Raw genomic sequence first — 56524 nt, forward strand, 5'->3', positions numbered from 1 at the left:
TCCTGATGCATGTCCGTGGAATCCAGCACATACCCCGGATCCTTGGCCCCCAGATCCATCCAGTGAGCCCGCACACACAGAAAACCCACCAGCTCAGAACCCAGGAACACCGGCGAGAACAACGTCGCGTCATAAGCGTGCGCCGCGTTCCAGTACGGATAGTTCAGCAGCACCACATCACCCGGACGCAGGTTCTCCCGCCCCACGTACTCCACCCCCTTGCGCAGGGAGAAGTCGTTGGCGCCGAGGAAGAAGGTGAGCCCGGTGGCCTCGGCGATCAGCCGCAGGTCGGCGTCGTACATCGACATGCCGAAGTCGTGGACCTCGTAGATGACCGGGTTGAACGACGTGCGGATCAGCGTGGCCCGCATCTCCTCCGCCGCGGCGAGCAGGTAGCTGCGCACCACCTCGGCGGTCGCCCCGTCAAGGGTCTTGCCCGGTTGCTCGGTCACGATGCCACCTCCACAAGCCTGACCAGCAGGTAACCGTGCTCGTCGACCTCGACCCGCTGCCCCGAGGGGACCACGGTGGTCGAGGTGCCCTCGTCGACGAGGGCGGGTCCGTCGAACGCGTCGCCCGGCTCCAGCAGCGCGCGGTCGTAGACGGCGAACGACGCCGTGGCCCGGGTGCCGAAGTCGTAGGCGTCCCTGCGGGCGAACAGTGCCCGGCCCGCGTCGCCGTCGCCCGGCGGGCGCACCACCAACTCCGGCCGGTCGGTGCGGCCGATGCCGCGCACCCGCAGGTTGAGGATCTGCAGCCGGTTGTCCATGGCATGGCCGTAGCGCGCCACGTGGGTCTCCTCGAACGCCCGCCTGATCGCGTCCCGGTCGAGGTCGCGGCCCGCGGTGACGATGAGCGAGTGCTCCTGCCCCAGGTAGCGCAGCTCGAACTGGCGCTCAAGGACCATGCGCCCGGCCGCGACCCGCTGCGCCTCCAGGGAGTCGACGGCCTCGGCCTCGATGCCCTTGAAGATCGTCTCCAGCTCGTCGAGGTCCGCGTCGTCCAGGGTGGCCATCACCGTGCGGGAGAAGTCGTCGACGATGTCGGCGCTGAGCATGCCCCAGGCGGAGAACCCGGACGGCGCGAACGGCACGATGACCTCGCCGATGCCCATCTCCGCCGCGAGCAGCGGGGCGAGCAGCGGTCCGGCCCCGCCGAACGCGAGCAGCGAGAAGCCCCGGGGGTCGTGCCCCCGCTCGACGGTGATCTGCCGGACCGCGCCGACGGTCTTGGCCAGCAGCACGTCGAAGACGCCCGCCGCGGCGGCCTCCGTGCTCAGCCCCAGGGGCCGGGCCACCTGCTCGTCGAGCGCCGCGCGAGCGGCGTCGGCGTGCAGGTCCATGGTCCCGGCCAGGAAACGGCCCGGGTCCACGTAGCCGAGGACCACCGCCGCGTCGGTGACAGTGGGGCGGGTGCCGCCCCGGCCGTAACACACCGGGCCGGGGTCGGCACCCGCACTGTGCGGACCCACCTTGAGCAATCCCCTCTCCAACCACGCGATCGAGCCCCCTCCGGCCCCTATCGTGCGGATGTCGTAAGTGGGGATCAGCAGCGGGAAGTGCTCCAGCTGCGCCTCGTAGGCGGCCACCGGGGACCCGTGCTCGATCACGCACGCGTCCAGCGAGGTGCCGCCGATGTCGAAGGTGAGCAGGTCCCGGCGGCCGAGGGCGGCGGCGAGGTGCGCCGCGCCGACGATGCCGCCCGCCGGGCCCGACAGCACCGTGTGCGTCGGGGAGGTCTTGGCCACGGAGGACGTCATGGAACCGCCGCCGGACCTCATGATCAGGAACTGCCCGCCGAACCCGCGCTCGGCCAGCCCGTGCTCCAGCCTGTCGACGTACCTCTCGAAGATCGGCCGGATGTAGGCGTCGAGGACCGTCGTGCTGGTCCGCTCGTACTCGCGGTACTCCCTGACGATGTCGGTGGAGAGCGAGACCGTCACGTCCGGGTACGCCTCGCGGATGATCCGGGCGGCCTGGCGCTCGTGGGAGGGGTCGAGGAAGGAGTGCAGGAAGCAGACGGCGATCGACACCACGCCCTCCTCCTCGACCAGGACCCGGGCCGCCTCCCTGACGCCCTCGGCGTCGAGCTCCTCGACCACGCGGCCCCGGTGGTCGAGCCGTCCCCGCACCCCCGCGGTGTGACGGCGCCGCACGAGGCTCTCGGGGCGCTCGTACTGGAAGTCGTACATGTGGTCGGCGGGCACGTTGCCCCGGCCGATCAGGAAGATGTCGCGGAAGCCGTCGTTGGTGATGATCCCCGTCGGCTCACCGCGCCGTTCCAGGACCGCGTTGAGGCCCAGGGTGGTGCCGTGGATGAACAGCTCCACCTCCGACAGGTCGGTACCGAGCGCGGTGACCGCGTCGAGCACGCCCTCCCAGGGGCGGGCCGGGGTGGTCGAGGCCTTCCTGAAACGCACCTCATGAGTGCGGGTGTTCAGCTCCATCGCGTCGACGAAGGTGCCGCCGATGTCGACGGCCAGACGGATGTGCTTCGGGTCGGGCATTGAGGGTGTCACCTTTCGATCAGCGCGGGGATCTCGGCGGCGCGGTGGCAGGCGACCAGGCTCGCGTCGTACGGGCGGAGCTCCTGCTCCTGCTCTCCGCATTCGTCTGTCGCGAAGGGGCAGCGCGGCGCGAGGGCGCAGCCCCCGGCGGCGTCCGCCTCCTCCAGATCCTTGGTCAACTCGACCTGCGGGCCGCCGTAACCGGCGCCGAGGCTGGGGGCACTGGACAGCAGCGCCCTGGTGTAGGGGTGCCCGGGGTTGCCGAAGACCTCCTCCACCGGCCCCTCCTCGACGATCCGTCCCAGGTAGAGCACCACGACGCGGTCGCAGAACCCCCGCACGGTGGCCAGGTCGTGGGAGATGAAGACCGAGCCACGCGAGCTGTCGCCGCTCACCTCGGCGATCACCTTCAGGATCTGCGCCTGTACCGTGACGTCAAGCGCCGAGGTCGGCTCATCGAAGACGATCAGGTCGGGTTCGCCGACGAGCGCGCGGGCGATGCCGACGCGCTGCGCCTGCCCGCCGGACAGCTCATGCGGGCGCCGCTCCAGGATCGACGGGTCCAGTTCCATCCGCTCCAGGGCGCGGGCGACACGCGAGGCGCGCTCCGCGGCGGGCACCCCGGCGGCGCGCAGCGGCTCGCCGATCGCGTCCTGCACGGTCCGCCGGGGACTGAGCGACCCGATCGGGTCCTGGAAGACCAGCTGGGCGCGGGTACGCAGCCGGCGCAGCCGGGCGCCGCGCAGCTCGGACAGGGCGTGACCGGCCACCTCGACCCTGCCCCGCGAGGGCTGCACCAGGCCGAGCATCAGCCTGGCCAGGGTGCTCTTACCGCAGCCGCTCTCCCCGACGACGCCCAGCCGCTCGCCCGCGGCGACGCTGAGGCTGACCCCGCGCAGGGCGTGGTGCCCCCCGCCGCCGAAGCGGCTGCGGTAGACGACGTGCGCGTCCTCGATGCGCAGCACGCTCTCCCTCGCACCGGGCGAGGTGGCCATACCGGCGGACGGGGCCGTTCCCGCGGGCGGGGTCTCCGCGGGGACCGGCGGCTCGGCGGGGTCGTCGAGCGGGCCCGAGCGGGGGTGGAAGCAGGCGGCGCTCCAGTCCATGGCCAGGGGCCCGGCGACGGGCAGGTCCGCCGTGCACAGCTGCGTCGCGTGCGCGCAGCGCGGCGCGAACGGGCAGGATGACGGCGCCTCGGTCAGCAGCGGCATCGCGCCGGGGGTCGCGGTCACCGGGCGCCCGTCGATGTCGGGCACCGAGCGCAGCAACGCCCGCGTGTAGGGGTGGGCGGGCTCGTGGAGCACCTGCGGGCCTGGGCCGCTCTCCACCACCGTCCCCGCGTACAGCACCACGACGCGGTCGCAGACCTCCGCGATCGACGCCAGGTCGTGGGAGATCAGCAGCACACCGCGCCGCTCCGCGTTCGCGGCGAGCCGGAACCGGTTGAGGATCTCCCTGGTGAGCGTGACGTCCAGCCCGGTGGTGGGCTCGTCGGCGATCAGCAGGCCGGGCGCGCACCCGGTGGCCAGCGAGATCATGACGCGCTGCGCCATGCCGCCGGAGAGCTCGTGCGGGTAGGCGTCCAGGCGGCGCCTCGGGCTGCGGATGCCGACCGACTCGAACAGCTCGGCGGCGACCTCCCTGGCCGGAGCCGGGGCCAGCGACCGGTGGGTGACCAGCCGGTCGACGAGCTGGCGGCCGACGGTACGGGTGGGGCTGAGCGCGCCGCGCGGGTTCTGGAAGCAGATCGCGGCGCCGTGCCCGCGGAAGGCCTCCAGCTCGGCGGCGTCCATCGTCAGCACGTCGGCGCCGTCGAACATGACCCGTCCGGTCGTCCGGGAGCCGCCGGGCAGCAGGCCCACGATCGAGCGGGCCACCATGCTCTTGCCGCCGCCGCTCTCACCGACCAGGCCGACCACCTCGCCCGGCTCGACGCTCAGGTTCACCCCGCTCAGCGCGGCGACCCGGCGTCCCGGCCGCCGGATCACGACGGAGAGGTCCTCGATCGACAGGAGTGTCATCGTCTGTCACCTCCTTGTGGAGTCGGCGCGTTCCTGCAGGCCCTCACCGAGGAGGCTGAAGCCCAGGACGCAGATCAGCAGGAAGAGGCCGGGCGGGACCGAGGTCCACCACCGGCCCGCGACGACGTCACCGGAACCGAGGCTGATCATGGCGCCCCACTCCGCGGTGGGCAGCGGCACGCCGAGTCCCAGGAAGGACAGCCCGGCCAGGGTGAGCATGGCCCAGCCGCAGTTCAGCGGGGCGATGACCCGCACCGGCGTCAGGCTGTTGGGCAGTACGTGCCGCCAGAGCACCCCCCAGAAGGAGGAGCCGGAGGTGCGGGACGCCTCCACGAAGGGCAGCTCCCTGATGGAGCGCACCTCGGCGCGGACCAGCCGGGCGTAGGCGGGTGCGTTCACCAGGGCGATGACCGCGATCAGGTTCGCCGTGCCGCCACCGAGCAGCGCGGCCACCGCCAGGGCCAGGATGAAGGTGGGGAACGCCTGGAAGACGTCGAGCACCCGCATCAGCACGTCGTCGGCCCAGCCTCCCCGGTATCCGGCGACCAGGCCGACGAGGCTGCCCGCGACCACGGCCAGGGCGACCGCGGCGACGGCGATGCCGACGTCGAGCCGGGCGGCGTGCAGGACCCGGCTCCACACGTCCATGCCGTTGAGGTCGGTGCCCAGCAGGTGCGCGCCGCCCGGCGGGGCGAGGGAGGCGAGGGGGTCGATCTCCTCGGGGCCCCAGGAGCTCAGCAGCGGCGCGAACAGGACGGCCACCGCGACCACGGCCAGGATGGCGGAGCCCACCGTGATCAGGGACGACGCGAAGCGACGGTCCGCGCCCGCCTCCCGGGCTCGTGGCGCTTCGGCCATCAGATCCTCACTCTCGGGTCGAGGATCGCGTGGACGACGTCGGCGATGAGGAAGACCACCACGTAGAACAGCGCGATCACGAGCACCGACGCCTGAACCACCGGGTAGTCCCGGTAGAGCAGGCCGCGCAGCGCCCACTGCCCGAAGCCCTGCCAGGAGAAGACGTACTCCACGAGGACCGTCGAGCCGATGGAGAAGCCGAACACCAGGGCCGCCAGCGCGGGAAGCCGCACCAGCGTGGCCCGCACCAGGTAGCCGCGGAGCAGCAGCCGGTCCTTCAGGCCGTGCGCGGCGGCGGCCGTGTACGCCTCGGAGGCCAGTACCTCGAGCGCGGAGGCCCGGACGCTGCGCAGCAGTGGCGCGACGATGACGATGACGAGCGTGGCCACCGGCAGCGCGAGGTGCTCCAGCGCGGAGACGAACGCTGGGCCGTTGGCGGTCAGCGCCGCGTCGAGCAGGTCGGCACCGGTGATCAGGTTCAGCTCGGTGTCGGGATCCACCCGGCCACTGGGTGCCGGGAACCAGCCCAGCACGCTGTAGCCCACCAGGACCAGCACCAGGCCGAGCCAGAACTCCGGTACCGAGTTGCCGATGAGCGCCGCGACGCGGACCGTGTGGTCGCCGAACCGGCCCGCGTGCCTGGCCGACCAGATGCCGAGCACCACCGCCAGCACCAGCGCCACGGCCAGCGCGATCACCACGAGTTCCATGGTCGGCCCCACCCGCAGGGCCATCTCCGAGCCCACCGGGGCACCGCTCTGGATGGAGGTGCCGAAGTCACCGGTGAACAGTCCCCCGACATAGTCGAGGAACTGCTGCCACAGGGGCCGGTCCAGCCCGAACCTGGCCCGCGCCGCGGCGGCGTCCGCCTCCGTGGCGTTGGGGCCGAGGATGGTACGGATCGGGTCACCCGGCAGGACCCTGACGAGCAGGAAGGTCAGCACGACCACCCCGAGGAGCACCGGGACGAGCTGGAACAGCCGCCTGAGGACGAACCGGAGGATACGCATGGATCAGGAGGAGGTGCTCAGGTAGCGCAGCCGGGCCAGGCCGTCCATCGGCTGGACCCATCCCGCCACCTCTTCCCGGACGGGGAGGTTGAAGTTGGGCTGGCAGATGACGACCCATGGCACGTCCTCGGCCAGGATCTCCTGCACGCGCTGCCAGAGCTTGGCACGCTCGGCCGCGTCGACGACGGTGTGGGACTCCTCGAAGATCTTCTCGACCTCGGGGTTGACGTAGTTGGAGTAGTTGAGGCTGGCGCCCTTGGTGAAGCTGGTGCCGAGCATGTACTCCACGTCGTTGACCCAGAGCTGGCCCAGGGTGATCTGCAGGGGGATGTTCTTCTTCGCCCTGCGCTCGCCGAGCGTGGCGGGGTCGAGCGGGGTGAGCTTCAGCTCGATGCCGGCCTTCCTGGCCTCGCTCTGCACGAGCACGGCGATCTGCTGCTGCTCCTCGCTGTCGGTCTGGAAGACCAGCTCGGAGGTGATCGAGGTCTTGCCCGCCGCGGCCAGCGCCTCCTTGGCCTTGGCGACGTCGTAGGCGTAGGGGTAGCCGGTCTCGGAGTAGCCGGGCATGTCCAGCGGGACGACACTCTTGGCCGCCCGTGCGTCGCCACCGTAGACATTGGCGATGATCTGCTCGTACGGCACCGCGTGGGCGAGCGCCCTGCGCACCGCGGGGTCGTCGAAGGGGGCGGTGGTCACCGACATCTGGATGGCGAGCTGGTTGTTGCTCGGCGCGGAGATGACCTTGATGCCCTTCGTGGACTTGAGGTCCTTGATGTCGCGCTGGCCGATGCCGAAGGCGACGTCGATGTCGCCGTTCTGCAGCTGCAGGCGCTGGTTGGAGGCCGCGGGCACCACGCTCAGCCTGATCTCGGAGCTCTTGGCGCCGTCGGTGCCCGGGTAGCCGGCGTTGGCGGTGAGCACGATCTCCTGGCCCTGGACCGCCTTCTCCACGTTGAAGTAGCCGCCGGTCGGGGGGTTCTTGGCGAACCACTCCTTGGCCCAGGGGTCGGCGTCGGTGGCGTGCTTCTTCGCCTCCTCGGAGTCGAAGACGTACAGCGAGATGGCCTGGATCTGCCGGGTCAGCGCACTGGGGAAGGCCTGGGTGAACGTCACCGTGTAGTCGTCGACCACCTCGATCTGGTCGGCCTTGGTAAGCCCGATCAGCCGGTAGACACCGGCCACGTTGGCCTTCGCGGCGAACGCGCGGTCCTTGGACCACTTGACGTCCTTGGCGGTCATCTCGTTGCCGCTGGCGAACTTGACGCCCTTGCGCAGCTTGAGGGTCCAGACCTTGTTGTCGGCGTCGGGCTCGAAGGACTCGGCGAAGGTGGGGGCGATGGCCTCGGTGTCGAGGATCTGGCCGTCGCCGACCGAGGTGACCCCGTAGTCGACCATGTAGGGGAAGACGTTCTTGTAGAGCATCAGGGCGGTCAGGTCGAACCCGACGAAGTCCTGGTCCCAGCTGCTCAGGTAGCTGCTCACCGCGATCCGCAGTTTCGAGGCGCCCGGGGCCCCGCCGGGGGCGGTGCTCGCCGCGGGCGCGGTGGATCCGCCGCCCCCCGTGGTGCCGGCGGCGCATCCGGTCGCCAGGAGGAGGGCGACCCCGCTGCCGAGCTGCAGGACCGAGCGGCGGGACAGCGCCGGGGATCCCGGACCGTTGGGACGAGAGAAGCCGGGCACGGCAGTCCTCCAGGGGGCCACAGGGGATAGGCCGCGAGGGAGACGGTCCACCCGACCTACATGTGGCATTTGTTCTATCAGACCTGAGTTTGGTGAACAAGTGACCAATGTCTGTTCACGAACGAGGCCAATGCCCAGAGAAGCACCAGGACAGCATAAAGATCATGCCCAACAGTCATGTTCACTGAATTTCACAAGACTGTCGCCCATATGTGACCGGCACCCCGTACCGTATCGGCAGAATCGTCTCCGCCCGGCGGACCGACCCGCCCCGAAGCGGCGACAGGACCACTTTCCGCCTGACACCTCGACCAGCGGAAAAGATCTTAGTGCGGTACTACCGTGTCACCATGGCCGCGAAGGAAACCATCGGCGTGACCGTCGATCACGATCTGCTCGATCACGCCAGGCGGCGGGTCGGCACCGGCTCACCGTCCGCCTACGTCGACGAGGCCCTCACCCTGGAAGTCCGGCGAGAGCGCCGGCGCCGCGCACTCTGGAACACGAAGGCCGCTGACGCCGACCCCGATCGCGTGGCCCGCATGATGGCCCATGCCGAGAGCCAGGGCGAGCGCGACCGGTGACCGGCCCCACCTTCCGGACAGGAGCCTCCTGACGGACAGCCCTGTCGCTCTCCTGCGACACCAAAGCCCCCAGGTCCGCCCGGCGGCCTCGGCCACCCTCCCGGCACTCACCTGGTGCGCATTTTTTGGGCGGATTTAAGCGCATTTGTATGGAAATAAAGCATTTGACCGCCTATGGCTTGACAGTTAATCCCCACGGGCATGACTACCTGGGTGAAGACTGAGCCGGTCCATGGGCGGCTGGCCGATCATCTGTCGATCGGGATCCTCACCTCCGCCTTCCCCGTACCGCTCCTCGACGAGGTCGTGCTGGCCAGCGGCTGCGCCGACCAGCGGCGGCGGGCACTGCCCGCCCGCCTGACGATCTACTACGTGCTGGCCCTGTGCATGTTCCCGGACCGGAACTACGACGAGATCATGCGCCTGCTGCTGAACGGCCTGTCGTGGCGTTCGCACTGGGCCAGGAACTGGGAGCCGCCCAGCGTGTCGGCGATCAGCCGGGCCCGCGCGCGGCTCGGCGCGGAGCCGCTGCGGGTGCTGTTCCGCCGGGTGGCCGGGCCGCTGCCGGAGCCCGGGACCGCCGGGTCGCGGCTGGCCGGACTGCGGCCGGTGTCGCTGGACGGCACCGCGCTGACCGTCCCCGAGACCCGCGACAACGCGGCGTTCGGCTACCCGGACGAGAGTGCCCGCCTGCCGTGCGTACGGGTGGTGGCCGTGGTCGACGGCGGGACGCACGCGCTGATCGACGCGACCATCGGCGGTTCGGGGGCGGATCGGCAGGCGCTCGCGCCGAGGCTGCTGCGCCGTCTGGAGCCCGGCGTGCTGCTGCTCGCCGGCCCGGGGGCCAGAGGGGCCGAGCTGTGGCGGCAGGCGGCGGGGACCGGCACGCACCTGCTGTGGCGGACCGGCGGAGCGGGCGGGTTCCCCGTGGCGCGCCGCCTCGGCGACGGGTCGTTCCTGTCCAGGCCGCCCGGCTGGGCGGACACCCCGCTGCGGGTCATCCCGCTGCCCGGTACGGAACGGCTGATCACCACGCTGCTCGACCCGGGAAGGGCCCCGGCGCCGGAGCTGGTGGCGCGGTACGCGGAGCGCTGGGTCATGGACCGCGCGCTGGCCTGGCTGCGATCCGACCGGAGCGGCGCGGTGCTCGCGCTGCGCTCCCGGACCCCCGAGACGGTGGCCCAGGAGATCTGGGCCCTGCTCTGCGTCTACCAGGCGGTACGGGCCCTGACCTGCCGGGGAACCGATCGCGCGCGGGGGTGGCCCGCCTCCCGGGTGCGTACCGGAAGGCGGACCGAGGGTGTGTCGGGAGCGGGATCGCTCGGGATCGCCTAGGGGGTGGTGAGGTACAGCTTCTGGTCGAAGACACCGGAGTCGGCGACGGTCTCCCCCATGAGCTGGAAGGTGGCGGTGTAGTTGGCCGTGCCGGGGCACAGGATGCTGCCGCTGTCCTTGGTGAGGGCGTAGTTGGTGGCCTTGGCCTGGGCCTGGGCGATCGCCGTGTTCGGACGGCCGGCGTTGTCGGGGTTGTAGGTGTCCAGGGCGATGCTGTTACCGGCGCCGGAGCCCCGGTAGACGCAGCTGATGGTGCCGAACCAGCCGGTGGACACCGAGGAGACCTTGATGCCCTGCAGGGTCACGATGCCGTCGCGCCCGGGGGTCACCTTGTTGTAGACGACGCTGCCGCCGTTCCAGGGGAGCCCTACCGGGGACACGGTGGAGGAGCCCCCGGCACTGTTCGGGCACGCCGGGCCGGGACTGTTGCTGAAGTTGAAGACCGAGACGTTCAGCGCGGTGCCGTCCGACTGGACCGTCCCGTCGATGGCGCCCGTGTTGCAGGTGGCGGTGGCGAGTGTGGTCGAGACCGACACCGGCGCGATGAGCGTGGCCCGGATCTTGCCCGAATAGGCGGCGCCCAGAGCGGTGTCCCGGTGGATCGTGGTGCCGGCCGCCGAGGCGGGAAGCGGGGCGAGAACGAGTGCCGTCATGGCGACGGCGGCGGCGGCGAGGTTTCGGATACGTTTCATCGGCCACTCCCTTGTAATGTGCTGGACATCATGAGGGTAGATAGCCGCATATTCACCGTCAATATCAATCCCCTAAACACCGCAATCGGACTTCGATATCACCTCCTAAGTCAATTGAAGCATTGTTGACATAAGCGCTTCGCCATTGAATGAATCGATCGGCGAGTCGGCCGGGATTCCCGCGGAGGAAAGCAGTCCGATCGGCCGCCGGACTCCCGCACCGACGCCCACCCCCTACCTGAGCAGCGTGTGAGCCCCCGGACAGCGGAGTCGGCGGGAATTCGGGCGCCCAAGCGCTTCTCTCAACCGTTCTCCCGATCGAGCGTGCCGCGACGGCCGGAGACGAAATGCCGGGGAAAACGGCCCACCCCGCCGGCCGCGCTTGAATCGGACGCCCCGTTTCCCGTTCCCCGCCATTGTCGCCATCCGAAAACAAACGCGACGGCCCCGCGTCTGGAAATACGCAGTCGCCTACAGTTCCGTCGAGCGTTTTGTGTGTTCGGTTGACAAGTGTCGCGGGGCGTGTCTCCGCACGGCGGCACAAGGGCCCCGCCGATCGGCGGGGCCCGTCGGGTCAGAAGCCCTGGGCCAGGCGGTAGTAGGCCTGGTTCCAGCGGATCTCCTTGGCGAACTGGCGGGGGGTGGTGTCGGCGTCGATGACCAGCAGCTCGACGCCGAGCATGTCGGCGAGGTCGGTGAGCTCCTCACTGGTCAGCGCGGACGAAAGGACCGTGTGGTGCGGTCCTCCGGCGGTGAGCCACGCCTCGGCGGAGGTGCTCAGGTTCGGGCGGGGCCGCCACACCGCGCGGGCGACGGGCAGGTTGGGCAGCGGCTCGGCCGGGGTGACCACGTCGATCTCGTTGGCCACCAGCCGGAACCGCTCCCCCATGTCCGACAGACCGATCACCACCGCCGGTCCGGGTTCGGCGTCGAAGACCAGCCGGACGGGGTCCTCTCGCCCGCCGATGCCCAGCGGGTGGATCTCGCACGAGGGCACCCCGGCGGCGATCGTCGGGCAGACCTCCAGCATGTGCGCGCCCAGGATGACCTCCTGGCCCGGGGCCAGGTGGTAGGTGTAGTCCTCCATGAAGGAGGTGCCGCCGGTAAGACCGGCCGCCATCGTCTTCAGGGTGCGCAACAGCACCGAGGTCTTCCAGTCGCCCTCCCCGCCGAAGCCGTAGCCGTCGCCCATCAGCCGCTGCACCGCCAGCCCCGGCAACTGCCGCAGGCCCCCGAGGTCCTCGAAGTTGGTGGTGAACGCGCCGAAGCCCCCCTCGGTGAGAAAGTAGCGCAGGCCCAGCTCGATGCGGGCGGCATACCGCAGGGACTCGTGGCGCTCGCCCCCGGCCCGCAGCTCGGGGGCGACCTTGTAGGTGTCCTCGTACTCGGCGACCAGGGTGTCCACCTCGGAGTCCGCCGCCGCGTCGACCACGGCGACCAGGTCGTTGACGCCGTAGGTGTTGACCGAGACGCCGAAGCGCAGCTGCGCCTCCACCTTGTCGCCCTCGGTGACCGCCACGTCGCGCATGTTGTCGCCGAAGCGGGCCAGCCGCAGCGAGCCGACCTCCGCGCGCCCGGCCGCGGCCCGCGCCCACGCGCCGATGCGCGCGGCCACCGCCGGGTCGCTCACGTGCCCGGCGACGGTCTTGCGCGCCACGCCCAGCCGGGACTGGATGTAGCCGAACTCACGGTCGCCGTGGGCCGCCTGGTTGAGGTTCATGAAGTCCATGTCGATGGAGCTCCACGGCAGCGCCACGTTGGCCTGGGTGTGCAGGTGCAGCAGCGGCGTGCGCAGCGCGTCCAGCCCGGCGATCCACATCTTGGCCGGGGAGAAGGTGTGCATCCAGGCGATCACCCCGATGCAGGCGTCCGAGGCGTTCGCCTCCAGGCAGACCCTGCGGATCGACGCGGCGTCGGTGAGCACCGGCTTCCACACCAGCCGGAACGCCAGCGACTCGCCGAGTCGCTCGGCGATCCGCCGGGACTGCCCGGCCACCTGGGCCAGCGTCTCCTCTCCGTACAGGCCCTGGCTTCCGGTGAGGAACCAGATCTCACGCTCGTGGAGGATCAACGCGGACTCCTTTGCCCGTAGACGTTCTGGTAGCGGTCGTACAAACTGTCGACGGCGGGTCGCGGGATCGGCAGCGGGTCGCCCAGCTGGCGGGCCATGTGCACGGTGCGCGCGACGTCCTCGCACATCACCGCGGCCTTGACCGCGGCGCGGGCGTCCGCGCCGATGGTGAAGACGCCGTGGTTGCGCATCAGGATCGCCGGGGAGCGGTGTCCCTCCAGGGTGGCGACGATTCCCCTGCCGATGTCGTCCCCGCCGATCAGCGCGAACGGCCCCACCGGGATCTCCCCGCCGAACTCGTCCGCCATGGCCGTCAGCACGCACGGGATCGCCTCGCCCCGCGCCGCCCAGGCGGAGGCGTACGTGGAGTGGGTGTGCACCACCCCGCCGACCCGCGGCATCGCCCGGTAGACGTACGCGTGCGCGGCGGTGTCGCTGGACGGCGACAGCTCGCCCTCGACCGGTTCGCCGTCCAGGTCGCAGACCACCATCGACTCCGGGGCCAGGTCGTCGTACGAGACCCCGGACGGCTTGATGACGAACAGGTCCTCGCCCGGCACCCGCCCCGAGATGTTGCCCGCGGTCCAGGCGACGAGGTTGTAGCGGACCAGCTCGTCGTGGAGCCGGCAGACCGTCTCGCGCAGCTTCCTGACGACGGCGCTCATCCGGCTCCCCCGGTCGTATGGTCCTCTCGCTGGGTCACGCGTCCTCCTTCTCCTCTGATGTGCTCGCCTCGTTACGCAGGGCCCGCAGGCCGTGCAGCATCTCCCCGTCGGCGAAGTGGTCGTGCAGGCGGCGGTAGTCGGCGTACAGCCGGTCGTAGGCGTCGGCGCGCCCCGCGTCGGGCAGGTGGACGGCCTCGGCGCGCCTGCCCATCGCGGCCGCGGCCGCGGTGATGTCCGGGTAGGCCCCGGCGGCGACCGCGGCGTGGATGGCCGACCCCAGGGCGCATCCCTGCTCCGAGCCGATCACCGAGATCGGGCGGCGCAGCACGTCGGCGTAGACCTGCATCAGGAACCGGTTCTTGATCAGGCCGCCCGCGGCGACGAACTCGGTCACCGGCACCCCGGAGTCCTCGAAGGTCTCCACGATCACGCGGGCGCCGAACGCGGTGGCCTCGATCAGCGCCCGGTAGGTGTCCTCGGGTCTCGTCGCGAGGGTCTGGCCGACGAGTACGGCCGAGAGGTCGTGGTCGACCAGCACCGAGCGGTTGCCGTTGTGCCAGTCGAGTGCCACCAGGCCGTGCTGTCCGACGCTCTGCGCGGCGGCGAGCTCGGTGAGGTACTCGTGCGTGGTGAGCCCGCGCCGTTCGGCCTCCCGCTCGTAGGAGCCGGGCACCGAGGTCTCCACGAACCAGCCGAAGATGTCGCCGACACCCGACTGGCCCGCCTCGTATCCCCACAGTCCTGGCACGATCCCGTCGCGCACCACACCGCACATGCCGGGCACCTCCGCCAGCGCGTCGGAAGGCATGATGTGGCAGGTGGAGGTGCCCATGATGGCGACCATCTGGCCGGGCCGCACGGCGTCGGCGGCGGCGGCCGTGACGTGGGCGTCCACGTTGCCGACCGAGATCGCCACCCCCTCGGGCAGCCCGGTCCAGGCCGCGGCGCGGGCGTCCAGCCGGCCCGCGAGACCGCCGAGGGGCGACAGCTCCTGACCGAGCTTGGCGGTGAAACCGGCGAAGGCCGGGTTGAGCTCGGCCAGGAACTCCGCCGAGGGATAGCCGTCGCCGGTGTGGATGGCCTTGTACCCGGCGGTGCACACGTTGCGGGTCTCCACGCCGGTGAGCTGCCAGACGATCCAGTCGGCGGCCTCGATCCAGCGCTCGGCGCGGCCGTAGACCTCCGGGTCCTCCTCCAGGACCTGCAGGCCCTTGGCGAACGCCCACTCCGCGGAGATCTTCCCGCCGTAGCGGGGCAGCCACGACTCCTTCCTGCGGGCGGCGACGGCGTTGATCCGGTCGGCGTGCGGCTGCGCGGCGTGGTGCTTCCACAGCTTCGGCCACGCGTGCGGGCGCTCCGCGAGCCCGTCGACCTCGCAGAGCGGGGTGCCGTCCGCGGTGGCGGGCAGTACGGTGCAGGCGGTGAAGTCGGTGCCCAGGCCGATGACCCGTGACGGGGAGATCCCGGCCGCCGCCACCGCCCCGGGCACCGCCACGCGCAGCACCTGCCGCCAGTCCTCGGGCGACTGCAACGCCCAGTCGGGACCCAGCCGCACGGCACTGCCGGGCAGCCGTTCCTCGATCACCCGGTGTGCGTACTCGTGCACGGCCGTACCGACCTCGGCGCCGTCGCTCACCCGCACCACCACGGCGCGGCCGGACAGCGTGCCGAAGTCGACACCGACCACGTAGCGGTCATTGTTAGCGTTCACACAATCTCCAGGACCTCGACGGGGTAGGGCTCCCGCGCGGGAGCCGGGGTTCAGGTGCGTCGTGCCGCACCGAGGCGTTGCAGCAGGATGAAGGCGAAGAGCAGCAGGCCGATGAAAATCTTGGTCCACCAGGAGCTGAGGGTCCCCTCGAAGCTGATGATCGTCTGGATCAGCCCGAGGACGAGCACGCCGAGCACGGTGCCGAGCAGGTAGCCGTACCCCCCGGTCAGCAGCGTGCCGCCGATCACGACCGCGGCGATCGCGTCCAGCTCCATGCCAACCGCGTGCAGCCCGTAGCCCGACAGCATGTAGAAGGAGAGCAGCACGCCGCCCAGCGCGGAGCAGAATCCGCTGATCGTGTAGACCGCGATCTTCGTCCTGGCCACCGGCAGGCCCATGAGCAGCGCCGACTGCTCGCTGCCGCCGGTCGCGTAGACGTTGCGGCCCAGCCGGGTGTAGTGCAGCACGTACGCCCCGGCGAGGATCACCACGACGGCGACGAGCACGCTCGGCGAGACGAACGCGCCGCCCGGCAGGTCGATCCTGGCCTGGGCGAGGCCGGTGTACGTCGGGTCGGTGATCGAGATCGAGTCGGTGCCGATGGTGTAGCAGAGCCCCCTGGCCAGGAACATGCCGGCCAGCGTCACGATGAAGGGCTGGATGTCGAAGTAGTGGATCACGCAGCCCATGGCGAGGCCGAGCACCGCGCCGACCGCCAGCACCAGCGGGATCACCAGCGCGGGCGGCCAGCCCCCGTCCGTCACCAGGCTCGCCGAGATCATCGTGGCGAGCGCGACCACCGCCCCCACCGACAGGTCGATGCCGCCGGTGAGAATCACGAACGTCATGCCGACCGCCACGACCAGCAGGAACGCGTTGTCTATGAAGACGTTGAGCACCACCTGCCCGGACGCGAAGCCCTCGTAGCGGATACCGCCGGCCACGAACATCGCCAGGAACAGCCCGCCGGTCACCAGGACCGGCAGGTACTTGCGGGGGATCGACCGGTTCGACGAGAGCACGCCCAGGCTGGTCATGCGGTGACCCTCACCTTCGTGTCGGCGCCGGTGGACGCGGGTGGGACGCCGCGTCCTCGGCGGTGGAACACCTTCTCCCTGAAGGTCGGTGACTGCAGCAGGCAGACCAGGGTGACGACGAGCGCCTTGAAGAGCAGTGTCGTCTCCGGCGGCACGCCGATCGAGTAGATCGTGGTGGTCAGCGTCTGGATGATGAGCGCGCCGAGCACGGTGCCGCCGAGCGAGAACCGGCCGCCCGCGAGCGAGGTGCCGCCGATCACGACCGCGAGGATCGCGTCGAGCTCGATCCAGAGCCCGGCGTTGTTGCCGTCGGCGCTGGACACGTTGGAGCTGATCATCAGCCCCGCGATGCCGGCGCACAGGCCGCAGAACGCGTAGACCACGATGATCAGGCCCCGGGAGCGGATCCCCGCCAGGCGGCTGGCCTCGGCGTTCCCGCCGACCGACTCGATGAGCAGGCCGAGGGCGAGGCGCCGGGTGAGGAAGGCGGTCACCGCGAGCACGACCAGCACGAGCAGGATGCAGAAGGGCACGGTGAGCCAGTAGCCGCCGCCCACCAGCTTGTACGGCACGCTGTTGACGGTGATGATCTGGCCGTCGGTGACCAGCTGGGCCAGCCCCCGCCCGGCGACCATCAGGATCAGCGTCGCGATGATCGGCTGGATGCCGATCCCGGCGACCAGGAACCCGTTCCACACCCCCAGCACCAGGGAGAGCACCAGCGCCAGGCCGATCGCCGCGAGGACGCCGCCCACCGCGTTCTGGTCGTCCAGCTCGCTGATCCGCAGGCAGGCGAGCGCCCCGGAGATGGCCACCATCGATCCCACGGACAGGTCGATGCCGCCGGTGGCGATGACGAGTGTCATGCCGACCGCCACCAGGATCAGCGGCGCGCCGAAGCGGATGATGTCGATGAGGCTGCCGTAGAGGTGGCCGTCCTTCATCTGCACCGACAGGAAGCCGTCGGTGAACGCGACGTTGGTCGCCAGCAGCAGGACGAGAACGAGCACCGGCCACAGCAGGCGGTGCCCGGCAAGACGGTTCATGGGCGGGCTCCGCTGGCGATCGTCTCCATCAGGACGTCGACCGTGAGGTCGTCGTCGTTGGGCAGCTGCGCCACCAGGTGCCGGTCGCGCAGCACGCCGACCCGGTGGCTGAGACGGAGCACCTCCTCCAGCTCGGCGGAGATGAACAGCACGGCCATGCCCCCGTCGGACAGGGAGACGACCAAGCGCTGGATCTCGGCCTTGGCCCCGACGTCGATGCCGCGGGTCGGCTCGTCCAGGATGAGCAGCCGCGGCTCGACGATGAGCCAGCGGGCCAGCAGCACCTTCTGCTGGTTGCCGCCGCTGAGGTTGCGCACGAGCTGTTCGGGGTTGGGAGGGTTGATCCGCAGCGCGCCGATGTACTTCTCCACCAGCTCGTCCTGGCGGCGGCGCGGTATGGGCCTGGCCCAGCCGCGCGCCGCCGCCAGGGCCAGCACGATGTTCTCCCGTACGGTGAGGTCGGCGATCAGGCCCTCGGTCCGCCGGTTCTCCGGGCAGAAGGCGATGCCCCTGGCGGTCGCGGCGCGCGGGGTGCGCAGCGAGACCGGCGTACCGTCGATCGCCACCTCCCCGGTTCCCGCGTGGTCCGCGCCGAAGAGCAGGCGGGCGATCTCGGTGCGGCCGGAGCCGAGCAGCCCGGCCAGGCCCACCACCTCGCCCTGGTGGATGGAGAGCGTGAACGGCTGCACGGCCCCCGCCCTGCCGAGTTCCCTCGCCTCGATGACCACGTCGCCGGTCCGCGCCAGGTCCTTGGATTTCTCGTCGAGCCGTTCCAGATCGGCGAGCTCATTGCCGATCATCTTGCCGACCAGCTCGACCTGGCTCAGCTCGGCGGTGAGGTACTCGCCGACCAGCCGGCCGTTGCGCAGGACCGTCATCCGGTCGGCGATCTCGTAGACCTGGTCGAGGAAGTGCGAGACGAACATGATGGCGATCCCCTCGTCCTTGAGCCGCCGCATCACCTCGAACAGCTGCGCGACCTCCCCCGCGTCCAGGCTGGAGGTCGGCTCGTCGAGGATGAGCACGTTCGCGGAGATGTCGACGGCCCGCGCGATCGCCACCATCTGCTGCACGGCCGGCGAGTACGAGGACAGCGGCGCCGAGACGTCCAGGTCGAGGTCGAGCCTGGCGAGCAGCTCGGCCGCGCGCCGGCGCGTCTCACCCCACCGGATGCGGCCGAAGCGGCGCGGCTCGCGCCCGATGAAGATGTTCTCGGCCACCGAGAGGTTCGCGCAGAGGTTGAGCTCCTGGTAGACCGTGCTGATCCCGGCCCGCTGCGCCGCCAGGGGCCCGGCGAAGGCGACCGGCGCGCCGGCCAGCTCGATCTCGCCCGCGTCGACGTCGTACACGCCGGTGAGCACCTTGATGAGCGTCGACTTCCCCGCGCCGTTCTCTCCCATCAGCGCGTGCACCTCCCCCGGCAGGAGTCTGAAGTCCACGCCGGTCAGCGCCTTGACGCCGGGGAACTCCTTGCTGATCCCGATCATCCGCAGGATCGGGTCGGGTGCGGCCATGCGACTCCCTTTCCTCCCAGGAGACGGGCCGCCCGCGAGGCGGTCCGCCGGGTCAGTTGCGGCGGGTGGGCGGCGCCGTTCCGGCCCGCTCCCGCGTGAGGATCGTCTTCGTACGGGCCGGCATCCGCCGTCCCGCCGCGACCTGCTCGACCGGGTCCGCCGGCCGGGCGCCCGGTGTCGGTCGGGTTCGCTGGGACTCGCCTGGCCGTTAACGCTAACATCAACGGGCGGGCTTGTTCGCGTCACGCGTGGACCGGTGCGGTGCTGGCCCTGGCCACGAACCTCGGCGGAACGACGTGCCGCTCGTGGGACCATTCCGCGCCCGCCTCCATCTGCCTGAGCAGCAGTTCGATGCTCCATCTCCCGACCGCCCCGAAGTCCTGCCTGACCGTGGTGAGCGGCGGGGTGAAGAACTCCGACTCCGGGATGTCGTCGAACCCCACGACGCTGATCTGCTCGGGCACCCGCACTCCCCGCTCGGCGAAGGCGCGCAGCGCACCGAGCGCCATCTGGTCGTTGGCGACGAACACCGCGGTGACACCCGGCACCGCCGCCAGGCGCAGACCCGCCTGGTAGCCGGAGCGCGGGCTCCAGTCACCGGGCAACGGTTCGGGGATCGGACGGCCCGCGGAGACCAGCACGTCACGCCAGCCCTCGATCCGCCCCTCGACCTCCAGCCAGTCCGGCGGGCCGCCGATGTGCCAGACGGTCTCGTGGCCGAGGTCGAGCAGGTGCCTGGTGGCCAGCCGGGCACCGTGGACCTGGTCGACGCTGACCACCGACACGTCGCCGGAGTGGCCGCCCTCGACGGCCACCACGGGGATGTCGGTGGGCACGTCGGCCAGCGCGGGGGCGGCCGAGCGCTGCGGCGCGACCACCACGATGCCGTCGACGCTCTGCTCGGCCAGGTAGCCGAGCGCGTCGCGCACCCCCGCGGTATCGATGGTCTTGAGGCTGACCATGCTGACGAAGTAACCCGCCGACCTGGCGGCCTGCTCGATGCCGTACACGGTGCTCGCCGGCCCGTACAGGGTCGTGTCGAAGCTGACCACGCCGAGAGTGCGGGTATGCCTCGTGACCAGGGCGCGGGCCACCATGTTGCGCCGGTAGCCGAGCTCGTGGATCGCCGCCAGCACCCGGGCGCGGGTCTCGGCACGGACGTTGGGGTGCTCGTTGAGCACGCGCGAGACCGTCTGGTGCGACACCCCGGCCTTCGTGGCGACATCCGCCATCACCGGCGGGCGGCGCTCGTGGCTCGGGCTCACGGTCGGCTCCTTCTGGTGGCTTGGCACAGACTGTGAGCGCTAACAACACCTCGCGTCAAGCACCCGCCACATTGCAGTCCGGTTACACGGGAACCATTCGTTAACGCCTACTTGACGGCACCGTCATCACGCCCTTAACTGTCCCATACCCCATTGTTAGCGCTCACATCTCCTCCGGGAAGGTCTTCATGACGCGAGGACTCCTGACCGCCCGGAGGTTGACAGCCGGCCGACTCAGGCATTTCATGTCTCGTCACACAGCCGGCCGGATCTCCGCGGAGTCCCGCGCCGTCGTTGTGAACGCTCACAAAACGCTCACGGACCTGCTCATGGACGGTGGAGCGAGCCGGGTCACGGCTCGCTCCCGCATCGCCGCGGGCACGGCCCCGAAGGAACGCGCCCCGGTGGGGGCACGCGCCGCCCGCTCCCGGGACGCGCCGCCTCCCACCTCTCCCGCGGCCCTCCCCCGGCCAGGACCCCGGCCCCCCACACTGGAGGTATTCGATGAAGTTCGCGAAGCTGGTCACCTTCTCGGTGAGCCTGGCTCTCGCCATGGGAGTGACGGCCTGTGGCTCAAGCGTCAAGACCGTCGACCAGGGCGCGTCGGAGGCCGCCTCCGCGGCGCCCGCCGACACCCTGGTCGGCGTCACGATGCCGACCAAGTCCTCCGAGCGCTGGATCCACGACGGCGACAACGTCAAGAGCGCCCTGGAGAAGCTGGGCTACCAGGTCGACCTGCAGTACGCGGAGAACGACATCCCCACGCAGGTCAACCAGATCGAGAACCAGATCACCAAGGGCGCCAAGCTGCTGATCATCGCCTCGATCGACGGCACCGCCATCACCACGCAGCTCCAGCAGGCGGCCGACAAGAAGATCCCGGTGATCGCCTACGACCGGCTCATCCGCAACTCGCCGAACGTCGACTACTACGCCACCTTCGACAACTTCAAGGTGGGCGTGCAGCAGGCGACCTCGCTCCTGGTCGGCCTGAAGCTGAAGAAGGAGGACGGCTCCGACGGCGACGCCAAGGGCCCGTTCAACATCGAGATCTTCGCCGGCTCGCCGGACGACAACAACGCCACCTTCTTCTACAACGGCGCGATGGAGACCCTGAAGCCGTACATCGACTCCGGCACCCTGGTCGTCAAGAGCGGCCAGACCGACTTCAAGACCGTCGCGATCCTGCGCTGGGACCCGGCCACCGCGCAGAAGCGGATGGAGGACCTGATCACCAAGTCCTACTCCGGCGACACCTTGGTCGACGGCGTGCTCTCCCCGTACGACGGTCTGTCCATCGGCATCCTGTCGGCGCTGAAGAGCAGCGGCTACGGCACCGCCGGCCAGCCGTACCCGATCGTGACCGGCCAGGACGGCGAGGTCGCCTCGGTCAAGTCGATCATCGCGGGTGAGCAGTACGCGACGATCTACAAGGACACCCGCGAGCTGGCCGCCGTCACCGTCGAGATGGCCGACGCGGTGCTCAAGGGCGGCAAGCCCGAGGTGAACAACACCGAGGACTACGACAACGGCAACAAGGTCGTCCCGTCCAACCTGCTGGAGCCCGTGATCGTCTACAAGGACAACTACAAGAAGGTCCTCGTCGACTCCGGCTACTACACCGAAGACCAGCTCAAGTAGGAGCACCGGCGCACCCCCGCGGGCGTCCGCGGGGGTGGCGGGGCTCCCGGAGGACGCCGAGGAGGCGGGCGGCATGACCGACGACATACTCCGGATGCGCGGGATCACCAAGACGTTCCCGGGCGTCAAGGCCCTGCAGGACGTCAACCTGGCGGTACGCAGGGGCGAGATACACGCGATCTGCGGGGAGAACGGCGCCGGGAAGTCGACGCTGATGAAGGTCCTGTCCGGCGTGTACCCGCACGGTTCGTACGACGGCGAGATCTTCTTCGACGGCGAGCCGTGCCGCTTCTCCGACATCAGGGACAGCGAGAAGCACGGCATCGTGATCATTCACCAGGAACTGGCGCTCAGCCCGTACCTGTCGATCGCCGAGAACATCTTCCTCGGCAACGAGCGGACCAGCCGCGGCCTGATCGACTGGAACCGGACCAACGCCGAGGCCGCCGAGCTGCTGGAGCGGGTCGGGCTGCGCGAGAACCCGGTGACGCGCTCGATGGACATCGGGGTCGGCAAGCAGCAGCTGGTGGAGATCGCCAAAGCGCTGTCCAAGCAGGTCAGACTGCTCATCCTCGACGAGCCGACCGCCTCGCTCAACGACGAGGACTCGGCGCACCTGCTCGACCTGCTGCGCGGGCTGCGCGAGGAGGGCATCACCTCGGTGATCATCTCGCACAAGCTCAACGAGATCCAGGCCATCGCCGACTCCACCACGATCCTGCGTGACGGCCGGACGATCGAGACCCTGGACATGCGGGGCGACCAGGTCACCGAGGAGCGCATCATCGCCGGCATGGTGGGCCGCGACCTCGAACACCGCTTCCCGCCGCACGAACCGAAGATCGGTGAGGAGGCGCTGCGGATCGAGGACTGGACGGTGCACAGCCCCAGCCAGCACGACCGCGTCGTCGTCTCCGGCGCCAACCTGACGCTGCGCCGCGGCGAGATCGTCGGCCTGGCCGGCCTGATGGGCGCCGGCCGCACCGAGCTGGCGATGAGCGTGTTCGGCCGGAGTTACGGGGTCGGCATCTCCGGCCGCGTCTACAAGAACGGCGGGGAGATCCAGCTCCGCACGGTCGGCGAGGCGATCGGCCACGGGCTCGCGTACGCCACCGAGGACCGCAAGCGGTACGGCCTCAACCTGATCGACGACATCAAGCGGAACGTGTCGGCCGCCGCGCTGGGGAAGCTGGCCAGGCGCGGCTGGGTCGACGACAACAGGGAGTACCAGGTCGCCGACGGCTTCCGGGAGAGCATGAACATCAAGGCTCCCAGCGTGCTGTCGGTCACCGGGAAGCTCAGCGGCGGCAACCAGCAGAAGGTGGTGCTGTCGAAGTGGATCTTCACCGACGCCGACGTGCTGATCCTCGACGAGCCCACCCGCGGCATCGACGTGGGCGCCAAGTACGAGATCTACTCGATCATCAACCGGCTCGCCGACCAGGGCAAGGCCATCCTGGTCATCTCCTCGGAGCTCCCCGAGCTGCTCGGCGTCTGCGACCGCATCTACGCCATGTCCGCCGGCCGCATCACCGGTGAGGTCCTCCGGGCCGAGGCCACCCCGGAACGGCTCATGCAGCTCATGACCAAGGAAAAGGAGTAAGGGCACGATGGAGGTCCCGACCCGTGAGACAGCGCCACCGAGCGGCGGCCTTCCGGTGGTCCCCGCGAAGACGCCCGCCGGCCGCCTCTCCGTCAACCTGCGGCAGAGCGGCATCTACATCGCCTTCGCACTGATCATCGTGCTGTTCTCCATCCTGACCGACGGGGAGCTGCTCAGCCCGCAGAACATCTCCAACATCATGGTGCAGAACTCCTACGTTCTGATCCTGGCCATCGGCATGATCCTGATCATCATCGCCGGTCACATCGACCTCTCCGTGGGCTCGGTGGTGGGACTCACCGGCGCGATCGCGGCGGTGCTGATGGTCGACATGGACGTGGCCTGGCCGCTGGCGATCCTGATCACGCTGGTCGCGGGTGCGCTGATCGGGGCCTGGCAGGGCTACTGGATCGCCTACTTCGGCATACCGGCGTTCATCGTGACCCTGGCCGGAATGCTGGTCTTCAGGGCGCTGACCCTGACCGTGCTCGGCAACCAGGGCATCGGCCCCTTCCCCGACGAGGTGCGGACCCTCGCCAACGGTTTCGTACCCGGCTTCTTCGGCAACATCGGCCTCGGCCCACTCGGCGGCGCCGACCTGCTGACGCTGCTCGTCGGCCTGGCCGCGGTGGCCGGGATCGCCGGCACCCAGTGGCGGGCCCGCCAGGCACGGCTGGGCTACCGGCAGAAGGTCGACGCGCTGCCCCTGTTCCTGCTGAAGATCGGCGCCGCCGCCGCGGTGGTGATGGTGGTCATCGTGCAGCTCGCCAGGTTCAAGAACCTGCCCTGGGTGCTGGTGCTGCTGGCGATCCTGGTGCTGGGCTACACGCTGCTGACCAACCGCGCGGTCTTCGGCCGCCACATCTACGCCATCGGCGGCAACCTGAACGCCGCGAGCCTGTCCGGCATCAAGGTGAAGTCCGTCACGTTCTGGATCTTCGTCAACATGGGGGTGCTCGCCGCGCTCGCCGGGATCATCTTCGCCGGGCGGCTGAACCAGGCCGGCCCGACGGCGGGCAACGGCTTCGAGCTGGACGCCATCGCGGCCGCCTTCATCGGCGGCGCCGCGGTCCAGGGCGGGGTGGGCAAGGTGGTCGGCGCCCTGACCGGCGGCCTCATCATGGCCGTGATCAACAACGGCATGTCCCTGATCGGCGCGCCCAGCGAGCGGGTCATGCTCTTCAAGGGCCTGGTCCTGCTCGCCGCCGTGGCCCTGGACGTCTGGACCAAGCGCCGGGCCGGCTCGGCCCGCTGACCCCGCTCCCCTCACGCGCCCGCGTCCGTCGCGCGGGACGGCGAGCCGCCCGGTGGCTCCCGGGTGTGGACCCCCTTACCTGAGGGTAAGCGAGGATTCTCACCGGCTGGAGGGGACACGGATGGCGATCGATTCGATAGGCATGTGGATCGCGGTCGTCGTTCTGGTGATGGCGCTGTTCATCCTCGACTTCATGGTGGCGGCGCGCCGGCCGCACGCCGTGGGCATGCGCGAGGCCACCGCCTGGAGCGTCTTCTACATCGGCGTGGCCATCGCCTTCGGCCTGGTCCTGTGGTGGCTGGCCGGGTCGGCGCTCGCGGCCGAGTACTTCGCCGGGTGGCTGGTGGAGAAGAGCCTCTCCGTCGACAACCTCTTCGTCTTCGTCATCATCATGGCGCGCTTCTCCGTGCCCCCGGAGAACCAGCAGAAGGTGCTGCTCTTCGGGATCGCCACCGCCCTCGTGCTGCGCGCCGTCCTCATCGCGATCGGCGCGGCGGCCATCAGCCTCTTCTCCTTCACATTCCTGCTCTTCGGCCTGCTGCTGATCTGGACGGCGATCCAGCTGGTCCGGCACCGGAACGAGGAGCCCGACATCGAGAGCAACCCCCTGATCCGCTTCATCTCGAAGGCGCTCCCGGTCACCGAGAACCTGCATGACGGCAAGCTCGTCGTCCGCGAGGACGGAAGGCGGATGGTCACCCCGCTGTTCGTGGTCTTCCTCGCCATCGGAAGCACCGACCTGCTGTTCGCCCTCGACTCCATTCCGGCGGTCTTCGGCGTCACCACGCACCCGCTCATCGTCTTCGCCGCCAACGCCTTCGCGCTGCTGGGGCTGCGCGCCCTGTACTTCCTGATCGAGGGCCTGCTGGAGCGTCTGGTCTACCTGTCGATCGGCCTGGCGGTCATCCTCGGCTTCATCGGCCTGAAGCTCATCCTGGCCTTCCTGCACGAGGACGTCTCCACGTCCTTCCCCGAGATCCCGACCCCGCTCTCGCTGGTAGTGATCTTCCTGGTGCTGCTGGTCACCGTCGTCTTCAGCCTGCGCAGGGTGCGCGCCCACCCCGAGGAGCGCGCGCGGGCGGGCACCCTGCACCGGATGCGCCGCAAGGACGGGAACGGTGGCCGGGGCGAGGGGCGACAGGGGCAGGACGACCGCTGAGGCCCCGGCGGGAACACGCGGACGAACGTGCCGGGGGGGGAGCGCCGAAAGCTCAGGCCAGGCAGCGCAGGGCGGCCCTGAGCCTGCGGTCGAGGGGATGGTCGACGGGGTGGTCGTCCGGCAGGCGGCCGACGGTCGCCGCCACGAACGCCGGGGGCCCCAGCTGCTCGCTCATGTCGTAGGCGTGCACCCAGATCCCGTCGGCGGTCAGCTCGACCTGGACCTTCGACCCCTGCTCCGCGAGCGCGAACGCGCCCATCCGCGCCCGCCACCAGACCCGCTCGTCCTCCTCGTCCTCCGCGACGGGCGCGCCGACGTCGTCGGCGTGGGTGGCGTACTCCGAGTCGTAGTGGAAGGTCTGCAACCCCACCGGGTACGGTCCCGCGAGGGTCGGCAGCAAGGCGTCACGGCCGAGCCCGCGCATCCGCTCGCGCGTCTCCCCGTTCTCGCGCCGCCACTCCTGGAACACCTCCTCGACCGGAACGTCACGGCGGCGCTCCACGCACCAGGCGTTGAAGGCGTTGAAACCGCCCTCCACGCCCTCGCTCCTGAGCATCGTGACGAACCCGTCGATGTCGTCGTCCAGACAGGCGTGGTTGTACAGCTCCTCCCCCGCCAGGTGCCCGAGCACGTCGCGGACCGACCAGCCCGCCGCCCGCGAGGGACGCCGCCAGCCCTCCGCGTCGAGCCCGGAGAAGAAGCGGTCGAGGCGGAGGGCCTCGGTGTCGAATATGTCGAACGGGTTGAGATCCGCCAGCGGATCCTTCGATTCTGCGGTCATACCCCAGCACTACCCGGGGCGCCGGGACGTCGCACTAGTCGTCGTCATCGTCGTCGCTGCTGCGATGACGTGGTCCGGAGTCCTGACCCTCCACCTGGAAGGTGAGCCCCGAGGTTCGAAGGAAGTCGACGAGCGGCCCCTCCGAGGCGATCCTGCCCTTCCGCTGCGCCTCGCTCAGCTCACGGCCGAGCTTGCGCAGTTCGTCGCGGGCCTTCCTGTTGTCGCCCTCCTGGAGTTTCCCGGCGAGTTTGACGATCCTCTCGCGGACCTTGCGGGCCGTCTTGGGGTCGATTTTCCCCTGAAGCTCCTGCGCGGTGACCGCCTGCCCCAGGGCCGCCAGGCGCGCCTGCCATCCGCCCGCCGCCGGCGCGGTCCGGCTGGGCGCGGGGGACGGCGCCGCGGACGCGCTCCGTGAGACGGCCGGTGTGGGCGACGCGGGCGTGGACCGCTCCGGGGGCGCCGCCGACGTGATCGCGGGTGGCACCGCCGCGGTGCCCTGTCCCGCCGGATCCGGCGAGGCCGACGCCCACAGGGCCACCAGCACCGGCAGGGCCACCACGCCCAGCAGGATCGCGACGAACATGCCGGGTGGGCTCTCCCGCAGGAACCTCGTGGCACGCCCCGCCCACGCCTGCACCGGCGAGCCGTCCTTCCCCGCGGGGACGGGAGGCACCGAGGGCAGGACGGAGGTCGGCGCCGGGGGCCCGGACGCGTGCGGCGTCCTGCGAGGCGCCGCGGCCAGGAGCCCGCGGACGACCTCTCCCCCGGTGGGCCGCGCGGCGGGATCCTTCTCCAGCAGGGCCAGGATGAGCCTCTCCAGCTCCGCCGGGATGCCGGGCCGGTAGCGGCCGGGCGGGTCCGGCCGGGCGCCGACGTGCTGGGAGATCACCTCCGTCGCCGTGCCGACGAACGGGGGCCGCCCGCAGAGCAGTTCGTAGCAGACGCAGCCGAGCGCGTACAGATCGGCGGCCGCGGCTCCGGCCTCGCCGCGGATCTGCTCGGGCGACAGGTAGGCGGCCGTGCCGATGACGGTGCCCACCGAGGTCAGTCGCATCGCGGCCTCGGTCGCGACCCTGGCCGTACCGAAGTCGACGACCTTGAGCGCACCGCCCGCGCCCAGGTGCAGGTTCGCCGGTTTGACGTCGCGGTGCACGACCCCGGCCTGGTGCGCGGCGTCCAGCCCGAGCGCGATCTGCCCCGCCAGGCGGCACGTCTCGGCCACGCTCAGCGGTCCGCGCTCGGCCAGCTCGGCGGCGAGATCCCGGCCGGTCAGCAACTCCATCACCAGGTACGGGCGGCCCTCGTGCTCGCCCATGTCGAGCACGGTCACCACATTGGGGTGGACGATGCGCGCGGCGGTCCTGGCCTCCCTGGCGAACCTCTCGCGCACCGCGGCGTCGGCCACCTGCGGTGCCAGGATCTTGACCGCCACCGGCCAGCCGGGGCGCAGGTCGTAACCGCGCCAGACCTCGCCCGTGCCGCCGCGGCCGATCAGCTCGTCCAGCCGGTACCGCCCGGCGAGCACCACGGCCGCCTCCTCCCAAACCCCCATGATCTCCCGCCATCAACTCCGAACCCGGCAATTGGCACACCACTGTAGGGGTGCCTCGCCGGGATCGCAGGACAAGATCGCGTTCCGGTTCCCCCGGACCCGCCGCTTTCCTTGCCAATCCACTTATTGATGGATTGCGAGGTAGGGGCATCGCGGCCAGACTGTCCGGCATGAGGAAGAGCGAGGAAGATGTCTCCGCACCCCCGGCCCGCCGCCGGGGACGCCCGCCCAGGGACAGGTCCGCGCCGTCCACCTCCGACCGCGTCCTCGCGGCGGCGACCGACCTCTTCGCCCGGCACGGGGCCGACGGCGTCTCCATGCGCGACATCGCCGCCCGGGTCGGGATCGACGTCTCCAGCGTGCACCACCACTTCCCCTCGAAGGCGTCGCTGTACGACGCCTGCTTCGCCCGCGTCTTCGAGCTGGAGCGGGCGACGCTCACGCCGCCGGTGCGCGCCCTCCTCGCCGCGGTGCGCTCCGGACCGGCGGTCGACGTGGTGAGCGCCATGCACGACCTGGTGGACGCGTTCGTGGACTTCCTCGACGACCACCCCCAGACCACGTTCCTGTGGCTGCGCCGGTGGCTGGACCCCAGCCTCCACCTGTCGCTGGACGAGGCGTACTCGCTGCCGATCTACGGCGAGGTCGAGCGGGCCCTGCTGGAGGCGGCCACCCGCGGCCTCCTCGTCGAGCCGACGCCGCACATCACCGTGCGCGGCCTGGTCTGGGCGGCCCACGGCCACGTGACCGCCCTGGCCGCCCTGACCGCCCGGGGGGGCGACCCGGTGGCCGCGGATCGTGAGAGGCGCGAGTTCCGCGCCTACGCCCACCGTTTCGTCGACCGGCTCTACGCACCCCCTGGCACGGGCGCCGCAGACGGCTAATATTCCATCATCCGATGGAATATGGGAGGCAGCGGATGAACTCAGCGGAACCGGACCGGGGAGTGACCGCCGGAAGCGCCGGAGCGCCGGCCGAGGAGGTGTCCGCCGGTACGCCGGGCCGGGGAGTGACCGCCGTCGTCGGTGGCGGCGCCGCGGGCATAGCCGCGGCCAAGGCCCTCATCGAGGCCGGCCTGCCGGTGCTCGGCGTCGAGCGCGCCACCTCCCTCGGCGGCCTGTGGCGGCTGGACGCCGACACCGCGTCCTACGAGGGTCTCCGCCTCAACACGAGCAAGCCGCGCACGGAGTTCTCCGACTTCCCCATGCCCGCCGAGTGGCCCGACTACCCGACCCGCGCCCAGATGCTGGAGTACCTGCGGTCGTACGCCGAGCACTTCGGGGTCGGCGAGAGTTTCCGGTTCGCCACCACGCTCGAATCGGCCCGGCGTGCCGGCGACGGCTGGGAGCTGGCGCTGACCGGCCCCGACGGGCCGTACCTCGAGACGGTGGAGCATCTTGTGGTGGCCAACGGCCACAACCACGAGCCCCGCCACCCCGAACCGCCGTACCCGGGGACGTTCACCGGCACCGAGTCGCACGCGCACGGCTACGTCACCCCCGCCGAACTCGCCGGGAAGCGGGTGCTCGTCGTGGGCACCGGCAACTCCGCGATGGACATCGCCGCCGAGCTCGTCGGCCACGCGTCCACCGTGCTGCTCTCGGCCAGGCGCGGTGTCTGGGTGCTGCCCAAACGGCTGCTCGGCCGCCCCTCCGACCAGCTCAACGGCGCCCTCGCCGCCCTGCTCCCCTGGCGGGTGCGCCAGGTGGTCTCCCAGGCGGTGCTCAGGCTCGCCGACCGGAAACCCGCCGGGCCGCGCCTCCCCGCCCCCCGTCAGGGCGTGCTCCAGGACCACCCGACCCTGAGCGACTCCGTTCCCGAGCTGATCGCGAGAGGAAGGATTCTCGCGCGGCAGGGCGTCACCCGCCTGGACGGCTCCCGGGTCCACTTCGCCGACGGACAGGCGGACGAGGTGGACCACATCGTCTGGTGCACCGGCTACCGGGCCGTGACCCCGTTCCTCGACGCGGACACGGTGCCCGACCCGGCGAGCCTGCTGCTCTACCGCCACGTCTTCCCCATCGGCGACGACTCGATCAGCTACGTCGGGCTGATGCAGTCGACCGGCTCGGCGTTGCCCGTCGTCGAGGCGCAGGGCCGCCTGGTGGCCGCCGTACGGACCGGAACCCATCGGTTACCCGATCCGGAGAGCGCGCGGAGGATCGCCTCGGCCGAGCTCGACGCCGCGCGGGAGCGCTGGGGACAGCGCAGGCCCCACATGCGGATCGACGTCGACCAGTACCTCCGCGTCGTGAACCGCGAGCTGCGCCCCTCCCCGGCGCGCGCGCTGGCCGGGCGCCGGATCCTGGTCACCGGCGCGGCGGGCACCTTCGGCAGGGCGATGAGCGCGCGGTTCACCGCCCAGGGCGCGCGGGTGGTCGGCCTGGACGTCGTCCCCACCGCCCACCCCGACGGCCCCGACATACCGATCATCGCGTGCGACATCACCTCCCAGGAGTCCGTCGACGCCGCGGTGGCGGAGGCCACGGCCCTGCTCGGCGGCATCGACCTGCTGATCAACAACGCCGGCCGGGGCGGGCCCGCCCCGGCCGAACTCGCCCCGGGCGACGAGGTGGAGGCGCAGCTGCGGCTGAACCTGCTCGGCGCCTGGCGCGTGACGGCGACGGTCATGCCCCACCTGGTACGCGCCAGAGGGCAGGTGGTCTTCATCGCCTCACGGATGGCGGTCCTGCCGCTGCCGCTGGCGGCGGCGTACGGCGTCTCCAAGCGCGCGCTCGCGGCCTACGCCGACGCGCTCCGTCTTGAGGTCGGCACGCACGTCGGCGTGACGACCGTCTACCCGAGTATGGTCCGCAGCCCGATCCACGACAGCACGAAACAGGCCGGGCTCTCCCTGGACGCGGTGTCTCGGCCGGAACCCGTCGAGGGCGTGGTCGACGCGATCGTCCGCGCGGTCACCGCCCGCCGCGCCCCCCGTGACGTGGCGACCACCCGCCGGGGACGTGTCGAGATGATGGTGGGCAGGCACGCCCCCGCGCTGGCCGACCGTCTCGTCCGGCGCACCGTCGCCGCCCGCATGGCGGCCGGTGACTTCGCAGGCGCCCCCCTCGCCGCGGGCATGGTGCGCCGGCACCGGGGCTAGCCGTAGATCCGCCAGCCCCGTACCCGCCGAGTTCCAGGCCGATTCATGCCGATCTCGGCACCACCGACTCGCTGCGCGGGCATTGTCGGCGCCGGGTGAACGGTGACCTCCGGCATCTACCACGCCACCTGGAGCCGTCAGGCTGGGGGGCGAGGGACCGGGTGTGGCCCCGGCGCTTGAGGTCTCGCTATCCGCAGTTGCCGAAGGTCTTGCGGCCGCCGGTCGCCTCGGCGTAGTCCAGCCGGGTGTCTCGGGTGCTGCCCCAGTACGAGACGCACTTGCCACGGGCCTTCAGCTTGACCGGCCCGGCGTAGTACTTGAACTTGCCCGCGTCGGTCTTCGGCTTGCTGCCCTGCACCGTCAGGGTGGCGGTGGTGTAGGTGGCGGTCCGGTAGAAGGCGGTCTTGATACTGACCACGCAGTTGTAACCGGTGCTGCGGTTGTACATGAGGTAGACGTAGCCGAAGGTGTCACGTCCGGACTTGAGGGGGCGGGTGCCGTCCTTCACCCGGGTGAACCCCGCCCCGCAGACACCCTCGGGAGTGTAGGGGGCGGAGGCCGCGTACGCCGTGTATGCCGGGTTGGCCGCGAGAACGCCGGCGGCCAGGGCCGCCACGGCGATGACCTTCGTAACAGACCTGATCACTTGTCTACCCTTCGACGGGGACTGCGGCCCATACCGCAGCGGATCAACCCATCGATCCTGGCTTACTCCTCTACTTTCCGGCAATGGGCACCGGGATGAGGCCTGGCCGACAGGTCCGGCCGAGATCCGGGGAAAACCGGCCACGAGTCGATCATGTTCGTAATCTCGGAAGGCGAATTTTTCGGTCGAAATGCGGAAGAGTGCTCGTTGCAACGGCCCTTACAAGTGCGGGTACGGCTAGGCGTGCAGCGGGCCAGGGCGGTGTCGAAGTCACCACGCCTTGCTGGTCCGCGACGGCAGCGTCCTGGCGCAGTGCGCCGGTGGCCCGGATCCTCAGCGGGTAGCGGCTGTCGGCGTGCTGGGGACGTCGGCGCCGTGCCCTGCGAGCTGCCGCGGGCCGCCGGCGCGTGACGGCAGCAGCACGGCGATGAGTACGGCGCCGAGCGCCACGCAGACCGCGCCTGCCGTGAGCCCGCCCGAGTAGCCCATGACGGCCAGCGCGGCCACCCCGACGGCACCGCCGACCTGCTGGACGGAGGTGAACAGGGCCGAGCCGAGACCGGCGTCCTCCTCGGTGGTGCCGTCGACCGCGGCCGTGGCCATGATGGGCAGGCTCAGGCCGTTGCCCATGCTCAGGATGAGCATGCCGGGCAGGACGTGGGCGGCGTAGGAGTCGCCCGCCGCCACGCCGGACAGCAGCAGCAGGCCGGCGATGTTGACCAGGAACGCCAGCAAGAGCGCCCAGCGCGTCCCGATCCTGAGCGAGATGCGGGAGGACAGCCACATGCCCGCCAGGATGCCGGCGCCGTAGGGCAGGTAGGCGACGCCCGCCAGGAGCGGGCTGTACCCCAGAACGGTCTGAATCTGGATCATCAGCAGGAACGACATCGCGTACATCGCCATCGAGAACAGCAGGGTCGCGCCGTTGGCGACCGCCCGCGTGCGCGAGGCCAGGAACGACCCGGGCACCAGCGGCGCCGCCGCCCGCGACTCGACCACCAGGAACGCCACCGCCAAGGCGGCGGAGAGCACGGCTGCGCCGATGACGACCGGATCATTCCAGCCGGTCTCTCCGGCGCGCAGCAGCCCGTACACCAGCGATACCGCGGCACCGGTGACCAGGACCGCGCCGGGGACGTCGAGGCGGCGTCGGCCGGGGGCGCGGGACTCGGGGACCAGGCGGGGGAGCGACACCAGGGCCACGGCGACGACGGGCAGGTTGATCAGGAAGATCCCGCGCCAGGACACCAGGTCGGTCAGCGCCCCGGACAGCACCAGGCCCGAGGTTCCGCCCAGGGCCGCGATGCCGCCCCAGATGCCCAGCGCCCTGGCCCGCTCCTCCGGTCCCGGATACAGCAACGTGATCATCGACATCGCCGCCGGGCTGGCCATCGCAGAACCCGCGCCCTGCACGAACCGCCCGATCACGAGCTGCCATGGCTCCTGCGCGAGCCCGCAGGCCAGGCTGGCCATCCCGAACAACGCCACGCCGATGAGGAAGACGCGGCGACGGCCCAGCAGATCCGCCATCCGGCCGCACAGCAGCAGCAGCCCACCGAAGGCCAGGAAGTAGGCGTTGACGACCCAGGGCAACCCGGACGCGCTGAAGCCCAGCTCATCGCGGATGCTGGGCAGGGCCACGTTCACGACGGTGTCATCGAGCACGAGCATGAACTGGACAAGGCACAACACAATCATCGGCACCCGACGACGCTATGATCCGCCGCATTTGGCCACAATCCGCGATGAGGCCAGACTGTGTCGCATGGAGGACATAGGCGCGATCATCGTCGGCCACTTCCCGCTGGCCTCGGGGGAGTGGATCCCCCCGCACAGCCACGCTCACCACCAGCTCGCCTGGACCCGGCGCGGCGTCCTAAGCGTCGAAGTGGGCAAGGTGTACTGGGTCCTGCCGCCCACCAGGGCGCTGTGGCTGCCCGCAGGTGTCACCCATGCGACCGGCGCGACCCGCGACGCGGTGCTGTGCAGCCTGTACCTGGCGCCGGAGCCCTGCCCGCTGGACTGGCCCGAGCCCACGGCGGTCGGCGTCGACGGCCTGCTGGCCGAGCTGATCGGCTACCTGGCCCGCACCGACCTCACCGACGACGCGCGGCTGCGCGCCGAGGCCGTGGTGCCCGACCTGCTGCGCCCGCTGCCCACCCGACCCATCGACGTGCCGCAGCCCACCGACGAGCGGGTCCAGGTGGTGGCGGCCGCCCTGCTGGCGGACCCGGCCGACCCGCGCAGCCTGGAGGCGCACGCCCGCGCGGTAGGCGTGAGCAGACGGACGTTGACGCGGCTGTTCGTACGCGACACGGGCATGAGCTTCGACCATTGGCGTACGCAGGTACGTCTGCGCGCCGCCCTGCCGCTGCTGGCCGAGGGGCAACCGGTGTCGCGGGTGGCGCACGATGTGGGGTACGCCACGGCGAGTGCGTTCCTGGCGGCCTTCCGCCGCACGGTCGGCACCACACCCCGGCGCTACCTGCTCAGTCGTTGACGCGGAGCCGGACACCCCGGGACGCCGGCACCCCGGCTGGGCGAGGAACTGGCCCGGCACTGCCTGACCTTCTGCGGCGCGCTCCACGCGCACCACACCAACGAGAACGGCGCGTTCACCGTCTTCGAAAAGGAGTTTCCCGAGCTCGCCCCGGTGCTCGACCGGCTCCGCCGGGAACACCACCCGGTGGCGCGGGCCTTGACGGATCTTCAGGCACTGCTCGCCGGCCTCACCTCCGGCAGTACGGCCGATGCGGACCGGCTCCGGGCGGAGCTGGAGCGACCGGCCCGCGATCTGGAGGAGTACCTCGCCTGCGAGGAGCGTCCCGCGCTGGGAGTGTGCGGCTTTCTGCCCGGCCGCGGGTCAGAACCCGGTGAGCGCGGGCATCGGATCGGACACCCCGGCACGGAAGACCCTGCCGAGAACGGCCCGTAGCCGCTCCGTCTCGACGGGGCCCAGGTTCAGCTCGACGGTCAGGACGGTCTCGGTCTCCATGTCGTCCGCCGCCTTGGGGGTGAGGTGCAGGACGAGACGCCGATCGTCGAGCACGCATGCGGTGATACCACCCCCGGTGCCCCGCATGTCCTTGCGAGCCACCCAGTAGGACCGCTCTCCCGCCTCCTTCGTGGCGAGGAAAAGAAGGTGGTCGCCGTCGCCCTCGGCCTCCTCGTGCAGGACGGCGATGGGGCCCGCGGCCCTCTCGTCGACTTCGAGCCTGTGGACGGCCAGGTGCCCGGCCGGCGTGTAGACCAGCTCTCCGGAGATGACCGGCTCGGGCCTCGGTGACACGTGGGAACGCCGCCGGTGCTCCTCGGACTCGCGGATCCCCACCGGGACCGCCGTCGGGAGTGCGTCCAGCAGCCAGCCGGGAACGATGTCGCGGGGAAACAGCGTCAGCTCTTCCAGCAGCGCGACGTCGGGGATGTCCGTACCGTCGGGAAAGGGGAACCCGTCGGCGTCCACCTGTCCCCGGTACGACCTGCTCTCCGGCGTGAAGCGCAGCTCGCAGCAGAACCAGGTGCCCTCGCCGTCGCGACGGGACAGTTCGCGGAGCCGCCGGAACGGCTCCTCCAGCCCCTGGACGCCGAGCTCCACCCCGTCACATTCCACGGTGACCCGGGAGAATCCGCCGACCTGGGCGCAGCGGACCGTGGCGCCGTTCCAGCCAGGGGGCGCGGCGGCACGGACCAGGTCGCCGATCGCCAGCCGCAGGCGGCACTCCTCGTCATACTTCGAGCGCATGGGTCATCCTTCCTTCGCCGTCAACAACCCGTGCAGGCGGCGCGCCTCACGGAGCAGGCCACTCGATCCCTTGCGCGCCGCCATGGCCTCGATCTCGGGAATCGCCCCGCGAGCGCGGCACCACGCCGCCGTGGTGGCGGCCAGCGCCACGAACTCGGTGAGCCCGTGGCGCGGTCGGCGACCGGCTTGGGGCACGAGCGACGGCAACGCCGCGGCGACGGCCGTCCACACCTCCTCATGGGCACCCTGGCGGGACGCCGACTCCAGGGCCGCCGTCAGGTGGAGGAGCTTCACCTGGTCGTATCCGACCAGCGCCGCCGCCTGCCTGCCGAGTTCGGCGGCCGGCAGGTCGCCGCGGCCCGCCATCGCCAGCAGGACGTCGACGGCTTCCGGCATGTCCGGGTTTCCCAGCACATGGGCAAGGACGAGCGAGACGGCGACCCCCGGCGGCCCGTCGAGCCCGGCGAGCCGGCGGAGATGATCCGGCCCTACCGCCGGGCCGCGCCACTGATCGCGCAGCAGCTGACCTGACAGGTGGGCGGCGGCCACCTCGCGGTGGGACGGGAACATCGACGGCCACCAGGACAGATGAACTTCGTCACCGTGCCGCGGAGAGGCGGCGAACATCCGGTCGACGAGCGGCAGCCCGGTGGCCGGCGCGTGCAGCGACGGGACGAGCTTCACCTCGGTGGAGTAGGTCGGCGCGCTGCGGGACCAGCGCACCTCCACCACCGGATCCGCGAGCCGGGCCCCGGACAGCCGGCGGGCGACCAGGCGACCGGCCTGCGAGGAGAGCCGACCGGCGCGTTCGGCCGCGTTCGGATCCCGCTCTCTGGGCAGCCGGAGGAGTGCCTGCTGCAGGTCCGCGGCCAGCGGCTTCCCCCCGGCGGCCTCGATGACCTCCAGCCTCGTCACCAGCTCGGCCGCCGCCACGTGCCCGGTCGTGAGGGTGGGGGTGGACAGCAGCAACGGCGGGACGACGTCCTCCTCGACGGCCATCTGGATCTCGGCCGCCCGGTGCAGCAGAAGCAGGTGCGGCGGGCAGAGACGGCGGGTGTCGGGGAGTTTCCGCTTCCAGGCACCCCGCATCGGTGCGATGCCGCTGAGGGAGCACATGGCGCCGATCAGCCAGTGGTCGACCTGGTTCCAACGATCGACCCGGTTCCAGGGATAACCTTCTCCGTACAGGTGCTCATACCTGCCGACCAGGTGGGGCTTGAGCTCGGCGGCCGTACCCTCGCGATCCCGGTACACGAGGGCGACGAAGCCGGCCAGCAGCCGCTCCCACTCCTGCCAGTCATCGGAACCGTTCAGCAGGGGCACCATCTCCGCCACGGAACCGATCGGATCAGGCATCCGCCGCGGAGCGTCGGGCTGCGGGAGCGGGGACGGGGCGAGCCCGTCCCGCGGGTCGGACTCGGCCGGCTCCTCGCCGCCGAAGACCGCGAAGGCACGCCGCCCGAGGTCGGGCGGGAGCGTGCCGAGCGCGTCGCGGATGACGTCCCGGCCCTCGTCGTCCATCCGGCTCGCGTGCTTGATCGCGAGCGTCACCGCCCTGTCCTGCAGTTCGGTGGAGTCCGCGGCGAACACCAGCGCCAGCGGTCCGGCGATCGAGGTCGCCAGCTCGGGTGAGAGCCGTACCCGCTGGTCCAGCCAGGTGAGCCCGGCGCGGACGAGCTTGCGCTCGGGCCTGAAGAGCACCGACTCCCACCCCTCCACCAGGTCGAAGGGGTCGAGCCCGTCCAGCCCGCGCAGATGCCGCAGCGCCAGCTCGGCGACCGGCCCCGGCGCCGCGGGCAGCAGCCGCAGGTAGTCGCGGGCGTGCGGCTCGATCTCGTGCGGCGCCGGATCCAGGGCCTCGTGCAGGCGGACGAAGAACCGCAGCTCTGCCGCCGAACCCCCCAGCAGGAACCGCCTGACGCATCCCTGGAGCAGCATCGGCCGTCTCGCCCCGTCCTTGGCGGCCAGGGTACGCAGGGCGCCCAGCAACGACCGGGCCGGATCGCTCTCCCACTGCAGGGCCCGCCCCACACCCTGAACCTCGAAGACGCGGGGAAGCATGGCGTCGAAGAGCGGATCCTTTCGCAGAGTGGGCAGGCCGCCGACGGTGCTCGCCCATCCGACGACCAGCGGGTCGTGGGCCGGCACCTCGATCCCGGTCGCACGCAGCAGGGCGAGTGCCAGCGGCAGCCCACGGTCCTCCCCCGTCCGGAGCCTCAGCACGAGCCGTCCGGCCAGGTCGGCCCGCCACTCCGCCGGCCGGGCCGCGAGAATCGCCATGATCCGCTCGGTGTCCCCGTACGGCGAGCCCCAGCGGGAGGTGAAATCCCGGCGGTTCAGCCAGGTCGCCACGGCGGCCGCCCCGGTGAGCACCCCGGCCCCGGCGGCGCGGAGCACCTCGGCGTAGTCGTCGAGCCCCTCCCAGGATTCGCGTCGGCCGCGCAGCGTCTTCAGGTATCCCGGAAGAAGGCCGGCGACCTCCTTACGCGCCGCCTCGTCCAACTCGACGATCCGGACCGCGACGGCGTGGGCGTCCCGGCGGTCGATGAGTCCGCGGATCTCCTCCCAGGCGGTCATGCGCCGGCCTCTTCGCGGCTGGTGATCCGAGGGAGTTCGCCGGGCGCGGGGACCTTCGTCCCGGCAGTCGACAGAGCAGCCTGCTGCTGCGAACTGAACATGCCGGGAACGGTAGTGATCCACTCCGACAATTCGGCCGCGGGTCCGTTACCGGGCCGTGGCGGAACCGGTCTGCAGTCGTCTCCCCGTGCGTCGCCAGCGGGTGAGCCCGCCGTCCAGCGGGCGCGCCGGAAAGCCGTGGTCGCGGAGCAGGCGCACGGCCTCCGGGGAGACCACGCAGTAGGGGCCGCCGCAGTAGGCCACGATCTCCATGCCCCTGGGCAGCTCGTCGAGACGGTCCCGCAGCTCGGTCAGGGGAATCGACACCGACCCCGGCACATGGCCGCGGGCGTGCTCGGCGGCCGAGCGGACGTCGACGATCACGATGCCGGGGTCGTCGAGACGTCCGGCGAGCTCGTCGGCGGTCACCGCCTCCAGGACCGCGACCTCGCCGAGATGCTCGGACACCGCCTCCCGCAGATCGGCGAGCCTTTCCGCGGCGAAGTCCTGCAGCTCGCCCAGGAAGCGCGAGACCCGCTCGTCGGCCAGCCGGTAGTAGACCCGGGTACCCGCCTTGCGGCTCGTCACCAGGTGAGCCGCGCGGAGTTGCTGCAGCTGGGCCGAGGTGTTCTTCAGCGGGATGTCCGCCTCCTCGGACAGCTGCTCGACGGTGCGCTCTCCCTGGTCGAGCACGTCGAGCAGCCTCAGCCGCACCGGACTGGCCAGCGTCCTGCCGATCCGGGCCAGCTGCCGGTAGATCGGTTCCTCGGGAAACTCCGCCATGACCGTCAGACCATGTACTGGTCGTGGCGGAGGTACACGTCCGTCCACTCCGCGTCGCTGAGCCGGCGCCCACTGGCCGCGATCTCGGCGAGCTCCTCGAAGTAGCCCTCGCGAGGTGCCCCCGGCGCGAAGAGCAGCAGCATCGAGGCCGGTTCGCCGGACTCGTTGCGGAAACTGTGCACCCCGCCCTCCGGGACGTACAGGAAGTCTCCCGCCGTCGCGTCGGTCCAGATCTTCCCGTTGAACAGCCGCACGGTCCCGGAGAGCACGAAGAAGGACTCGGAGATCGTCCGGTGGAAGTGCGGGTCCGGGCCGGACGGCTTCGCTCCCATGTCCCAGCGGTACAGACCGAACTGCCCGTTCGTCGAGGCGCCGGTGCCCAGATAGCGCACCTCCGTCCCGCCTTCGCCTATCACCAGGTCCGGCCCCGCGCTCGCCGGCCGGAAGAACCCACTGCTCTCGCCCGCCACGCCCAGGTAACGAGGCTCCGGGTACGACATCGCGTCCTCCAGTTGATCCATTGCAGCTTATATTCTAAAGAACTATAGAGTACGGGAAGGTGCAAAGACCCCGCCGCGACGGTCCCGGTGAACGGTCAGCGAAGGAGCAGGTTGAGCAGGTTGAGCAGGACCGTCAGGAGGACGGAGAGCAGCACGGAGACGAGGATCATGGTCAGGCACCCGGCCCAGCCGCCCAGGATCCTGATCTCCGTCTTCCCGATGCGCATGCCCTCGTGCTACCCGGCGACGACCGGGGAAACCCGGTCCCTCGCCTCGCGGCCGATGCTCGCCGGTGAACGCGAGGCCGGAGACATTCTCCCGGAACGGGGGTGCTCGATGTCGATTCGGCCCGGCGCCGTTCGTGTAATGGGTAGGACGCCGACGGTGGCGTCGCACTCGCCCAGGAGGACCAGATGAAGCAGTACCTGCTCAGCATCTACCAGCCCGACGGAGAGGCTCCCCCGCCCGAGACGCTGGAGCCGATCATGCGGGACGTCGACGCCCTGAACCGGGAGATGAGGGCCGCCGGCGTCTGGGTCTTCTCCGCCGGCCTGCACCCGGCGAGCACGGCGACCGTGCTGCGGGTCAAGGACGACGAGGTGCTGATGACCGACGGGCCCTTCGCGGAGGGCAAGGAGCACATCGGCGGGCTCGCCGTCGTCAGGGCGCCCGACCTCGACTCCGCGCTCGAATGGGGCCGGAAACTCGCCCGCGCGACCACCCTCCCGGTCGAGGTACGCCCGTTCCAGGGGGAGGTAACAGGCTGATGCCATGCCCCGGCCGAGAACCCGAGGCCGCCTGGGGCCGGCCCCGTTCTCCCCGGCCGGCGCGGATCCGTGCTTCCCGCGGAAAGCCGCGCAGGGCGAGGTGACGGTCTGATGCCACGTCACCCGGCGGAGATCGCGAAGTCCGGGACGTCGAGGCCGCCTGAGGCCGGCCTCGACGTCCCGGGCCGGTGAGATGGGGAGCCTCGCACCGATGCCCGGCAGGCCGGCCCTTCCTCCCTCGGAGATCGCACGCGTGTTCGCCGAGGAGTACGGCCGCGCGGTGGCGGTCCTGGTCCGCGTCTTCGGTGACATCGACATCGCCGAGGAGGCGGTCCAGGACGCCTTCGCCATCGCGGTGCAACGCTGGCCATCGGCCGGACCGCCACCGAGCCCGGCGGGATGGATCATCACCACCGCGCGGAACCGAGCCGTCGACCGGCTGCGCCGCGAGGCCTCCCGCGAGGACCGGCAGGCCCAGGCCGCCCTGCTGCACGCCCGCGACGGCCGACAAGAGGAGGGACCCGTGCGCGACGACCGGCTACGCCTGATCTTCACCTGCTGCCACCCCGCGCTCGCCCCCGCCGCCCGGGTCGCGCTGACGCTGCGACTCCTGGGCGGGCTTGGCACCGCGGAGATCGCGCGTGCCTTCCTGGTGCCCGAGACGACCATGGCCCAGCGGCTGGTCCGGGCCAAGGGCAAGATCCGCGACGCGCGGATCCCCTACCGGGTCCCTCGCGACGCCGACCTTCCCGACCGGCTCCGGGCCGTACTGGCGGTCGTCTACCTCATCTTCAACGAGGGCTACACGGCGAGTACGGGCGAGCGTCTGGTCCGCGAGGACCTCTGCGCCGAGGCCATCCGGCTCGGCCGGCTGCTGGCCGACCTGATGCCCGACGAACCGGAGGTCATGGGACTGCTCGCGCTCATGCTGCTCGTCGAGTCGCGCCGGGGCAGCCGCACCGGCCCCGGCGGCGAGCCGGTGCTCCTGGCCGACCAGGACCGCGGCCGGTGGGATCGCGACCTCATCGCCGAAGGCCAGGCCATCGTCCGGCGCTGCCTGCGGCGCGACCGGCCGGGTCCCTACCAGATCCAGGCGGCGATCAACGCGGTCCACAGCGACGCGCCGGTCCCGGCCGCCACGGACTGGTGGCAGATCCTGCGGCTGTACGACCAGTTGCTGGCGCTCGCCCCGAGCCCGGTCGTGGCGCTCAACCGCGCGGTCGCGGTGGCCGAGGTCGAGGGTCCCGACGCGGCGCTCACCCTCGTCGACGGCCTCGACCTGGACGGCTACCACCTGCTCCACGCCGTCCGCGCCGACCTGCTCCGCCGCCTGGGGCGCACCGCCGAGGCGGCGTCGGCCTACCAGGCGGCGATCGCCCGCACCGAGAACGCGGCCGTACGCGGCTTCCTGCGGCGCCGCCATCGGGCGCTCACCGGAGCCGGATGACGGATGGCTGCTGCCGGGTTCCACATGCGGACAAGGCGCTTTTATCCGCCTTCGTGGGAGCGGTACCATCAGGCACGCCAAGGGTGATCCACAAGCTGCTCGGAAGTCAGCCTGACCGGCGTCACCTGCTGGACGCGGATCGCACTCGACGTCTGGTGACGAGTCCGTCCCGTACGAGAAGGAGAATCCCATGAGCCGGCCGGTCGTTCTGCCCGCCTTCCCCGCTCCGCTGCGCTGGTTGAACCAGCCGGTCGGGTGGAGCGTCGACGGGGACGACGCGCTGGCCATCGAGGCGGGCCCGAACACCGACCTGTTCACCGACCCCGGCGGCCCCGACCGCTTCGCCAACGCCCCCGCCCTGGTCGGGCGGCTGGACGGGGACTTCACGCTGAGCGCCCGGGTCAGGGTCGACCTGCTGACCACCTACGACGCCGGGGTCCTGGTGCTGCACGCCGACGAGCGCACCTGGGCGAAGTTCTGCCTGGAGATGTCCCCGCAGGGCAGGCCCACGATCGTCTCGGTGGTGACCCGCGGGGTGTCCGACGACTGCAACTCCTTCACCGCCGAGGGCGACGACCTGCGGCTGCGGATCTCCCGGATCGGCTCCGCCTTCGCCTTCCATGTCTCCACCGGCACCGGCTTCTGGCATCTCACCAGGTACTTCGCGCTCGACGGAGACCCCGAGGTCGGCTTCCTCGCCCAGTCACCGACCGGCCAGGGCTGCACCGTCCGTTTCGAGGACATCCGCTACTCGGCGACACGCCTCTCCGACCTGCGCGACGGCGAGTGAGCCCGGCCGGGCGAACGGCGCCTATCCCCGCATCCCGAACAGGAACCGGGTCACCCGCGTGCGGCGCACCAGCAGGTCGTAGGCGGCCACGGTCAGCACCAGCGAGGCCGTGACGATCACGAGGTACTTGACCACGATCGGCGCGTGCCAGCCGACCACGCCGTACGCGACCGCGACGACGATCGGCTGGTGCAGGACGTACAGCGGCAACGCGGCGGTGGCCAGATAGCCGTACAGCCGCCGGCCCCGGCCGTCCGGCGTGTCCCGCGCGGCGGCCGGTGCCCCGCGACGACGGTCGAGAAGTCCCAGGATCGCGACCAGCCAGCACCACCCCGCCATGCCGTACAGGGTGCGGACACCGATCGAGAGGGCGGTCAGGTCCGTGAAGGGGTCGCCTCCGGGAGTGTTGCCCGCGATCAGGAAACCCGGCATGCCGATCAGGAACAGGGTCAGGCCGAGCACTCCGGCCGGCACCGCGTCCCGGCGCATCGCCGCCCGGAACCGCTCGTCGGCGGCGAGCACGAACCCGTACAGGAAGAACAGCAGGTAGGCCCAGCGGTTCCAGCCGGCGTACGCCTCCTCCAGGCCCAGCAGCGCGCTTATCATCGCGATCGGGACGCCGGCCAGTAGCACCGCGCCGCGCCGCCGCACCGCCGTGGCCAGCCGGTCGCGGATCCGGCGGCCGAGGTCGCGGGGGAACCAGCGGACCAGCGGCGCCAGCAGCAGCGCGAACGCGAGCAGCATCACCACGAACCACAGGTGCCCGGACTCGAAGTGCTCGCCCTGTACGACGAAGGGAAACTCCGCCAGGTCCAGGCGTACGTCGAAGAAGCGCGGCAGGAACCGCAGGTACGACTCGTGATAGTCAGGGTCGGCCCGCAGCCGCAGCCACTGCGGCACCGGGATGATGGTGAGCGTCGCGAACACCAGCGGCACGCCGAGCCGCAGCAGCCGTTCCACGGCGAATCCGGCGGGATCGCGCCGGCGCAGCGAGTGCCACGAGCCGAGACCGGCGATGAGGAAGAGCATCGGCATCGCCCACACCACGCCGAGACCGGCGGCGATCGTGGTCGCGTCGGTGGTCTCGGCGTTCTTCACGTAGTAGTCGTCGCGGGTGTCGAACACCAGCGCCGAGTGGAAGAACACCAGCCCGACCACCACCAGGGTGCGGATCGCGTCCAACTCCGGCCGCCGCCCCGGTCGCGCGGCCTCGAATGGTTCGATGTGTGCCGTCGCCATCCCACCTCCGCGGCTCCGCGTACCCGGATCAGTCTCGTGCCTGCACTCCTTCCCGCGCTACCGGGCTGCGGGCCGGAGAGCGAACAAATCCACTCGGTCCTCCCAGGGCGTGTCAGACCGGGCGGCCCGCTGACATGGATCTGTGCCACGGCTGACATGCGTGCCGGTCAGGGTGCGTGGTGTCAAGACCACCACTGTGGAGGACATCATGACCCTTGCCGGACCACCCCCGCGGGCGCGGGGCCGATGACCTGCCTCCGGACGCGGTCGACGCGCACCGGGAACCATCCCCGCGGGCGCGGGGCCGATCCGCGCTTAGCCTCTCCCCGTGTGGCGCCTTCCAGACCGTCCCCGCGGGCGCGGGGCCGATGTGATCACCGTTCCCGTCGAGAGCGACACCGCGGGACCATCCCCGCGGGCGCGGGGCCGATAATCCGAGGGCGGGCCTGTGGCGTCGGGTGCGGGGACCATCCCCGCGCGGGGATGGTCCGCCGATGGGTGACGCCACCAGCCGCGCCGTCGCGTCGGCCCCGCGCCTGCGGGGATGGTCCCTACTCGTACCGGGACACCGGCCTCCCCCATGAGTCGGCCCCGCGCCTGCGGGGATGGTCCGGCGTCCATGTGAGCCTTGACCGCCTTGCCGTTGTCGGCCCCGCGCCTGCGGGGATGGTCCTGCCAACGCGCGCTTCCCGTTCGGGCTCATCGTGTCGGCCCGACGCCTGCGGGGATGGTCCCCGGGAGGTGCGGTGAGGAACTGGGACACCTCCGTCGGCCCCGCGCCTGCGGGGATGGTCCGGTGTGGGTATTCACCGCGTACGGCTGGCCCATCGGCGAGCGGCTCGGCGTCCGGCACACGCAGATCGCCCAGGGCTGCGCCTGCCTGGTGGCGACCTCCGACGGATGCGTGGGCCGTGGAGCGAGGGCCCGGCGACCGTGTGCGCCCTGCGGGCCGTGGGCAGCGCCGCTGGCGGCTCGGCTACCCGGCGCTCGGCGGCCCGGCCGAGCCGATCCGCGTGACGTAGAGGTCCCAGAACCGGTCCGGGTCCACCTCCAGCACGGTGCGGCCGTCCGTGTTCGAGACGATCTCGGGACGGAGAAAGGCCGCCGCGGCCACGGCGTCCCAGACGAAGGCCCGATGTCCCGGATCACCGGCGAAGAGCGGTCCCCAAAGCTCCTTGAAGAGCTTCCTGACCGGGGTCTCCTGCCCCGCGACCACCCGCTCGTAGGTCCGCCTGTCCAAGGTGAGCCGCTGCGCCGCCTCCAGCGTGACGACCAGCCGGCGCCTGAACGGAGCGGCGAAGGCGACCCGGGACGCCTCGGGGTCGAACCAGCGGTTGAACTCCTCGCCCTCCGTGTCGGCTCCCAGATAGACGACCTCCTTGACCAGGGGGACCATCTCCGGATGCTCCCGTACGGCGCGTGCCAGGTTGGTGGCCGGGCCGAGCGCGAAGACGGTCACCTCGCCGGGGTGGCGTCTCACCTGGTCGGCGATGAAGTCCGAGGCGCTGCCCGCCGCGGGCCGGGTCGTCGCGTAGCCGCCGTGCGGCTCGGTGGCCAGCGCGCGGTGGGACGCCGGTCGCGGCCGGTCCAGGGCCCCGTCGTAGTCGTCCCTCGGCGCCGGCACGTTGGTCTCGCCGGTCACCACGGGGATGCCGGTCCTGCCGATGAGCTCCAGCTGGCGCAGCGCGTACGCGGTGCCCTCCTCCGGCCAGGTGTTGCCGCCCACGGTCGTCACCCCGAGCACCTCCACCCCTTCGGCGGCGGCCAGCAGGAACATGGCCTGCGCGTCGTCGTTCAGCTCGCCCATGTCCGCGTCGATGATGACTTTCCCGGTGCCCGGGGGTCCGTCGAGCGGCACTCCCGGCGAGCACGACGCCGCGGCGCACACCATGGACAGCGCCACCAGCGAGACCAGTATTTTCCTTCTCATGCCTCACCTGTCGGGCGCGACACCGCATTCGGTTCGTTCCACGCCATGAACGGAGCCGTGAACCGCCGGAGCGACCGGATGCGACAGAGAGGCATGACACCGTTGAAAGGGCTCCCATGAGCGAGCACGAGAGCTGGACGGACGCTCGGCTGCTCGACGCCGTCGCCGGCGAGGACCGCCGTGCCCTTGAGGTCCTGTACGCCCGGCACGCACCCTGGCTCGTCATCCGGCTCACCCGCCGGTGCGCCGACCCGGCGCTGGTGGACGAGGCGGTCCAGGACACCTTCGTGGCCGTCTGGCGTACGGCGCGCACCTGGAAGGGCAAGGGAGAGGTCGCGGCCTGGATCTGGGGCATCGGCGTCCGCCGCCTGCTGGACCGGCTCCGCCGCCGCCCGGCGGTGCCACTGCCCGCCTACGAGCAGGTCATGGTCTCGGCCGAGGAACAGGTGCTGCTCGGCATCGAGTACGGCGAGCTCGGCCAGGCGATGGGCCGGCTCTCCCCGGAACTGCGCGCGGTGGTCCAGGCGACGGTGCTGGACGGGCTGACCACCCGGGAGGCCGGGCGGCTGCTCGGCATCCCGGCGGGAACCGTCAAAACCCGGATGATGCGCGCGAAGGCACTGTTGAGGGAGGAGCTGGCATGAGCACCTGGCACATGGACGACGGCCTGGCCGTCAGGTACGCCGACGGGGAGCTGAACCCGACACTGGCCGCGTCGGTCGAGGCCCACCTGCTGGCCTGCGATCAATGCCGGGGCCTGCTCGCGCCCCGGGTACCGCGCTCCCGGCTGGACCGGGTCTGGGCGGAGGTGGCCGACGAGGTGGACACACCCGTGCCGGGACCGTTCGAACGACTGCTGCGGGCGATCGGCGTCCACGACCACACGGCCCGGCTGCTGGGCGCCACCTACTCGCTGCGCCTGCCGTGGATCGCGGCCGGCACCGTGGCGCTCCTGTTCGCCGCGCTGGCCTCGGGGGAGGCGACCCGGTGGGGGCTGCTCGTCTATCTCACGCTGGCCCCGATCCTGCCGGTCGCCGGAGTCGCCGTGGCCTTCGGCCGGGACGGAGATCCGACCCACGAGATCGGCCTGGCCGCGCCGTACTCGATGTTCCGGCTGATGCTGATGCGCGCCGCCGCGGTGCTGACGTCCTCGTCCGCGCTGGCGCTGGTGATGGGCCTCGCCCTGCTGGGCGACGACTGGACCGTGGCCGCGTGGCTGCTGCCCTCGCTCGCGCTGACCTCGCTGACCCTCGTCCTGTCCAGCCGGTTCGACCCGCGCCACTGCGGGGCCGCCGTGGCGGTGACCTGGCTGGTCGTGGTCGTCGCCACGAACCTCCGCGAGCCGAGCCTGGCGATGTTCGGCGGCGCCGGCCAGGTGGGCTACCTGGCCGTCACCTTCATATCCGTCGTCCTTCTCATCGTGCACCGCAGGGAGTTCTCATGATCGAGGCAGCGGGCCTGGTGAAGGCCTACGGCCGCAGCCGGGCCCTGGACGGGCTCACCTTCACCGCGGGGAAGGGGGTGACCGGTCTGCTGGGGCCGAACGGCGCGGGTAAGACCACGCTGATCAGGATGCTGGCGACCGTGCTCGCCCCGGACGAGGGCGGGCTGAGACTGCTCGGCCGGGACCCGGCCGGGGACCGGCTGGAGATCCGGCGGCGACTGGGATACCTGCCGCAGGAGCCGGGCTACCAGCGCGGATTCACGGTCTTCGAGTTCGTCGACTACGTGGCGATCCTGAAGGAGATGGTGGAGCGGCGGGCCCGGCACGACGAGGTGCGCCGGGTGATCGAGGAGGTCGGGCTGACCTCCGTGAGCGGGAAGCGGATCCGGACGCTGTCCGGCGGTATGCGGCGTCGGCTGGGCATCGCGCAGACGCTGCTCGGCGACCCCGAGCTGATCCTGCTGGACGAGCCGACCGCCGGCCTGGACCCCGAGCAACGGCTCCGGTTCCGCGAGCTGATCTCGCGCATCGGGCAGGACCGGGCCGTCGTGCTCTCCACCCACCAGACCGAGGACGTCGCCGCCCTCTGCAACCGGGTGGTCGTGCTCAAGGCGGGACGGTGCGAGTTCGAGGGCACGCCCGAGGAGATCCGGGCGCTGGCCGAGGGCCGGGTCTGGTTCTCCTCGGAGAGGTCGGGAGTGCTCTCCTGGCGCACCGGCGACGGGCTGTTCCGCAACATCGGGCCCGCTCCGGAGGGTGCCCGCCTGGCCGAGCCGACCGTGGAGGACGGTTACCTGCTGCTGCTCGGCGGCACGGCCGCGGAGGCGGCGGCATGACAGGGAGGCGGGTCACATTCTCAGGACGGAAAGCCGTACCTTCCGTGAAGGCGGACAAAGCTGGCCAGCGTGAGGACCTGCCGACGCTCAAGTCCGGTCACGGTGCGCTGGAACAGGACGACCTCCTCCCGCCCGCCCGGTCCGATGGGCTGTACCAGACGGCCGCCGAGCCGGAGCTGTTCGACCAGCGGCGGGGGCACCTCCGGGAACGCGGCCGACACGACGATGCCGTCGTACGGAGCGCGGTCCGGCACGCCGCCGCCGCCGTCTCCGACGAGCAGCTCGACATTGCCGATCCCCTGCCGGGCGAGGTTCCGGCGCGCCTGCCGGACCAGGTCCGCCCACAGGTCGACGGTCACGACATCGGCGGCCAGGCGAGCGAGCAGCGCGGTCTGGAAACCGAGGCCGGTGCCGATCTCAAGCACGTGTTCCGTCCCGCCGAGACCGAGACCTTCGATCATCCTTGCCGACAGCGAGGGCTGCGTGGTCACCAGCCCGTGCCCGATCAGGATGGGCTCGTCGTAGTAGGCGATCGCGACACAGTCCGCGGGAACGAATCCCGCTCGCGGCGTCGCGCGTACGGCCTCCAGCAGACGCTCGTCGCGGACGCCCATCGCCCGGACGGCCCGGATGAGATCTTCGGGAGAGGCGCCTGCGGTCATGTCCGGCCCCGCCTACATCCGCCGGAGCGCGAGCGCGCCGTCCGGCTCCAGGTCGACCCGTGATCCGAGGTCACGGCCGACCCGGTCGAGAACCGCCCGCAGCCATTCGGAGTCCTCGCCTGAGGCGTGCTGGAGACGCATCCGACAGGCCCGCATGGGCACCATCCGCAAACCGGCCGTCCTGCCCGACTCCGGCTCCACCGACACGAAGTACAGCAGCCGAAGATCGTCCCGGTACTCCTCATAGCCGGTGATGCCCTCGTAGTCGTCGACGAGGTCACCGCAGCCGTACAGAATGAGCTTGTCTCGGTAGACCTCGACGGGCCGGGGATGGTGCGAGGAGTGCCCGTGCACCACGTCGACACCGCCGTCGACCAGGCGGTGCGCGAAGCGCCGCTGATCTCGGGAAACGTGGTAGCCCCAGTTGGAGCCCCAATGGATGGAGACGACCGCGACGTCACCGGGGCGCTTCGCCCGCCGCACCCGGCCGGCCACCTCGGCCGCGGCGGTCTCCGACAGCTCCGGGACGAAATCGACGCCCCCGCGATCCGGGGCCGCCGCCCATTCCGGCGGAATGCCGCTGGACTCCGTCCCGCAGGAGAGGATCAGGACTCGCCCGCCACCCTCGACGGTGACGGTCGCGGGTCGCCGCGCCTCGTCCGCCTCCCGGCCCGCCCCCACCGCTCGCAGTCCCGCGTCGGCCAGGGCGTCGAGCGTTTCCTCCAGGCCTCGTCGGCCGAAGTCCATGACGTGGTTGTTCGCCAGCACGCAGACGTCGGGCCGGGCGACCAGCAGACAGGGAAGGTTGGCTGGACTCATCCGGTAGTTCACGGCCTTCCCCACCTCGAAGTCATCGCTCCGGGTGACGCTCGTCTCCAGGTTCACCACCCGGACATCGGGCGCGACCTCCGCCAGCACCCCCAGGGCATCCCCCCACGGCCAGGAGAAGCCGACCGGCCGGGGAATTCGGCCGTTCACCGCCTCCGCGAGATCGATATATGTCCGAGCGTCACGGACATGGCTCTCCTGCAGCGTCGGGTCACCGGGGTACGGAAGGATCTGATCGACGCCGCGGCCGAGCATGACGTCCCCGCAGAGGAACAACGTCACCGGATCGGTGCGCATACCTCCATGCTAGGCGTGCCCCGGGCGCCCGGCACGGGGCCCGCTGACGAGATGCGGACGGCGACGCCGGTCAGACCTCGGCCGGGATGTTCAGCAGGGCCGACAGGTCCGCCAGGGGCTCGGGGACGACGCGGTAGTAGACCCAGGAGGCGCGGCGTTCGGAGGTGAGCAGGCCGACCTCCTTGAGAACCTTGAGGTGGTGGCTGATCGTCGGCTGGGAGACCTCGAAGGCCGCGGTGATGTCGCAGACGCAGGCCTCGCCACCGGCGTGGCTGGCCACGATCGACAGGACGCGCAGCCTCACCGGATCGCCGAGTGCCTTGAAGACCCGCGCCACCCCCGCGGCCTGCTCGGCGTTCAGCGACTCTCGGGCCAGCGGCGGGCTGTACTCCAGAAGCTCCATCGGCTCCATCGCTCCCCCTCCCGACATAGACAGCTACCTATGTCAACTTTTGTCGATATTGATGTATATCTATTAGTGCTCGTCGCGCGGGTCCACGAGCAGGGGCGGCAGGGCCTTGGAGTAACGCCCGCCGTCTGCCATCGAGGTTCTCCTTCGGTCACAGGCGTCACCATGTCCACGGCGGCCGGGAAGCGGCTCACGCGGACCTCGTCGATCCGGTGGTGTCCCCGGAACGAAGCGGGTGGCGCGACACCGCCGCTCAGATGGAGGCCTCCAGCACCCGGACCAGATAGCGTCCCTCCTCCGTCACGGATCCGGCGTGGCCGATCAGCTCGCGGAGCCCGTGGTCGTCGATGTAACCCATCCGGTAGGCCACCTCCTCCAGGCAGGCGATCTGCACGCCCTGCCGTTTCTCCAGCACCTGCACGAAGACCCCGGCCTCCAGCAGGCTGTCCGGCGTGCCGGTGTCCAGCCAGGCCGTACCCCGGCCCAGGTTGACCAGCCTGGCGCGGCCTTCGGCGAGGAAGCGCCGGTTGAGGTCGGTGATCTCCAGCTCGCCCCTCGCCGAAGGGGTCAGCTCCGCGGCATAGCGCAGCGCGACGTTGTCGTAGAGGTAGAGGCCGGTGACGGCGAGGTTGCTCCGGGGCCGGGCCGGTTTCTCCTCGATGTCGATCAGCCGGCCCTCCTCGCCGATGACCGCCACCCCGTACCGTTCGGGATCGGCGACCGGGTAGCCGAAGACCGTGCAGCCGTCGAGCTTGCCGACCTCGTCGCGGAGCACCGAGGGGAGTTCGTGGCCGTAGAAGATGTTGTCGCCGAGGATGAGGGCCAGCCGGTCGTCGCCCACGAACTCCCCGCCGACCACCAGGGCGTCGGCCAGCCCGCGGGGCGCGGTCTGGACGGCATAGCTCAGGCGCAGGCCCAGCCGGGAGCCGTCGCCGAGCAGCGTCCGAAAGCCCGGCAGATGCTCAGGGGTGCTGATCAGCAGGATCTCCCGGATTCCGGCCAGCATCAGCACCGAGAGCGGATAGTAGACCATCGGCTTGTTGTAGACCGGCAGCAGGTGCTTGGAGGTGATCGTGGTCAGCGGCCGGAGCCGGGTGCCCGAGCCCCCGGCCAGCACGATGCCCTTCATGTGCGGGCCGCCGGGTCCGTGGCATGGGCTCGGCCGCCCCGGCGCCGGCGCGCGGTAACGGCCTCCGGCGCGGCCGCCGAGGCACCGCGCGCGAGCGCGCACACCTGACGGGAGCCGGTGAGACCGGCCCCGCCGGTCACCAGGATGCGCATTCGCCGCCCCTTTCCCCCAGTGCCGCGTTCGGTCAGTTGGACGTGCGCATGCGCTTGCGGAACACCACGAGCGAGATGCCCAGCAGGAGCACCGCCATCCCGAGCAGTACGGCCACCTCGACCAGGACCGAGCCCAGCCCCTTGCCCGGTTTGGTCAGCGTGATCAGCGCGTCCATCCCCCAGCCGTGCGGGACCAGGTAGCCGATCATGTTCAGGGTCTCGCCCGCGACCTCTCGCGGCCACAGGCAGCCGCCCAGCATGCCGAGCACGATGCCCAGCGGAGGCCCGATCGCGGGAGCCTGGGAGGGCGACCGCACCAGACTGCCGACCAGCACCGCGGCGCCGGTGGACACCAGGCAGAACGAGCCGACGACCGCGGCGACGCCCAGCGGGTCTCCCCATGACACGTCGAACATCAGCGTGCTCACCACCATGATCAGGCAGGCCTGCACGATGGCGATGATGAGCCTGCTCAGCACCTCTCCGAGCAGCACCGAGCGCTCCCGCACCGGCCCGGCGAGGGAACGGCGGATCATGCCCAGCCTGCGGCTCTCGGCCAGGGCCGCGGCGACCGCCATGGAGTTGACGAAGGTGAACAGCAGCACGTTGGCGGGTGCGGTGTAGGCGAATCCGCGGGGCGTGGAGCTCTCCGCGGCGCCACTGGTGCTCACCGCCACCTGGGCCGACTCGGTCTGGGCCTTGCGTACCAGAGCCTCGGCCTCGGCCGGGGACGCGCCCGCCGCCTCGGCCGCCCGCACGGCCTCGAGCACCGCGGCCACCTTGCCGACCGCGACGTCGATCATGCCTCGTGCCGCCATGCCGCTGCCGTTGGTCTGGGTCATGACCAGTTCCAGGTCGGTGGACCCAGGCGGGATCAGCAGGCCGGCGGCGAGGGCGCCGGTCCGCACGCCGGACCGTACCTGCTCCTCGGCGTCCATCCGCTCGATCGCGAGGTCGGGGTTGGTCTCCAGCTGGCGCAGTACGGCCGTCGCGACCGGGTCGGAGTCCTGCGCGACCACCCCGATCGGTATCCGATCCTGTCCGGACGCGCTTCCGCCCAGGGCCATCCCGACGAAGAGGATGGTCACGAACGGCATGACCACCATGAAGAACAGGCCCACCTTGTCGCGGGAGTGACGGCGCAGGTTGGCCGCCACCAGGGCTCTGACCGGGCTCGGGCTCATCCGAGTAGTCCTCTCCGGAAGCCGAAGGCGGCGACGCCGCCGGCCACGAGTGCCATCCCGCAGAGTGCGGCGATCGGGCCGGCGACCGTCGCCAGGCCCCCGCCGCCACCGGCGAGCTCGGTCAGTCCCGTCGACGTCCAGCCGTTCGGGGTGAACAGCGCCACCTTCTGCAGGAAGTCCGGCAGGTTGTACATCGGCACCAGGCTGCCGCCCAGGAACGCGAAGACGAAGGAGACGCCCATGATCAGCCCGTCGGCCTGGGAGTCGGTCTTCGCCCTGCTGGCCACCAGCATGGTGATCGCGGCGGCGGCCAGCACGTGCGCGGTCCAAAGCGCGAACACCGCGAGCGGATCACCCCAGGTGGACCCGAACAGCAGCACCGAGGAGGCCCAGACGGCGCAGACGCTGACCAGTGCCAGCAGGAAGCCGACCACCCCCTTGCCCACGATCGGGATCCACGGCCGGATGGGCGCGGCACGCATCCGGTTGAGCGTGCCGAGGTTGCGCTCGGTGAGCAGGCTCCTGACCGAGGTGCCCACCACGAAGAAGGCGAAGAGCGCGGCCATGCCGGAGCCGTAGTAGACCGACAGGTCGACCTTTCCGCCCGCCATGGGGTCGCTCTCCAGGGTCAGCGCCGGGCCGCTCGCGCCGTTGCGCTCGACGAACTCCTTGACCTTGTCCGCGGAGACGCCGGCGTCCAGGGACGCCTTGACCGCGAGGGTGCGGGCGTCCACCAGGGCGGAGATCCGGTCGACGATGCTGCTCGCGACCACTCCGGCCAGCGGCGTCTCCGGGGAGGTGAGCACGGTGACCTTCCCTCCGCGCCCGGCGCCGACGTCCTGGCTGAACCCCGAGGGGAACACGATCGCCGCGCCGATGTCCCCGTCGTCGAGGGTCTGTTGCGCGTCCTTCTCCGTCGTGAAGTCGCGCAGGGTCAGCATGCCGTCGAGTTCCTTGGCCGACAGCACCTCCCGGCGCACGCTGGAGGGGAACTCCCCGCCGTCGAGATCGACGAAGCCCACGGTGGCGCGCAGGGGCGGATCGTCCCCGCCGAGGGCGAACCCGAACAGCGAGGCCAGCAGGATGGGGGCGAGCAGGGCGGTCAGCACCGCGGTACCGTCCATGAACCTGGCGCGCAGTTCGAGACGGCTCACCACGAAAAGAGCTCTCAGCATCGTCAGTCCCGCAGCTTGTTGCCGGTGAGGTGCAGGAACGCGGCCTCAAGGTCGGGTTCGATGACCTCGACGGCCGTCACGACGGCGATGCCCCGCACCGCGGCGATGAGGGTGGGCAACAGGTGACTTCCCTCGTTGACGATCAGCCGGATGGACGAGGTACCCGCCCGCACCGCCTCGGTGACCCCCTCCACCGCGCGCAGCTTGTCGGTCGCGATATCCAGGTCGCCGTCGAGGACGAGCTCGACCCGGTCCGCGCTACCGAGGGTGGAGACGAGTTCCTTGCGGGTGCCCTCGGCGACGACCTTGCCGTGGTCGATGATCCCGATGCGCTTGCAGACCCGCTCGACCTCCTCCATGTAGTGCGAGGTGTACAGCAGGCTCATGCCGTCGGCCACCAGTTGCTCGACCCCGTCCAGGATGGCCTTGCGGCTCTGCGGGTCCACCCCGACCGTCGGCTCGTCCAGGATGAGCACCTCCGGCCGGTGCAGCAGGGCCGCGCCGATGTTGATCCGGCGCTTCATCCCGCCCGAGTAGGTGTCGATCTTTCCGTCCGCCCGGTCCGACAGGCCGACGAAGTCGAGCACCTCGTCGATCCGCTTCGCCAGCTCCCGCCGGGGCAGCCCGTAGAGCCTGCCGAAGAAGCGCAGGTTCTCCCGGCCGGTCAGGTCGGGGTAGAGCGCGATCTCCTGCGGGACGTAACCGATCTTCGCCTTCGCCGCGAGCGGATCGGTCGCGACATCGTGGCCACAGACCTGTACGCTCCCCGCGTCCGGCCGTAGCAGGCCCACCAGCATGGAGATCGCGGTGCTCTTGCCCGCCCCGTTGGGACCGAGCAGGCCGTAGGCCTCCCCCTTCTCGATGAAGAAGCCGACGTCCTGTACGGCGAGGATGTCGCCGTACCTCTTGCTCAGCCCCGTACAGCTCAGGGTGGCCGTCATCGGCTTTCCTCGGCGGCGCAGCCCTCGATCGTGTCGGGCGCGGTGGCGTTCGCCACGTTGTTGGCGAAACCCTGCCGGGTGAAGTCGGCGTCGACCTGGACGTCGAGCGGGGTGTTGCCGGTGATCCGGTTCCAGGAGATGTGGTTGTCCAGGGACTCGTCGCCTCCCCAGTCCTTGGACGATCCCAGCACGAACGCCCCGCCCATGACCGAGGGGCCGCTCGGGTGGTTGTCGTGGATCCGGTTTCCCACCACGGTGACGCGGTGGGCACCGATCAGTGCGAGGCCCACCCCGGAGATCGGCGGGCCCGCCTCGCCGAGGCCGTTCGGGTTGCCCTCCCCGCTGAGCAGCCCGTTGCCGCGGAGCTCGTTCTCCGCCACCAGGCAGTCGTTCACCCCGCCCGGCAGCTCGCCCTCGTAGGTCTGGTTGAGCAGGAGCAGCCCGGCGGAGTTGCCGTGGCAGGTGTTGCGCAGCATCCGCGCCTTCGAGGAGTTGTCGACGAAGATCCCGAAGGCGTTGGCGGAGGTCTCGTTCTCCGCGACCAGCGCGTTCGCCTCGGGGCAGAAGCTCAGCGCGATGCCCGCGTACTGGCTCCCCGAGGCCCGGCAGCGCAGCACCTCGACGCCGCTGGACTCGCGGACGTAGATGCCCCAGAAGTCGTTGTCCCGCGCCTCGACGTCCTCGACGACGATCCCCTGGACCGTGTGCGCGTAGACGCCGGAGCCGGAGAAGCCGCTCACCGCCAGCCCGCGTACGGTGACGTCGCGGATGCCGTCACCGTGCACGCTGATGCCGCTGACCACGTCCTCCGACGCGTCGTGCAGCTGCGGGATGCCCACCTCCGCCGCCGCACCGGGAACCAGCCTGGTCAGCTCCGGTCCCTCACCGACCAGGGTGACCCCGCTGTGCCTGATCCACAGGCTCTCGGCGTAGGTCCCCTCGGTCAGGCGGATGGTCGCTCCCGGCCCCGCCTCGTCGAGCGCTCGCTGGATCGACTCTCCGGGTTTGACGAAGGTCTCCCCCTCCGCCTGGACAAGCGACATCACAATGCTCCCTTGGAATCGACGGTCACTATCGCCAGCGCGACGAGCAGTCCCGCGCTCAGGCCCCACCGGGCCGCGCCGGCCACCGGGGCGTCATTCTCCTGCGGCGCCAGCCGGGCCAGGGCGGCGCGGCGGCTGGCGCCCCTGATGGTGTACGACGCGCCCGTGGTCAGTGTCAGCTCGGTGGACGCGCCCAGGGCCGACGCCGCCTCGGCCAGCAGCGGGGTGGCCCACCCCTGCTCCTCGCCCCGCTCCTCGAAGTCGTGCCAGTCGAATCCGGCCGGCCGGCCGCCCACCGCCTTGATGAAGCTCTCCTTGACCGCGAACGAGGCGGCGTCCGCGAGAGGCGAGCCGGCGTGCAGTTCCCGCTCGGCGGGCGTGGTGACCCGCCTGCCGTAGGCGGCGCCGCCGTCGGAGACGGTCCTGGCGATCCGGTCCGTCTCCACGATGTCCACGCCCACCAGGACCGCCGAGCGGGTCACGCGGACACCCCGGCCGTCCCGGCCGCCTCGACGAAGGGTGCCAGGAACCGGTCGAGACAGGCCGAGTACTCGTCGGCGCGCTCGATCATCGGGATGTGCCCGCACTCCCTGACCAGGACCATCTCGTACTGCGGGTAGCCGGCCAGGGCCTTCACCCAGGCGTCGACCGGGGTCATCCGGTCGTACTCCCCCCACACGTACATCGAAGGGCAGGTCACCTTGTCCATGGCCGGCAGCACCTTGTAGACGCGGGTGGCCTTGATGCTGCGGGCCATGCTCACCATCGCGGGCGGGTGCCGCAGCAGGGTGGCGGTCGCCTCCAGCTGCTCCTCGGTGAAGAGCGGCTCGCCGTGGAACAGGGCGCTCAGCATGCGGTCGCGGAACTCCTCGCCC

At 71.0% G+C, this 56524-nt stretch carries 52 protein-coding genes and 1 CRISPR repeat array (1 of these 53 cut by a window edge); of the genes, 16 read left to right on the forward strand and 36 right to left on the reverse strand.

What is annotated here, in order from left to right:
* From ABT130_RS18225 to ABT130_RS18250, 6 genes are all read right to left on the reverse strand, one after another.
* Positions 1-452, reverse strand: a 452-nt coding sequence (locus tag ABT130_RS18225; protein ID WP_350956740.1) for a hydantoinase B/oxoprolinase family protein, incomplete at its 3' end; no start/stop codon positions are given.
* Positions 449-2506, reverse strand: a complete 2058-nt coding sequence (locus ABT130_RS18230) for a hydantoinase/oxoprolinase family protein (protein ID WP_350956742.1) — start codon at positions 2504-2506, stop codon at positions 449-451. The genes ABT130_RS18225 and ABT130_RS18230, both read right to left, overlap by 4 nt.
* 8 nt (positions 2507-2514) lie before the next feature.
* Positions 2515-4527 (reverse strand): dipeptide ABC transporter ATP-binding protein, encoded by a 2013-nt coding sequence (locus tag ABT130_RS18235; protein ID WP_350956744.1) that lies wholly within the window; start codon positions 4525-4527, stop codon positions 2515-2517.
* Between the two features lie 6 nt (positions 4528-4533).
* Positions 4534-5385, reverse strand: coding sequence for an ABC transporter permease (locus ABT130_RS18240; RefSeq protein WP_350956746.1), 852 nt, complete (start codon positions 5383-5385; stop codon positions 4534-4536).
* Positions 5385-6395 (reverse strand): ABC transporter permease, encoded by a 1011-nt coding sequence (locus ABT130_RS18245; protein WP_350915110.1) that lies wholly within the window; start codon positions 6393-6395, stop codon positions 5385-5387. The genes ABT130_RS18240 and ABT130_RS18245 overlap by 1 nt, the downstream gene beginning before the upstream one ends.
* Before the next feature lie 3 nt (positions 6396-6398).
* Positions 6399-8075, reverse strand: coding sequence for an ABC transporter substrate-binding protein (locus ABT130_RS18250; RefSeq protein WP_350956748.1), 1677 nt, complete (start codon positions 8073-8075; stop codon positions 6399-6401).
* A gap of 350 nt (positions 8076-8425) precedes the next feature.
* Between ABT130_RS18250 and ABT130_RS18255 the strand changes: the two genes are divergently transcribed.
* Both ABT130_RS18255 and ABT130_RS18260 read left to right on the forward strand, forming a co-directional pair.
* Entirely contained in the window at positions 8426-8659 is a 234-nt protein-coding gene (locus tag ABT130_RS18255) for a type II toxin-antitoxin system CcdA family antitoxin (protein WP_350956750.1), read from the forward strand.
* Between the two features lie 213 nt (positions 8660-8872).
* Positions 8873-9994: a transposase domain-containing protein gene (locus tag ABT130_RS18260; protein ID WP_350956752.1), complete on the forward strand. Its 1122-nt coding sequence runs from the start codon at positions 8873-8875 to the stop codon at positions 9992-9994.
* On the opposite strand, the gene ABT130_RS18265 is transcribed toward ABT130_RS18260, so the two are convergent.
* The 8 genes from ABT130_RS18265 to ABT130_RS18300 form a co-directional block, all read right to left on the reverse strand.
* The gene (locus ABT130_RS18265) at positions 9991-10686 is read right to left on the reverse strand and encodes a hypothetical protein (protein WP_350956754.1); all 696 of its coding nucleotides are present in this window, start codon (positions 10684-10686) and stop codon (positions 9991-9993) included. The two genes, ABT130_RS18260 and ABT130_RS18265, sit on opposite strands and share 4 nt — an antisense overlap.
* 574 nt (positions 10687-11260) lie before the next feature.
* Positions 11261-12757: an L-arabinose isomerase gene (gene araA / locus ABT130_RS18270; RefSeq protein WP_350915119.1), complete on the reverse strand. Its 1497-nt coding sequence runs from the start codon at positions 12755-12757 to the stop codon at positions 11261-11263.
* Positions 12754-13422 (reverse strand): L-ribulose-5-phosphate 4-epimerase, encoded by a 669-nt coding sequence (locus ABT130_RS18275; protein WP_350956756.1) that lies wholly within the window; start codon positions 13420-13422, stop codon positions 12754-12756. Before ABT130_RS18275 ends, araA begins: the two co-directional genes overlap by 4 nt.
* 34 nt (positions 13423-13456) lie before the next feature.
* Positions 13457-15133 carry a ribulokinase gene (gene araB / locus ABT130_RS18280; RefSeq protein WP_350956758.1) on the reverse strand — a complete coding sequence of 559 codons (1677 nt, stop codon included), beginning with the start codon at positions 15131-15133 and terminating at the stop codon, positions 13457-13459.
* A gap of 50 nt (positions 15134-15183) precedes the next feature.
* Positions 15184-16170 (reverse strand): galactofuranose ABC transporter, permease protein YjfF, encoded by a 987-nt coding sequence (yjfF, locus tag ABT130_RS18285; protein ID WP_350956760.1) that lies wholly within the window; start codon positions 16168-16170, stop codon positions 15184-15186.
* A complete protein-coding gene (locus ABT130_RS18290) occupies positions 16167-17216 on the reverse strand; it encodes an ABC transporter permease (protein WP_350956762.1) in 1050 nt (349 codons plus the stop codon). The genes yjfF and ABT130_RS18290 overlap by 4 nt, the downstream gene beginning before the upstream one ends.
* Positions 17213-18730: a sugar ABC transporter ATP-binding protein gene (locus tag ABT130_RS18295; RefSeq protein WP_350956764.1), complete on the reverse strand. Its 1518-nt coding sequence runs from the start codon at positions 18728-18730 to the stop codon at positions 17213-17215. Before ABT130_RS18295 ends, ABT130_RS18290 begins: the two co-directional genes overlap by 4 nt.
* Positions 18731-18972: 242 nt before the next feature.
* Complete coding sequence (locus tag ABT130_RS18300) at positions 18973-19962, reverse strand: LacI family DNA-binding transcriptional regulator (RefSeq protein ID WP_350956836.1); 990 nt, start codon at positions 19960-19962, stop codon at positions 18973-18975.
* Between the two features lie 537 nt (positions 19963-20499).
* On the opposite strand from ABT130_RS18300, the gene chvE reads away from it, so the two are divergent.
* The 4 genes from chvE to ABT130_RS18320 all read left to right on the forward strand — a co-directional run bounded on the left by chvE (position 20500) and on the right by ABT130_RS18320 (position 25653).
* Entirely contained in the window at positions 20500-21636 is a 1137-nt protein-coding gene (gene chvE, locus ABT130_RS18305; protein WP_350915129.1) for a multiple monosaccharide ABC transporter substrate-binding protein, read from the forward strand.
* Positions 21637-21709: 73 nt separating this feature from the next.
* A complete protein-coding gene (mmsA, locus tag ABT130_RS18310; protein ID WP_350956766.1) occupies positions 21710-23239 on the forward strand; it encodes a multiple monosaccharide ABC transporter ATP-binding protein in 1530 nt (509 codons plus the stop codon).
* 7 nt (positions 23240-23246) lie between these two features.
* Positions 23247-24494 (forward strand): multiple monosaccharide ABC transporter permease, encoded by a 1248-nt coding sequence (gene mmsB / locus ABT130_RS18315; protein ID WP_350956768.1) that lies wholly within the window; start codon positions 23247-23249, stop codon positions 24492-24494.
* 121 nt (positions 24495-24615) lie between these two features.
* A complete protein-coding gene (locus ABT130_RS18320) occupies positions 24616-25653 on the forward strand; it encodes a TerC/Alx family metal homeostasis membrane protein (RefSeq protein WP_350956770.1) in 1038 nt (345 codons plus the stop codon).
* 52 nt (positions 25654-25705) lie between these two features.
* Here ABT130_RS18320 and ABT130_RS18325 read toward each other — a convergent pair whose 3' ends face one another.
* Both ABT130_RS18325 and ABT130_RS18330 read right to left on the reverse strand, forming a co-directional pair.
* On the reverse strand, positions 25706-26434 hold the full coding sequence (locus ABT130_RS18325; protein ID WP_350956772.1) for a maleylpyruvate isomerase family mycothiol-dependent enzyme: 729 nt from the start codon (positions 26432-26434) through the stop codon (positions 25706-25708).
* A gap of 34 nt (positions 26435-26468) precedes the next feature.
* A complete protein-coding gene (locus tag ABT130_RS18330) occupies positions 26469-27986 on the reverse strand; it encodes a serine/threonine-protein kinase (protein WP_350956774.1) in 1518 nt (505 codons plus the stop codon).
* Positions 27987-28156: 170 nt separating this feature from the next.
* On the opposite strand from ABT130_RS18330, the gene ABT130_RS18335 reads away from it, so the two are divergent.
* Positions 28157-28870, forward strand: a complete 714-nt coding sequence (locus ABT130_RS18335; protein ID WP_350956776.1) for a TetR/AcrR family transcriptional regulator — start codon at positions 28157-28159, stop codon at positions 28868-28870.
* Between the two features lie 35 nt (positions 28871-28905).
* Complete coding sequence (locus ABT130_RS18340; RefSeq protein WP_350956778.1) at positions 28906-31089, forward strand: SDR family NAD(P)-dependent oxidoreductase; 2184 nt, start codon at positions 28906-28908, stop codon at positions 31087-31089.
* Positions 31090-31276: 187 nt separating this feature from the next.
* Here the strand turns inward: ABT130_RS18340 and ABT130_RS18345 are convergent, their stop codons facing one another.
* On the reverse strand, positions 31277-31735 hold the full coding sequence (locus tag ABT130_RS18345) for a hypothetical protein (RefSeq protein ID WP_350956780.1): 459 nt from the start codon (positions 31733-31735) through the stop codon (positions 31277-31279).
* 333 nt (positions 31736-32068) lie between these two features.
* Positions 32069-33433, reverse strand: coding sequence for a DHA2 family efflux MFS transporter permease subunit (locus tag ABT130_RS18350; RefSeq protein ID WP_350956838.1), 1365 nt, complete (start codon positions 33431-33433; stop codon positions 32069-32071).
* 67 nt (positions 33434-33500) lie between these two features.
* Between ABT130_RS18350 and ABT130_RS18355 the strand changes: the two genes are divergently transcribed.
* Positions 33501-34235: a helix-turn-helix transcriptional regulator gene (locus tag ABT130_RS18355; RefSeq protein ID WP_350956782.1), complete on the forward strand. Its 735-nt coding sequence runs from the start codon at positions 33501-33503 to the stop codon at positions 34233-34235.
* Between the two features lie 48 nt (positions 34236-34283).
* Entirely contained in the window at positions 34284-34670 is a 387-nt protein-coding gene (locus ABT130_RS18360; RefSeq protein WP_350956840.1) for a hemerythrin domain-containing protein, read from the forward strand.
* Here the strand turns inward: ABT130_RS18360 and ABT130_RS18365 are convergent.
* The 5 genes from ABT130_RS18365 to ABT130_RS18385 all read right to left on the reverse strand — a co-directional run bounded on the left by ABT130_RS18365 (position 34599) and on the right by ABT130_RS18385 (position 39603).
* Positions 34599-35477, reverse strand: coding sequence for an Imm10 family immunity protein (locus tag ABT130_RS18365; RefSeq protein WP_350956784.1), 879 nt, complete (start codon positions 35475-35477; stop codon positions 34599-34601). The genes ABT130_RS18360 and ABT130_RS18365 overlap by 72 nt on opposite strands.
* 3 nt (positions 35478-35480) lie before the next feature.
* Positions 35481-38054, reverse strand: coding sequence for a DUF7824 domain-containing protein (locus ABT130_RS18370; protein ID WP_350956786.1), 2574 nt, complete (start codon positions 38052-38054; stop codon positions 35481-35483).
* A gap of 147 nt (positions 38055-38201) precedes the next feature.
* A complete protein-coding gene (locus ABT130_RS18375) occupies positions 38202-38876 on the reverse strand; it encodes an ArsR/SmtB family transcription factor (RefSeq protein ID WP_350956788.1) in 675 nt (224 codons plus the stop codon).
* Between the two features lie 5 nt (positions 38877-38881).
* The gene (locus ABT130_RS18380; RefSeq protein WP_350956790.1) at positions 38882-39397 is read right to left on the reverse strand and encodes a cupin domain-containing protein; all 516 of its coding nucleotides are present in this window, start codon (positions 39395-39397) and stop codon (positions 38882-38884) included.
* Between the two features lie 74 nt (positions 39398-39471).
* Entirely contained in the window at positions 39472-39603 is a 132-nt protein-coding gene (locus ABT130_RS18385; protein WP_350956792.1) for a hypothetical protein, read from the reverse strand.
* Between the two features lie 186 nt (positions 39604-39789).
* On the opposite strand from ABT130_RS18385, the gene ABT130_RS18390 reads away from it, so the two are divergent.
* From ABT130_RS18390 to ABT130_RS18400, 3 genes are all read left to right on the forward strand, one after another.
* Entirely contained in the window at positions 39790-40143 is a 354-nt protein-coding gene (locus tag ABT130_RS18390) for a YciI family protein (protein ID WP_350956794.1), read from the forward strand.
* A 211-nt stretch (positions 40144-40354) separates the two neighbouring features.
* Positions 40355-41590 carry an RNA polymerase sigma factor gene (locus tag ABT130_RS18395; RefSeq protein ID WP_350956796.1) on the forward strand — a complete coding sequence of 412 codons (1236 nt, stop codon included), beginning with the start codon at positions 40355-40357 and terminating at the stop codon, positions 41588-41590.
* Positions 41591-41780: 190 nt separating this feature from the next.
* Entirely contained in the window at positions 41781-42380 is a 600-nt protein-coding gene (locus ABT130_RS18400; protein ID WP_350956798.1) for a DUF1349 domain-containing protein, read from the forward strand.
* Between the two features lie 21 nt (positions 42381-42401).
* Here the strand turns inward: ABT130_RS18400 and ABT130_RS18405 are convergent, their stop codons facing one another.
* Both ABT130_RS18405 and ABT130_RS18410 read right to left on the reverse strand, forming a co-directional pair.
* The gene (locus ABT130_RS18405) at positions 42402-43619 is read right to left on the reverse strand and encodes an acyltransferase family protein (RefSeq protein ID WP_350956800.1); all 1218 of its coding nucleotides are present in this window, start codon (positions 43617-43619) and stop codon (positions 42402-42404) included.
* A gap of 523 nt (positions 43620-44142) precedes the next feature.
* Positions 44143-44414: direct repeats of the CRISPR family, unit length 28 nt; unit sequence GTCGGCCCCGCGCCTGCGGGGATGGTCC.
* A 181-nt stretch (positions 44415-44595) separates the two neighbouring features.
* Positions 44596-45549, reverse strand: coding sequence for a nucleoside hydrolase (locus tag ABT130_RS18410; protein WP_350956802.1), 954 nt, complete (start codon positions 45547-45549; stop codon positions 44596-44598).
* A 116-nt stretch (positions 45550-45665) separates the two neighbouring features.
* On the opposite strand from ABT130_RS18410, the gene ABT130_RS18415 reads away from it, so the two are divergent.
* The 3 genes from ABT130_RS18415 to ABT130_RS18425 are packed head-to-tail and all read left to right on the forward strand — an operon-like array spanning position 45666 to position 47829.
* Entirely contained in the window at positions 45666-46193 is a 528-nt protein-coding gene (locus tag ABT130_RS18415; RefSeq protein WP_350915224.1) for an RNA polymerase sigma factor, read from the forward strand.
* The gene (locus ABT130_RS18420; protein WP_350956804.1) at positions 46190-46993 is read left to right on the forward strand and encodes a zf-HC2 domain-containing protein; all 804 of its coding nucleotides are present in this window, start codon (positions 46190-46192) and stop codon (positions 46991-46993) included. Before ABT130_RS18415 ends, ABT130_RS18420 begins: the two co-directional genes overlap by 4 nt.
* Positions 46990-47829, forward strand: coding sequence for an ABC transporter ATP-binding protein (locus ABT130_RS18425; RefSeq protein WP_350956806.1), 840 nt, complete (start codon positions 46990-46992; stop codon positions 47827-47829). Before ABT130_RS18420 ends, ABT130_RS18425 begins: the two co-directional genes overlap by 4 nt.
* A 20-nt stretch (positions 47830-47849) precedes the next feature.
* Here the strand turns inward: ABT130_RS18425 and ABT130_RS18430 are convergent, their stop codons facing one another.
* From ABT130_RS18430 to ABT130_RS18480, 11 genes are all read right to left on the reverse strand, one after another.
* Positions 47850-48491: a protein-L-isoaspartate O-methyltransferase family protein gene (locus ABT130_RS18430; RefSeq protein WP_350956808.1), complete on the reverse strand. Its 642-nt coding sequence runs from the start codon at positions 48489-48491 to the stop codon at positions 47850-47852.
* Between the two features lie 12 nt (positions 48492-48503).
* Entirely contained in the window at positions 48504-49616 is a 1113-nt protein-coding gene (locus ABT130_RS18435) for a CapA family protein (RefSeq protein WP_350956810.1), read from the reverse strand.
* A 70-nt stretch (positions 49617-49686) separates the two neighbouring features.
* The gene (locus tag ABT130_RS18440; RefSeq protein WP_350915238.1) at positions 49687-50028 is read right to left on the reverse strand and encodes an ArsR/SmtB family transcription factor; all 342 of its coding nucleotides are present in this window, start codon (positions 50026-50028) and stop codon (positions 49687-49689) included.
* A gap of 250 nt (positions 50029-50278) precedes the next feature.
* Positions 50279-51154 carry a glucose-1-phosphate thymidylyltransferase RfbA gene (gene rfbA / locus ABT130_RS18445; RefSeq protein WP_350915240.1) on the reverse strand — a complete coding sequence of 292 codons (876 nt, stop codon included), beginning with the start codon at positions 51152-51154 and terminating at the stop codon, positions 50279-50281.
* Entirely contained in the window at positions 51151-51306 is a 156-nt protein-coding gene (locus ABT130_RS18450; protein ID WP_350956812.1) for a hypothetical protein, read from the reverse strand. Before ABT130_RS18450 ends, rfbA begins: the two co-directional genes overlap by 4 nt.
* 32 nt (positions 51307-51338) lie before the next feature.
* Positions 51339-52490, reverse strand: coding sequence for an ABC transporter permease (locus tag ABT130_RS18455; protein ID WP_350956813.1), 1152 nt, complete (start codon positions 52488-52490; stop codon positions 51339-51341).
* Positions 52487-53665 carry an ABC transporter permease gene (locus ABT130_RS18460; RefSeq protein WP_350915246.1) on the reverse strand — a complete coding sequence of 393 codons (1179 nt, stop codon included), beginning with the start codon at positions 53663-53665 and terminating at the stop codon, positions 52487-52489. The genes ABT130_RS18455 and ABT130_RS18460 overlap by 4 nt, the downstream gene beginning before the upstream one ends.
* A 2-nt stretch (positions 53666-53667) precedes the next feature.
* Complete coding sequence (locus ABT130_RS18465) at positions 53668-54606, reverse strand: ABC transporter ATP-binding protein (RefSeq protein WP_350915248.1); 939 nt, start codon at positions 54604-54606, stop codon at positions 53668-53670.
* Positions 54603-55649: a right-handed parallel beta-helix repeat-containing protein gene (locus ABT130_RS18470; protein WP_350956814.1), complete on the reverse strand. Its 1047-nt coding sequence runs from the start codon at positions 55647-55649 to the stop codon at positions 54603-54605. Before ABT130_RS18470 ends, ABT130_RS18465 begins: the two co-directional genes overlap by 4 nt.
* Complete coding sequence (locus ABT130_RS18475) at positions 55649-56131, reverse strand: 4'-phosphopantetheinyl transferase superfamily protein (RefSeq protein ID WP_350915252.1); 483 nt, start codon at positions 56129-56131, stop codon at positions 55649-55651. The genes ABT130_RS18470 and ABT130_RS18475 overlap by 1 nt, the downstream gene beginning before the upstream one ends.
* Positions 56128-56524, reverse strand: partial view of an alpha/beta fold hydrolase gene (locus ABT130_RS18480; protein WP_350915254.1) — the 3' portion only. It continues 422 nt past the right edge of the window; the window shows 397 of its 819 coding nt (coding positions 423-819); its start codon lies off the right edge, out of view — the gene reads right to left on this strand; the stop codon is at positions 56128-56130. Before ABT130_RS18480 ends, ABT130_RS18475 begins: the two co-directional genes overlap by 4 nt.

It is taken from the genome of Streptosporangium sp. NPDC001681, assembly GCF_040298085.1.
In the GTDB taxonomy this organism is placed as follows: Bacteria; Actinomycetota; Actinomycetes; order Streptosporangiales; family Streptosporangiaceae; genus Streptosporangium.

Coding starts and splice junctions, on each gene's coding strand:
- ABT130_RS18230 (WP_350956742.1), bottom strand. CDS start 2,506: ATGCCCGACCCGAAGCACATCCGTCTGGCCGTCGACATCGGCGGCACC.
- ABT130_RS18235 (WP_350956744.1), bottom strand. CDS start 4,527: ATGACACTCCTGTCGATCGAGGACCTCTCCGTCGTGATCCGGCGGCCG.
- ABT130_RS18240 (WP_350956746.1), bottom strand. CDS start 5,385: ATGGCCGAAGCGCCACGAGCCCGGGAGGCGGGCGCGGACCGTCGCTTC.
- ABT130_RS18245 (WP_350915110.1), bottom strand. CDS start 6,395: ATGCGTATCCTCCGGTTCGTCCTCAGGCGGCTGTTCCAGCTCGTCCCG.
- ABT130_RS18255 (WP_350956750.1), top strand. CDS start 8,426: ATGGCCGCGAAGGAAACCATCGGCGTGACCGTCGATCACGATCTGCTC.
- ABT130_RS18265 (WP_350956754.1), bottom strand. CDS start 10,686: ATGAAACGTATCCGAAACCTCGCCGCCGCCGCCGTCGCCATGACGGCA.
- ABT130_RS18275 (WP_350956756.1), bottom strand. CDS start 13,422: ATGAGCGCCGTCGTCAGGAAGCTGCGCGAGACGGTCTGCCGGCTCCAC.
- yjfF (WP_350956760.1), bottom strand. CDS start 16,170: ATGACCAGCCTGGGCGTGCTCTCGTCGAACCGGTCGATCCCCCGCAAG.
- ABT130_RS18290 (WP_350956762.1), bottom strand. CDS start 17,216: ATGAACCGTCTTGCCGGGCACCGCCTGCTGTGGCCGGTGCTCGTTCTC.
- ABT130_RS18295 (WP_350956764.1), bottom strand. CDS start 18,730: ATGGCCGCACCCGACCCGATCCTGCGGATGATCGGGATCAGCAAGGAG.
- ABT130_RS18300 (WP_350956836.1), bottom strand. CDS start 19,962: ATGGCGGATGTCGCCACGAAGGCCGGGGTGTCGCACCAGACGGTCTCG.
- chvE (WP_350915129.1), top strand. CDS start 20,500: ATGAAGTTCGCGAAGCTGGTCACCTTCTCGGTGAGCCTGGCTCTCGCC.
- mmsA (WP_350956766.1), top strand. CDS start 21,710: ATGACCGACGACATACTCCGGATGCGCGGGATCACCAAGACGTTCCCG.
- mmsB (WP_350956768.1), top strand. CDS start 23,247: ATGGAGGTCCCGACCCGTGAGACAGCGCCACCGAGCGGCGGCCTTCCG.
- ABT130_RS18320 (WP_350956770.1), top strand. CDS start 24,616: ATGGCGATCGATTCGATAGGCATGTGGATCGCGGTCGTCGTTCTGGTG.
- ABT130_RS18325 (WP_350956772.1), bottom strand. CDS start 26,434: ATGACCGCAGAATCGAAGGATCCGCTGGCGGATCTCAACCCGTTCGAC.
- ABT130_RS18330 (WP_350956774.1), bottom strand. CDS start 27,986: ATGGGGGTTTGGGAGGAGGCGGCCGTGGTGCTCGCCGGGCGGTACCGG.
- ABT130_RS18335 (WP_350956776.1), top strand. CDS start 28,157: ATGAGGAAGAGCGAGGAAGATGTCTCCGCACCCCCGGCCCGCCGCCGG.
- ABT130_RS18340 (WP_350956778.1), top strand. CDS start 28,906: ATGAACTCAGCGGAACCGGACCGGGGAGTGACCGCCGGAAGCGCCGGA.
- ABT130_RS18350 (WP_350956838.1), bottom strand. CDS start 33,433: ATGATTGTGTTGTGCCTTGTCCAGTTCATGCTCGTGCTCGATGACACC.
- ABT130_RS18355 (WP_350956782.1), top strand. CDS start 33,501: ATGGAGGACATAGGCGCGATCATCGTCGGCCACTTCCCGCTGGCCTCG.
- ABT130_RS18365 (WP_350956784.1), bottom strand. CDS start 35,477: ATGCGCTCGAAGTATGACGAGGAGTGCCGCCTGCGGCTGGCGATCGGC.
- ABT130_RS18370 (WP_350956786.1), bottom strand. CDS start 38,054: ATGACCGCCTGGGAGGAGATCCGCGGACTCATCGACCGCCGGGACGCC.
- ABT130_RS18375 (WP_350956788.1), bottom strand. CDS start 38,876: ATGGCGGAGTTTCCCGAGGAACCGATCTACCGGCAGCTGGCCCGGATC.
- ABT130_RS18380 (WP_350956790.1), bottom strand. CDS start 39,397: ATGGATCAACTGGAGGACGCGATGTCGTACCCGGAGCCTCGTTACCTG.
- ABT130_RS18385 (WP_350956792.1), bottom strand. CDS start 39,603: ATGCGCATCGGGAAGACGGAGATCAGGATCCTGGGCGGCTGGGCCGGG.
- ABT130_RS18390 (WP_350956794.1), top strand. CDS start 39,790: ATGAAGCAGTACCTGCTCAGCATCTACCAGCCCGACGGAGAGGCTCCC.
- ABT130_RS18395 (WP_350956796.1), top strand. CDS start 40,355: ATGCCCGGCAGGCCGGCCCTTCCTCCCTCGGAGATCGCACGCGTGTTC.
- ABT130_RS18400 (WP_350956798.1), top strand. CDS start 41,781: ATGAGCCGGCCGGTCGTTCTGCCCGCCTTCCCCGCTCCGCTGCGCTGG.
- ABT130_RS18405 (WP_350956800.1), bottom strand. CDS start 43,619: ATGGCGACGGCACACATCGAACCATTCGAGGCCGCGCGACCGGGGCGG.
- ABT130_RS18410 (WP_350956802.1), bottom strand. CDS start 45,549: ATGAGAAGGAAAATACTGGTCTCGCTGGTGGCGCTGTCCATGGTGTGC.
- ABT130_RS18415 (WP_350915224.1), top strand. CDS start 45,666: ATGAGCGAGCACGAGAGCTGGACGGACGCTCGGCTGCTCGACGCCGTC.
- ABT130_RS18420 (WP_350956804.1), top strand. CDS start 46,190: ATGAGCACCTGGCACATGGACGACGGCCTGGCCGTCAGGTACGCCGAC.
- ABT130_RS18425 (WP_350956806.1), top strand. CDS start 46,990: ATGATCGAGGCAGCGGGCCTGGTGAAGGCCTACGGCCGCAGCCGGGCC.
- ABT130_RS18430 (WP_350956808.1), bottom strand. CDS start 48,491: ATGACCGCAGGCGCCTCTCCCGAAGATCTCATCCGGGCCGTCCGGGCG.
- ABT130_RS18435 (WP_350956810.1), bottom strand. CDS start 49,616: ATGCGCACCGATCCGGTGACGTTGTTCCTCTGCGGGGACGTCATGCTC.
- ABT130_RS18440 (WP_350915238.1), bottom strand. CDS start 50,028: ATGGAGCCGATGGAGCTTCTGGAGTACAGCCCGCCGCTGGCCCGAGAG.
- rfbA (WP_350915240.1), bottom strand. CDS start 51,154: ATGAAGGGCATCGTGCTGGCCGGGGGCTCGGGCACCCGGCTCCGGCCG.
- ABT130_RS18450 (WP_350956812.1), bottom strand. CDS start 51,306: ATGCGCATCCTGGTGACCGGCGGGGCCGGTCTCACCGGCTCCCGTCAG.
- ABT130_RS18455 (WP_350956813.1), bottom strand. CDS start 52,490: ATGAGCCCGAGCCCGGTCAGAGCCCTGGTGGCGGCCAACCTGCGCCGT.
- ABT130_RS18460 (WP_350915246.1), bottom strand. CDS start 53,665: ATGCTGAGAGCTCTTTTCGTGGTGAGCCGTCTCGAACTGCGCGCCAGG.
- ABT130_RS18465 (WP_350915248.1), bottom strand. CDS start 54,606: ATGACGGCCACCCTGAGCTGTACGGGGCTGAGCAAGAGGTACGGCGAC.
- ABT130_RS18470 (WP_350956814.1), bottom strand. CDS start 55,649: ATGTCGCTTGTCCAGGCGGAGGGGGAGACCTTCGTCAAACCCGGAGAG.